Below are 41,541 nucleotides of genomic sequence, written 5' to 3'. Positions count from 1 at the left end.
GTTGCCCGCTCCGAACCGGGATCAACCCATCACCGCGCGCCGGCGGCGTCAATCATCCCGACCGCGCTATCCAGAGCATTCCGCGCAAGTCAAGCCCAGGCACCCGTGATCCTCTCGTGACGCTCACGGTCTTCAAGCTCCTGCCGATCCGCCGGGAGGAGCGGTTCCATTGCTGATACGTCCATTTTTGCCGCTTTCTTTGCCGTCGAAATATATAACAATATCAATAGCTATATAAATGTTTTAGCTGCTGGTTTTGCCGGTTTATTTGCCGCTTTGGCGGGTAAAAAATCAGCTTAGGGCTCTTGTGTTTTAGGGCCAATGGCCACGTCCATTGGACCTAGGAGGATTTTATGACCCTCGTCAGAACACCAGAGGCTTTGAAGGCTGCAAGGGCTGCGCTTAGACTAAGTGCAGACGCCTTGGCCAAAATCGTGCGGGTTGAAGATGGTCGCACCGTGCGCAGATGGGAAGCCGGCGAACGCGAAATCCCCGGGCCCGTCACCGTTATCCTGGAAACGGCCGTGGGTTATCTCGACAGCATCAAGCTGATTGATCGGCAGTTGGAAATGTTGCGCTCGGGAAAAAGGCGCAGCGGTCAAACAACGCCTGCCGGCAGAATTGACGAGACCGCCGCCGACATCGAACGTCTCACGGCAACCCGAAAGAGCCTCGAAGAGGCGCTGGAGATACTCACCCTGGGTGCCCGTCAACGACGGGTCGGATCGCGTGCATTGGTACAGCCTGCAACGAGCGACCCCGCTGTTCGACCCAGCACAGAAAGATGAGTGGTCGGTCCCCGGCGAGCTGAGTCCCGAAGCGGCGCTGGCCTATTTTACCAAGCACGAGGGCTTCGAGGAGGGGCTAGAAATCGCCGCCGCCGAGGGCCCTCTTACGGAGTTTGTTCTCGAAAAACGCGAAGTGCTGCGCCGCCAGGTCGGCGCATCGCAGCGCCTGAGTGCCGGCCGAGTGATCGAGACCTATGCCGTGCAGCGACTTCTCAAGCATCGCCCATGAAAGCCTGAGGGATGGCGAGTTTGGCCGCCGGCATTTGGGGTGCCGCTGCGACAAGGCCGGTCAGTCCGGCGCGGACCCGTCGTCCATCCGTAACCAGTTTTCTTCTTGAGCCTTGCGAGTCGCTTTCCCGTGCTTCCCGCTGTCTCCGAAAGCAAAAACGGTGGATTGCCGAGCAGCAGATGCGGGGAACTACCGCTTGCCGCTTGACCCCTAAAACCGGAATGTTCTAATTTTGTTCTCGTGAATCATAGAAAGCTGCTGCGTTCCTCCTGCGCCCGCCGAGGAGGCCGGCAGGCTTTCACTTGGTGATTGAGATTTCGGAATGACAGCATCTGCCCTCGCGCTTTTCGGCATCCGCCTGCCCGGAATCGAATTTCTCAACCAGGGGGTCGAAGCGGCCTATCGCAAGGAGCTCGCGCCCACGACCATCGCAGGCAAGATCACCCCTTGGCGCGATGAATCAGATCCTCAACGCGTTCACGCAAGTGCGAACCTCGTTTCAGTACGTCGTCAACGCGTGGAGCACGATCGTCGAACTGATCTCGATCTATCAGCGACTGCGGAGTTTTGAGGCAAAGCTCCACGGGGAGCCTCTACCGTCGATCGAGACCCAAAAGGAGCCAGCCTCTTGGTCCGCGCAGGTGACAGAAGTTGACCGAGCCGGGCATTCCACTGCGCGCCAAACGATGTTGCGCTTTCGCCATCGTCAATGTGATGTTATAACATTACATGTTATGGCAGGTCCTCACGCGGGCCGTCACTGGCGCAAGGACTCGCCCCATGCCTGAAACTACGACGCAGATTCCCGTCACGGTCCTCACCGGCTATCTCGGCTCGGGAAGACCACGCTTCTCAACCGCATTCTCACCGAGACCCACGGCAAGCGGTTTGCCGTGATCGTCAACGAATTCGGCGAGGTCGGTATCGACAACGATCTCATCGTCGATGCCGACGAGGAAATCTTCGAAATGAACAATGGGTGCATCTGCTGCACCGTTCGCGGCGATCTTATTCGTATCATCGCAGGGCTGATGCGGCGTAGCCGCGCGTTCGACGGCATCGTGGTGGAGACCACGGGGCTCGCAGATCCCGCGCGGTGGCACAAACATTCTTTGTCGACGATGAGGTCCGCCGCAAGACCAAGCTTGATGCCATCATCGCGGTCACCGACGCCAAACATCTTCTCGAACAGATCGATCGGGCCCCGGAAGCCCAAGAGCAACTCGCGTTTGCCGACGTCGTTCTCCTCAACAAGGTTGATCTCGTTAACGAGAGCGGCCTGGCCACGGTCGAACGCCGCATCCGCAAGATCAACCCCTACGCGACGATCCACCGAACAGAGCGTTGCAACCTCGAGCTCGCCAAGGTGCTGGGGCGAGACGCCTTCAATCTCAATCGTATCCTCGAAGTCGAGCCGGGATTCCTCTCCGAGGAGCATGCCCACGAGCACGACGACGAGATTGCCAGCCTGTCACTAGTCGCCGACGAGCCAATGGATCCCGCCAGGTTCGTCTCGTGGATTCAGGACACCACTCAGCGCTACGGCACGGACATCCTGCGCATGAAGGGCATTATCGCAATGGCTGATGATGACCGGCGGTTTGTCGTGCAGGGCGTCCACATGCTGATCGAGGGCGGCAGTCAGCGCGCATGGAAGAAGAACGAAGCGCCCCAAAGCCGGCTTGTCTTCATCGGCCGCGATCTACCAGTGGATATTCTGAGGCAAGGCTTTGCGGCCTGCCGCGCTTGACCAGGAACCGGGGCTTGGGTGGTCGCGAGAAGCTATGCGAGAAGGAACTGTAAACAAAGGGCTTATCGAGCTGCGAGCGCGGCGCGGCGTGCATTCAGAAACTACAGAGAAGGGATCGTGTTGAACTCTTTAATTCTTGCGAGCTTTCGATCGCTGTATCGCCGCTCGTGGCGTGCGTGGCCATACGCTTGTCATAGAGTGTTTGGCCCAAAGGTCCTCCCGCATGACGGATCAGAACGGCTGAATCTCCACGCTCTGGGACCAAACGTCGTCCGCCTTGTTCTCCCTCTCTTCAAGGCATCTGAGAGCCCGTTGGTATTCGAACTCGCACCACGCAAGCTCGAATGGCTCCATCAGTATCTCTATCCACGTCTCGGCAAAGGCCGCCATTCCGACGAAAAATAGAATTCGCGACCTCCTGACTGACTATCAGTTGACGACGCCGGCGAAGACGAATGAGATGTCGCTGTGGCCAGCCGCACATGCAGCTAAGAGGATCGTGATCAGCGACTCAATTGAACCTTGGTAAAATTGGGCACCTCAAGGGGGGCGCGTAACGATACGAAAGTTTATGGCGGGTGTTCACCTGGCTCGCACACTTCATCCAACGGCTACCCGAGCAGCAAAACAATCCGACGGCTTCGTACAGCTCGTTCACGATTCGCTAATCGCCTTCGCCTCCCATATTGAAATTGCGGCGACATACCCACTATCTTGAGGCCTCAAGACGAGGTCATTAGGGGCTGGGCCAGTATGTCAAGCGCAATGGCAGGGATTGCTTCAAGCTCCGCGGCGCCCTGCGCTATGGACGTTGAATGAGCACCAGAGCGGAAAATCGACGTTACTTTGTCGATCGTCGGCTCGGCATTGTCATGACAGGCCGTGCGGCAGTTGAATGATCCACCGTCTGATCCGTTTGATTTCTTATCTCAAGAGCCCAAGCCGTCGTTGTTCACAAACCATAGAACAAAGGCTGCAATGTCGGTGATGCTTCCCGACGATGATGGTTTATCAGGACGGGACCGGACAGATTTTGTCTGTGAATTGCAAGCGCGAACCCAGCTACGCAGTATCAGAGATGCTTATAAAAGAAGGTCGCCGAGCGATATGTTCCGTCAGGGGCGAGCACACACCCGTTATGATACCCACCCGCTGCCATCCCTCGCTGGCGTAAAGACGCTCGGCAGCAGAACCTGTGGTAGTGCTGAGCGTCAACAACGTCTTTCCCTCCTTTCGTGCTAACACGCAGACAGCCGAGATTAGCCGGTGCCCGATGCCGCGACGGCGTGCACTTCTTTCAACCAAGACTTTGACGACTCGAGCGCTATGCAATTGGTTCTCAGACGCGGCAGGTACCATCTGGGTTGCTGACCTGCGCTATCTTCCGCAGCTAGTAACACGCATCCATTGCAAATGACCGCGTCCGCGACGCTACACCAGTACACCAGCACACGTCGTCGAGTTAGCGGTGGCAGAAAGCTGACCGAGTCGCCTGGGCGACGCAGTCAACGAGGATGCCGGCGAGACGCTCCAAACGCTTATCCACTTCGTCGGCGCCGATGCGCCGTACCTGGATATCGTCCGTCATCTGATTTCGGACGGAGCGAGCCGATCGCCCCCGGCTAGGTCGGACGGAGGGTTGATTGCCAACGCCACGGAAATAGCGAGTCTCCATCAGAGCGACATGCTCTTGAATGCCATAAATGGTCACGTGCCGTGTCGCCCAACCCAACCGAATCCGTGCAAATGACTATGGAAGACAGCTCCGCCAAGGCTGCAATGCTCAGCTACCCGCTCGAAGCGCCTGGACCGGAAGGCGCGCTCCGCATCACGAGCCAAATTTAGCGCAGAGCTCCGCAGCACGAAACAAATTCAGCGCGGAGATGAGAGTCTTGTCGTGCGGGAACAGCCTCCGAGCGGACTTAACCCGCGCATCATGGTCCAGTCCAGATATCGTCTGGCCCTCTAAAAGAAGGGCCTCTGAGAATCTACGAAGAGCAGGGCGATACGGGTCAAGGGCGGCCTCGCTGCGCCGATTGGCACGCGTCATCATTTCAATGAAACTCTCGTCGTCCTCTGAGGGGCCCCTGGGCGGAATCGCACGGCGAGCGGCGGGCTCGCAGCAAACGCGAAGATTGCTCAACGGCGCCTTCATCCTTCGGCTATTGGAATTCGTTGAGGTGAGCGATAGGATTGCTGATTGCGCGGATCAAACGCTTGATGCCGCGAAAGCGGAGAACATGCCCGCGATCGGCGAAGTTCGGTGGTACTGCTTTAATGTGCCCCTTTTAATGATTCCGAGCCGCCGCATTATTCGTCGCGTCATCAATTCGGCGCCGGTTCTTCTTCAGACTAATGAGGTCAGGTACCGGTGCTGGCTGGGAGCGCCGTCGCCAAGGACGGCTCAAACGCCTGTTGCCTCGCCGACCCCTCTTGCTGCTCTTACGAGGTGGCATGCTGCACCTGCGACCAAACTGTTACATTGGATGGGTCACAATTGTGCGGGTCCACGTGGCCTCATGTCCAAGATCACCTGAGCAAACATCCTAGCAGAGCAAGCTTTCGAAAAGCTGACGAAGCGCAGCGTAGCTGCTCGCGCTCGGGCGGGGCGAAATTGGCTCTGATCTATTTCGTCATGCCTGCGTCATCGGCCTCCCTCGGGCCTGGTGTCGAGCCGAGCGCGCCGAAGTAACTTCGGATCGTCGACATTCTGAAGGTGAGCCGCGCGACGCCCTACCGGATGGTCAGCATCCGGCAGCATCTTCATCGTATCATCATTCTTGCGGTCTGCGGCGCTGGGCATTGTGTGAGCTATGTGCGCCAATGGGGACGGAGATTCGGCAAGGCGTTCTCCACTCTCGATCCGCCAGCGCGCTCGGATCGCGCTCACAGACGGGATTCAGATGAAGTCTCATCCCGGTCGCGGGGAGCGACATCGGCTACGACGTGAGCGGATCATGAAGCGGCATTGGCGCGCTGCCGAAGTATCCTGCGCGTGATCAAGTTCGACCCAGGCTATGCCAGTCGTGACCTGGCACAGCCGTTAACTCTGGCATCGCTTACAAGTTGAGAATTGCGGGTTTCCTGGATACGGCCGGCGAGCGAACAACACGCCGAAGTGGTTGGATGTAGTCAGCAGACGGCAACTGCACGCATCCAGTCAACCTGAACAATCGCTCGTCCCGTAACGACCAAACGAGACTGCAGGGCAGCATCGATCAGGGCTCGAGGCCGTGCTCCCGGAGAACCTTATGCATCAGCTCGCCTTTGATCTCGTGAGCGATTTCGCTGAGGATCTGGGCTCCGACCACCCGCTGGGCATCGACATCATCCGTCAGGCCATGCTCCGCAAGTCGCTCGTTCAAGCGCGCCGGAAACTCATCTTCGAGCGCATCGGCAATCCGGTCCCGCGCCGCGGCATGATCATCGGGGGCGATCCGCCTCACCGCCGCATCCCAGGGCCCCCAGCGCGTTGCGAGAAACTCCGCAAAACCCGTCGCTTCCTGTTGCCGCACCGACGTCTCAGCCCTGGCAACGTCGTCCGGCGTGACCTCAGCGAGATTCAAGAAGCGCATATCGGGGGCGATGTGGCGCAGTTCAAGCCGATCCCGTAGCTGGGTCTGATAGGCAAGATAGACCTCGATCTCGTCGATATTGGCCTGCGGGTCGGCACGACGCAGCGAGCTGACCGTCTCGCGTGCGATGTCGTCAAGCGCCTCCAAACGAAACATGACTCGGCCGTGTTGGAGCAGTTGGTCGAGCCGATTGTCAAAGAGCCCGTCCTTGACATCGGCGTTCAGGCGTGCGGTCTGCATGCCGTTCCAGGTCAAAGTGATGCGGTCCTCGCAGGATGCAGTCGCTCCATTGGCCAGCTCGAAATACTGCTTGCGCAGCTGCGGCCTCATCGCGGCTTGTAGCAGACTCTCGGCCACCTGGTCGCGGAACGCCTGATGACCATAGTTCACGGTGCCCGCGAGCCTTTCGAGAAAGAGTGCGAAGTCCTGCGCACCCGGCTCTTCGGCGAAGCCCTGCCACGTGTCCACTGCGCCGGGCTCGTCCGCGAGCCAATCCGCGACAACCTCGCGCAGCAGAGGCGGCTGATGTTCCACCGGTTGGAGCGGCATCGACAGCAAGACCTGCGGGCCGGCATAATCCGCGCCACGCGTGACTGACGCCAAATCGGCCAGCACCGGGGGCGGTATCGGATTAGACCGCAGGTCGATGCTGGACGCACTGCCGAGCTGCGTCAGCGCGGTCGCGGGCAGGCCGGTCAGCTGATTATTGCTGGCGCCGAGCATTTCAAGGCTGACCGGGAGCGTCTCGGGCAGATTGGTCAGCTGATTTTCGCTGACGTCCAGGTATCCAACTCTAGCCGGAATCTCGGGCAGGCTTGTCAGCTGGTTGTCGCTTGCGTCCAGGTAGCGCAGTCTGGCTGGAAGATCGGGCAGGCTCGTCAGCTGATTTTCGCTGACGTCCAGGCGGTGGAGCCTGGCTGGAAGGTCGGGCAGACTGGTCAGCTGGTTATTGCTGGCGGAGAACTCCTCGATCGTGGCGGGAAGGGCGGGCAGATCGGTCAGCTGGTTGCCATCGACCATCAAGCTGCGGAGCCTGGATGGCAGCTCTGCCGGCAGGCTGGTCAGCTCGTTGGCCATGAGGTGGAGGTTCCGCAGCCTGCTCGGAAGGGCGGGCAGGCTAGTCAGCCGGTTGTCAGAGGCGTAGAGGTCCCGGAGTCCGCCCGGAAGCTGGGCCGGCAGGCTGCTCAACTGGTTACCGATGACCATGACGGTCCGGAGCCTGGCCGGGAGTGAGGTTGGCAAGCTGGTCAGGGACAATGACGACAAATTCAGCTCGCCTCTGACATCACCCTCGTCCCGCCATGCCCTCGTCCGGTTGACCCCCTCTTGCCGATTCTCGTTTTCGCCCTGCCCCTCTTCCGCTGCCCAGCTCGCCAGGACGCGGTCCTGCGACGAGACGAGGTCGGCGGCGGCCGCTCCTGTGGCCCACCGAGTCAAGGCTGACGCCCACAGGGTCAGGCATGAGGGGGACTGCCCGGCGGCCCCAGACGTTGGCTCGGCGCTTTCGGATTCGGAAGCTATGCCTGCGCGAGGCTGGGCCCGTTCTGTATTCATTGAACTCCATGACATGTTTGGACTCAGCCGATTAGGCAGCTCTATCGGCTGGATCGAGCCGTTCGCATGCTAGCACGCTCAGCTGTCGATAAGCTGACGAGCGTCAGGTTATCCGCCATGAAGCTGTTGACAAGCCACTCTTCGTTCGCGCGGTGGGGATCCTGCGCTGTCGCGCAGCTGCGCAAATATTTCAATTCGAAAATTTGCAGCTTCGGACTCGAGAATGCTGCTCAGGCGGGAGCATAACTCCGTCCGACGAAATACTCAGAAGGCAGGTCATCTTCAAACCGTTTTGCTGGTTGGAAGCTGACTGCTCCTTTTGATGTCCGTCTATGACGCTTTCTGAGACGCTCTCTGTTCGACCACTTGCGAGCGAGTGGTCAGCCGCGTCGGCGTTGTCGGCCGTGTCCATCGCCTTACTCCTTGCTTGCGCGGTCTTCCATTCGGCCCGGAGTTGCTGTCCATATGCATTCACTATGCTTCCATCTGCGAACGGTATTTCCACTCGATCGTGGCACGGACTAGAACTGCTCAAACAGTTAATCTTGGGTTCCTGCGTGCTGGAAAGCGGAGCTTCACTCGTTCAGCAATAGAACATGGCTCCGAACGCAACCGGGTCTCTCCGGAGTCCACACAAGCCGACATGTCGGTTTTCTTTTCGTTCTTCCAGGACCCTCGGCATGTGAACCGAAGCTTCTATTCGCAACCGCTAACGCCGGATTGGAGGACCGAGGTAACTTCCCCGCCGCCGCCTGGATCCCGCGAGGACTTGGTCTCGGAGATCATCGGTCCGTACTATGCGCACTTGCCGACGTTTCTGAGCGCCAGCGCCGGAGCAGAGGCACTCGAAACGGCGATCGCCGCCGTATGGTCGCAACAATGGCCACGCTTGCGGATGGAGTTTTCGTTCCTAACCGCCCAGCTTGGAGTTCGTCCTCGGCGCAGTGCAAGGTACGACGTTCAAGTAGCGTTTCCTGAAACTGGTGAGGGGGGCGCTAGGCCCGAATGGGTCGACGCTGCTACCGACGACGCGAGTGCTGGCGAGGTTACTCCTCTTCGTCGATTCCTGTGGCGCTATGGGCGCGACATGAAGAATCCGCGGGATCGTTTTCAACTGCTCGTCGAGACCTTCCTAGTTTTGGGGAGGGGGCAGGCACTTCCAATGGCGGCTGCGGTCAAGGTCTTCGATGAAGTGCCCGAAGAGACCGATGGAGCGATATTGAAGAATGACATCTTAGGCTTCGACACGAACTCGCTGTCGATCTGTCCGCCGGTATCGTTCCTCGACATGCTTCGTCTGCTCGACATGAAGGGTTCGGATTCCGCAGTCGACGTCTCCGAAATCGAGCAGCGCTTCGGACGGCTTTCGGCCGCCGAAGTGGCGGAGGTCGTCAACTTCGCGGCGGCAAATGGCAATCGCCTCGATCGATTGCGCGATCCGATCGTCGGGTGGACCGTCGCTCCCGCCGACGGTGAGATCGTCAATTCTGTCGCCACGACTCCCTTTCGGATGAGAATACTCATCGCGCGTCCCGATCTAATAACCGCGCGCGCCGTTGCCGATCTTCCGGGGCCAGACCTCTCTCGCTTGTTCGCCGTCAGCCGAACCTCCGAAGCAATGGCGACGATTATCGACGTCGCCGTGCGCCGCGACCTCGGCGAGGGGGCCGTCGAGATCTTGAAGCGGGCACCGGAATTCGCCATACGATCCGTGATCGACGCTGTTCGCACCAGTCGTGGCGTCGACCAGCCGCCAATTCCCGGAACGCACTTTTGGATCTCGACCTGCTCCAACACGCGGCAGGCCTTGCCGACGTGCTGACGATCGCACGATTGATCAATCTCAAGCACAGCATCGTAACGCTTGGAAGATCATCGGAAAATTGGTCGACGCGATGGAATTCGCTGCAGCGGGACGTCCCGGAACAGGGTGTCCTCGACATCGAATCCGACCTCCTCGTTCACGCGCTCGAGGAGGCTAGTCAGGCGAGTTGGAATCTAATTGGGGCGATACTTCCCGAACTGCGCGCGACGATCAACGCCGGGCCGCTCGGCGGCAACGCGCGACAGACCCTCGACAGATCGCTGCCGAGCATCGGCTATGACAAGTGGGATCTCAATAGACGGATATTGCTCGCTCTCCACGCGCTTCAAAAGCGGACCATCGTCGACAGGCCGATGTTGTCGAGCGCCGGCCTAATCGATATCGAAGCAGATTTCGTCTTCACAGGACCGAGGGAAGAACCGAAGCGTCAAAAGCTTCTTCTGGTGGCTCGACTGACGGGAGCGGCGATTTGCCGGTGCGGTTCCGGCGCCTTGGGTACAGTTTAGTTCTAGGGACAGCCTCCGGATCGAACGCTGAAGTCTGTCGAACTCGCAAGTTTGGCGGTCCGCCTTCAGTCCTAGCCAGGCGTCCCCTTCCGCCGCTTGAGATATTCTCGCGCGGTGTCCTCCATCATTTTGTGGTGGCGGGCGCCTTGATGTCGGGGGTGATCTCGTTTTCCAGCTTCATGGCGGAGATCAGGTTTTCGCGCGATCTTGGGACGAAGTTGCTTCAGCGGAACCGGACCATGGGCGACGAGGGGGAATGATCGCGATCGGCGTGATCGCGATCCCCGCAGTGCGCCAACATGATTGGCAGGAATGATCAGCGTCGGCCGTGCCAGTGTCGGGATAGGGGGCGCTGGCCTGCTTTAACCCCTAGTGGCCTAATTTGAATTTTGGAGTGGCCTGTTTTGGTTTAAGCGAATGGAAAGCATGGCTTAGCTGACGTTCTCGGTAGGACTACCGAGCGGCGATCACGGCATGTTCTCACCATCTCCGGGCCTTATGCCGCTATAAAATTCAATATGCAGTTTGTGCCAGTTTCCGCCCGGGGTTCTCCGTGGGTGAACGGAGCTCCTATCTCAATTGGGCGCATGAGATTGACGGCTGCCGCGAGCTTTCCGCAAAATGGGGGTTCCGTCAGGGCAGTCGGGGATCGTCAATGAAGGACATGAAGGCGCACTTGGAGAAGCTTCGGGTTGAGGCTGAGGAGTGCGAACTAATCAGCAAGCTCGCGACCAACGCGACCAAGAAAGAGCTGTTCGCCAAACTGGCGACTCACCACCGCGCGCTGGCCGACGAGGTTGAACGGGCGATCAGCTCTAGTCCCATTGGCTAATGCGCTCCTAGGAACCTTGCATTTCCCTGACAATTAGACTCCCCGTTCCGGGCGGGGAACCGAACGAGGGAAAGGGAGCAATGGGTTCGAAACGTCGCCGTGTGAAGCAGACAAATTCACTTGAAGAAAGACTTTTAGAGCGCGCTCGACAGCTGCACCAACAGGCCGCAGCGCTCTCCCCAGGTATCGAGAAAGGAGCGCTGCTGAAGCTTGCCCGACAAGCTGAAGCTGGCGCGAGCATGACCGAATGGCTCCGCGCTCCCGAGGTCCTATCGTCGACCTAGAAGGGATTTCGAGTGAAGGGATTATTGATCGCCGCTGGCATTATTTTTGTTCTGTACGTCATCGACCAGCACTTCAATCACGGCCAATACACCGATGCCGTCCAGCGCATGGCGGCTCAGATGAGGCATTCCTTTGGATTGTAGGCCGCCTCAGTTGGCGGCCTCTTTGTTTGGTGGCACTGGACAGGGCGGCGGATTCCTGTGTCCAACTCCCAATCCATTGTTGGCGCAAATCGCTCTAATCCGTCGTTCATACGTAGCCAATCACCGTAGTTTCCCGGAATCCAACACTGTTGTTGAAAACTCTAATGTCCCCCTTGCCGGGGCTAGATTTCAGCACGGACCGATATTCAAACCGGCAAGGGGCCGCTCGCGTGAGGCGGCCCCTTTCGATTCCGGTGGCCTGTTTTGTTCCCGCGAGTGGCCTATTTCGGCCAGTACCGGATAGGGCATGCTGCCGGTGCTGCCGAGCAGCAGCATCAGCACGCCGATCGGGACACGAGGGCACCGCAGCGGGCGAGCGGGCCTCGTCGACATGTCGACGAAGCCCGCTATCACGGCTTCGGTTGACGCACGCAAGAAGACCATTGTCTGCCAGGTCGCCGTTGAGCTTCAGCCGACGGCATTCGCGTGAGGCGGCAGCGAACCAGTTGGTCCGGAGCGTTCGCCGATCATCGGTAGCAGCAGCACTGAGAAGACCGCTGTGATCATGATCAGCATCGTGCCGCCGAAGTAGAGCAGCACCGGCACTGGGTAATACCGATGGTGCATCACGGCCCTGGTTCCGTCTCCCGGCTTCCGGCTGCGGCTCATCGGACGGCGGGACTGCGGGCGGGCTCGACCATCCGCCTTAACAGTTTTCATTTGTTGCTGCTTTTAGGGTATTATATACCCCAATTTATGCACTGAAGTGATTTCGAATTGCATAATGCAGAATTTGGGGTACTGAATACCCCAAGGGGCACACCGAGATGATAGGGCAAAAAGGTAAAGTTGAGAGGTTCCTATCCTCGCACCCGGTCTTCACTCGGACCGAGTTCCGCGAAACCGTGTCTCCGGGCCAGCCGCTTTCGTCCTCGGACTCGCTGCTCAGATACCATGCCGCCTCTGGACGGATACGCCATGTCGCGCCGGGTGTGTACGCCTTCGTGCCGCCGCACCTTGACCCGGCGAACTTCCATCCCGACCGGATACTGGTCGCATCGCGCATACGCGCCGATGGCGTCGTCGCCTACCGCACCGCTCTCGAACTGCACGGACTCGCCTATTCGGAAACCTCTCAGACCCAACTCCTCAGCGGAGGTCGCCCGGGCGAGGTGAAGACGCTCGTCGGTCCCGTCCGGTTCGTCGCGCAACCCGCCTCGCTGCGCCGTCGCTCCGAGGAAATGTCCGGCACGGTCACGATGGACCGCCGTGGCCTCGACGTTCTCGCGACCGGCGTCGAGCGGACGCTCGTCGACTGCATCGAGCGACCGGACCTGACCGGTGGCGTCGAGGAACTCGCAAACGCGCTCCACAGCGTCAAAGCGTTCGACGTCGGCAAATTCGCTGAGTTCGCGCTCGGTCGCGACAACCAGACGCTCGTCGGCGTGTGCGGCGCCTGGCTCGAGAGCCGGAAAGACAATCTCTTCGTCGACAAGCAGGTACTAGGCGAACTGAAGCGCGCAGCCCCGCCGGTGCCGCGACCCGCTCTGGGAAGCGATGGCAAAGGCCAAGCGAAGGAAGGCTGGAACGTCGTCCTGCCTTCGGATTTCCTGAATCCGTCCTTTGAAGGGATGTCGCCGGAGATGATGCCATGATCTCGGTCGAACGCCTCGAAAAGATCGCGACCGACGTCAAATTCCAACCGGCCTCGGTCGAGCGCGTCATCCGGTTGATCGACGTGCTCGACCAGATCGCGAACGACCGCGAGCTAGGCAAGCTGCTCGCACTCAAGGGGGCACCGCGCTCAACCTGTTCTATCTCGCACTCGACCGGCTTTCCGTCGACATCGATCTGAACTACATCGGCGCCGCGGATAGGGAAGCCATGTTGCGGGATTCCAAGATCATCAACGCGCGACTTCCTGCGCTCCTGCAGAGCAAGGGGTACGAAATCGCCCGCGATCCTTCTGGCGAACACGCCGGCGGCAAGTGGCGCTTCAGGTACGTCTCGGCCTATCGGCGTCCAGGTACGCTGGAAGCGGACGTGAACTATCTCTTCCGGACACCGTTCTTTGGCTGGGAGAGGATGGAATCCGCGAAGCTCGGCGACTACTTCGCCAAGAACGTCGGCGTTGTCGATCTCCACGAAATCGCCGCCGGCAAGATCGTCGCCCTGGTGGCCCGGCGGGCATCGCGCGACCTGTACGACGCATGGAGGCTGCTGCAGAACGAAGAGAGTGAAGGTCGGAGCGCTTGCAATCGGCGCCGCCTCCAGGGATCTGGATTGGCGAACGGTGTCGCTGAAGGACTACAAATACGATCTCAACGACCTGAACAACAAGCTGCTGTCCGTGGTCAAGAACGGCATGTTCGACGCGGACGGCGGCCCGAAGAAATGGTGCGACCGGATCCTGGCGGAATGTCAGGAAAAACTGGCGTCGCTCTTCAAATATGATGACGGAGAGTTGGCGTTCCTCGACGCGCTTTACGACCGCGGAAGCATCGAAGTCGATACGCTTCCCACGGACGACGACGTGAAGAAGCGCATCGAAGCCTTTCCCGCACTGCGGTGGAAGTCGCAACATGTCGCCCAGCACCCGGGGCGGACGCCCAGGCGCGTCTAGACGCGAACGTCAACATAGCACAGTCTGCATCATGTGGTTGAGCACCGTCAACTCGGTCCCGAGGGCCCAGCTGCGTCGTCATTTCGAACCGAGTTTTCTCACATGCCCTCCAAGCCCATTCAACTGACCAACGACGCGTTCCTGATGTTGCGAAGGGCAATTTCAAACGTGGATGCAGGGATCGGTATTCAGTTGGGCGCGGCCGACATCGTGCCCGCCGCCGAACTGTCGAGGCGGAATACGCCGCCGCCCGCAACAAGGATGATCAGATCGAGCTTCGCGCGACGCCGGCCTCAGTCAAATACATGAAGATGATCGATGACCTGTTGGAAGTCGCGCGTTAGCACCGAGCTTTCTTGATTCTTGGATTATCATCAATCGGCCGACGGTTTGTTTGCCTATTCATCGTTGGTTGCTCGCCGGAGATCGGTTTATGAGCAGCTTCTTTCGGAAGCCCTTTTTGCTCTCGTTGCGCTTTCAATGCTCAATGCGTTATGAGGGAGTTTATGCCCGGCGCTGCAACCATGCACCGGCGTCAGAACATGGCCGAATTCATCTGACGAAACCCAGCGGGTATGCGATGCGATTTCAAGCGTCGGGCTCGATTCACCCGTTGAGCTATGGCGAGGGCATTGAGACGTTGCGCTGGGCGAACTCCCTGGGAACGCGGCCCCAGTCCACATGCTGCCCATGATATTCGTCAATATACGTGCGCCAGCGAGCCGCCTCTCGGAAGGGGAGGCCGTGCAGTCTTATGAAGGCGCCATGCATATTTGCTCTGACCGACTTGTCAGGCTCTGCGAAGAAACACCTCCTGCTCCAGGCCTGGCGGTCCAATGCTGGCTATGTAGTCCAATCCGCGGATGGTCAATGTTGTGTCCGGCCGAATTTCGTTCGGGAGCACACCATGCAGCCGCATTCCTTCCTTGAAGTCTTCGCTCGCCCACTGCTCACCATGCTCCCATCCTTGCGGAAGATACAACTCGAGTGCTGGCACCATAGGTTGCGATTGCACCGGCTGGAACGCCGCGTCGGCCGTTGAATTCTCAAGATCCCATGATGGCATCGAACTTGGCTGATTGACGCTGTCCGCCGGCGAATGGCCAGCGAACGCGAACATCTGCAGAAGCTCGGCAGTATCCAGGCTTTGGGTCGGCAGCCGCCCGGCTTGCTCGGCCTCGAGCCAAATGCTGTCGGGATCGACGTTCTGGTGCAGCGAGGGAACGGTCGCGCCGGGCTGATTGACGCTGTCCGTCGGCGAATGGCCGCCTGAAGCGATCATCTCCAGGAGCTTCGCCGTATCCAGACTCTCAGTGGGCAACAAGCCAGCCTGCTCCGCGCCCGACCAGATGTCCCCAGGATCGACAGCGTCCGACAGCCGGGGACCAACCGGATCCGGCTGAGTGACTTCGTCTTCTGGCGAATGGCCGGGAGAAGCGAGCATCCCCATAAGCTCTGCGGTATCGAGACTTTCGGTTGGCTGCTGATCAACCGGAGCCATATCGTCCTGACGCTCCGCCAAATTGTCGATCGTCTGCGAGAATGTCGGTTCGTCATCCAGGAGCCGCCGAAGCTCCTCCGGGCCGACACTTAAGATCGGCGAGCAGGCCAGAACATCATCTGCCAGCGCAGCTCCGTCCGCACCGGAAGTGCGCTCGGCATTGCGGTATTCACGGATCATGCCGAGCCCTCGGATGAGGCTCTTATTGCTGGGAAACAGCTTATTTGCAAGCTCGAGGAGTGCGATGTGGCCTAGCTGATCAATCTCGAGGCTGCGGGCGGCGATGGCCCCTGCAAACTTGAGGAGAATCTTGACGGAAGCTTCGACGGCTTTCCTGGGGCGTTTACTGACGGCAGCCGCGTCCTCGATGAGACTCTTGTCTTTCGCGGAGGGAGGATAATCGAGTGGGGTCCGCCTTTCCAGGATAGCTGGGTCACGATACTCGAGAAGCACCTCAAGCGCGGAGCTTATCTGCTTGTCGCCCTCGTGTGCTGCCTTGGCATGCGCAAGAAGCGCATGATGATCCAGCGCTGCAATTGTCAGTCCGCGGGCTTTTAGAGATTTCGCCAGCCTGTGAAAAGCCCTGTGATATGTCTCGATTCTGTTGGGTATCCACGTCCGACGCGCGGCAGCTGCCCGGACGGCGCTGTCGATCAGGCTTTCATCCTCTTCGGAGAGAAAGTCTTGCCGCACTTGATCAGGCTCACGATACTTTCGCAGCGCGCTCAATGCCGAAAGCAAATGCGCGGGCTCACCAAGAGACACTCTCGCGTGCGAGACCAAGGCTTCGTGATCGAGCCCGCCAATTGTCTTGCCCTGAGTGCCGAGATCATTTCCCAGGATACGAAGCGATCGGCCGTATTCGTAGATGGTACTTTTCTGCAGACCACCGCCGACAAAGCGGGTGAAGTTGTCGATGAGAGTACGGTCGGTCTCGGACAGGTGCGGATAGATATCCGCCGAAGGCACGGCGGCGTTGACGGGAGAAGGCTCTTTTACGGAGGGAACAACATAGCGCCGGCGCGGGCCGTCAGGTGCATTAGGATTGCGATACCTATGAAGCGCTGTTAACGCTGGACCCATTGCTTTGTCACGCGCCATGAACTTGGCAGCGCGCGCTACCAGAGCGTCGTGGTCCAGTGCAGCAATCGTTTCGCCACGAGACCTCAGATCTTTTTGCAGTTTGAAAAGTGCGTCAGTATATCCCCGCGCAGTGCGTTGGCTTAGATTCCGGCGCGTCCGCTCTGCCTGGACCGCGCACTCGATGACGCTTTGGATATTCGCAGGCGGCTCGGGAGGCGGGGTCTGGCGTACAGCCTCGGTCGCCTCGTGAGGCTCGCCGGCGTTTGCCAATTGCCGCTCGAAGGCCTCCTGCGACGCCTCGCCCGCCTCACGATGTTCCGCGGCGGCCCGTTGCACCTGCATCAAAGCTGCCGGACTGGATGGGAAAGGATTGTCCACGCTCACCTCACTCCGCGGATGGTGGCAGAACAGCTACGCCGGCAAGCTTGCGAGAAGCTGACGGAGCCTTTCGCCCGGCCACAAAAAGTGGCGTACCGATCCTTGTATTTGGTTTTCGTGGACGGGGTGCTGCAATCACCAGCGCTAGCACATTAGATCGCGCGATGTGCGGCCCGGGTGTCCTCAATTGCCGCGGAGGCAGCGGCGCATCGCATGCGCCGCGGATGGATTTTCGTCGACCGCAAGCGCCTGCTGAGAAACCCACTATCTGCTTTGCTGCACGCGAACCGTTGTAGAGTTATCGCAACTAAACTTAGGTTGGCATGGTAAAAGTGTCGTGGGAAGTTATCTTGCTCGAAGATCCGCAGAGCGACGACGCTTGAAACGATGAGCGCCTCAGTGAAGAAAAAGCGAAATCATGTGAGGCAAACAATATCGCTGCAGGACCGCCTGGCTGCGTTTGCAAGGGATCTTGTGGAAATGGCGGCGAGCATGCCAGAAGGCGCGGAGCGGGATAGTCTGCTGAGGCGAGCCCGCACCGCGGAAATTGCAGCTGACATTGGCGATTGGGTCCGGAGCCTCTCCTCCATCGAGGTCCTCGAGGGCCCCGTATCCAGCTCGGGCTCCTCTACGTTCAGGAGCAAGGTTTGCCGGGCTCTGATCCCTGAAGCCAACTTGACCACAGGGCAGGGTAAGAGTGAGCTGCCCGTATCCGAAGAGAATGAGGAGCCGCCCCATGGCGCTCCCCAGATTGCAGAGCCTGTTCTTCACGCGCATTTTCTGGTCGCGCTGGAGCTTCGGCTCATGGTTGGCCCACCGCTCGAGCTGAAGCCTGGCTCATGGCTGCTACGGGAGGTCTGTTCGCTAAAAGACGCAAACGTATCACGAGGAGGGCTGCGTGAACGGCTTTGCCGATGGACAAGCCGATCCAGATACCAATGGCACCGAGGCCAGTTTTCAAGCCGAGCACGTAGCTGACGGAAAGACCGATCAGCCAGTAAGCGATGCCTGCGAAAAACAGTGGCACGCGCGTGTCCCCTAAGCCGCGCAGGCCGCCAGCGGCAATGCTCTGAAGTGCATCAGTAATGAAGAAGCTCGCTCCGACGAGGATGAGAGCTGCAGTCAGCTTGATCGTGGCGTCCGCATTGCTGGCCGACTGGTCGACGAACAGCTCGGCGACTTCAAAGCGCGTGCCGACCACCGCAATCGTAGCGATCGCCGCGATCAGGACTCCAAGCAGCATGGCGGCAAAACCAGCCTGCCTGATACCTGATACATCGTTGCGGCCGAGTGCGTGTCCGATGCGCACGCTCACCGCCATTCCGATGCAAAACGGGATCATGAACAGGGCGGCTGCAACTTGGAATGCGATCTGATGGGCGGCAACCGCTGTAGTGCTGATCGCACCCATCAGGAGCGCCGTCGCAGAGAAAAGACCCGATTCCATGAAAATCGCGACCGAAATCGGCGTGCCGACCACGAGGAACTCCCGCATCAATGGCCAATCGAACCGCCAAAGATATCGGAGCACCTGGTAGTCGCGAAAAGGACGACAGCATGTAACGAACCAAATACCGGCCAGAAAAGTCCCACTGTTCACCAGGCTCGTCGCAAGGCCGGCTCCGAACAAGTCAAGCTGCGGCAGGCCGAATTTGCCGGTGATCAACAGATAGGCCAGCAGTGCGTTGGTCGGAATGGCCGCGAGCGTGATCCACAAGGCCGGCGCCGGGCGATCGACCGCTGCCATGAAACTGCGGATCGCCAAAAACCACAGCGCCGGCAAGATACCCCAGGTGAGCCCAAGCAGATATTGCTGAGCTAAGCGCGCGATAGCTGGTTCGTGGCCAAGCGCAAGCACGATTTGTTCGCCTCGCACCGGCAAAATCATGATCGGCGCCCATAGAACGAGTGCAATCCATAGCCCCATGCGCAGCGAGCTCCGTACTAGGGCTGGGTTTGCCGCGCCACGTGCTTGCGCCGCGAGCGGCCCTACTGCCGAGATCACGCCGGCTGCGAAGGTCAGGCCAACCGATAAGATCATACCGGCGAGCGCGGCAGCCGCGAGGGCCTCGGTGCCGATGTGGCCGATCCAGGCCAGATCCGTCGCCATCATCGCGATCTGTGCAAGCTGCGTGAGTGCGATCGGGGTCGCGAGTGTCGCTGTTGCGGCGAGTTCGCCACTGAGGTGGTGGCAAGCCCCCCATTTGGCCAATCGGTGAGGCCAGGATGATCGGTGCGTGGCGTCCCCAGTCTTTCTCATCGAATGCCGCCGCTCCGGATTGCGCGCTTCAGCCAATTGACCCGCTGATGCGAAATTCGCGCGATCACGGTCGCGTCATCGGCACTCTCATTGCTGATAGCATATTCTCAATCGATGACGCCCCGCTCAAAAATGGTGAGAGCGTTTGGCCGGCAAGGAGAGCAGTCGTTGTTATGAGCGTTGTGCTTGCGACGTCGACTGTCTCGCTTCAGACGCCGTTTGTCTCAACCGCAACGACAGAACGTTTGCAGCGAGTGAATGCCGCGAGAGGCGCATCATTCCCCAATAGAAAACTTTCAAGCGGATTTGGCATGTGGGTTGCTTGAAAGATGCGAGAAGATTATGCGGCCATGATGTTTCTCTCGCAACACATTCGGGTTTTCAGATGAAGCTCTCCGGATCGGTTAATGTCAGAAGTCTCCGCAGGTGCGCTCCACAGCGCGCGCTCCTGCATGGCGACATTTGTTACCTTCAGGTCGCGTTTCGAACGGTCACCATCCAATCCCTCCAATCCCTCCAATCCCTCCAATCCCTCCAATGAGCCCGAGCTCTTCTATCGGTCATCTCGGGCGAGCAGCCGTACACTTGAAGCTGAGCGACAACGACGCATCGGGGCTTGCGCTGGCAGATGATTGAGCTGATGCAGGATGATTGGGATCCTGAGCAATTATTCAGGCAACGGGACGAGCTCAGGGTCAAGTTGCTTCGTGCCCAATCGGTCATAGCCGAATGTAAGGCAGAATTGGCGGAGCTTGAGCGAAGGCTTGACTGTCTATCAGTGTCGGCGCCAACCGATGAACGCCAGCAGAAATCTGCGGCAGACACTGCGGCGCGTAAGGCGCGGCCGCGCAAATCTTAGAGCGTCAATGATCCTGTCGACCCGCTGGCTGCCACGTTCACGAATCAATCCTGGGACCGTTAAATGCAACGGACTTTCGTGAACCCGGAGGCTCAAAGCCTTCAATATCTATTGTGTTGCGAACCGACTGCCGAATGGATGTCAAGATGCGGCTCTTCTATCGGCTTCGTTTTTTGTTGTTCGCGGTGCTTTGGCCGGCGGACGCGCTTTTGATTGGTCACGCTGACAGAGGACGTATCGTCCGTGGTTCCGACGGGACACCATGTTTCCGGATAGGGCGCTCACGCGGAGGTGTTCAATCTCTTTGTTAGAGAGCTAAGCCAGAGTGCTTAATCGGCCGTGATCGCTCGCCAAGATCAAGGCAGGTCACGCCCCCGTGATCGGGGAAGCTGACCAGCCTCATTTGGCTCCGCCTGGATGTTGATGAGAGTTGCTTGACTATGTTCCTCAGGGGCCTCGAGCAGGGGCTGATAATGGCAATCACCTGAGCTCGCGGATGCTAAAAAGAGGGTTCGAGGAACGTCGAAAGCCATATGCGAACAGCGATTTCGTCAGCTTCTCGAAAGCTTGTACGAATACGAACTAACGTGGATAGGCTTCGAGGTGAGGTTTGTGCGTGGACTCGCATGATTTCGACGCGTTGACCCGATGCCGTCTGTACCGGATCAATTCGCAGTCCCGATCGATCCAGATGTCTTCAATTTCCCTTCCCTGCCGCGTTCTCCGGACGAACTTGGTCGACTGCTCGATGATGCGCCCGCAACCAGCAGAGCGGACCAGTTCACCGGCCGGTCGCCGAACCTTGTCGCCGGTTCCGACAGTATCGACTTCGAATACATGCCGTTCTCACCAGGCGAGCTCCGCGGGCTGCTGGATGATGACCCCGCGTCGATTGGTATAAATCGGTCAGTCGGCAATTTGCCGGTCCCGGCGGATCCAGATGGGTTCATATTCAACGAAGAGCAGATGCCACCAGGAGAGCTTCGGCGATTGCTTGACGATGAGCCGGCATCCCCAGCCATGCATCAACCGCCTCGCCGCTTGCCAAGCGACTATTAGACCAAACGAGGGATCGCCGCAGAGCCCTGAGTTTGCTCTGGCGGCCGATTTAATTTGCGGCGACCCACGGCACGTCTAGCCGTTATCGAGCGTATCACCTTGGCTTTCAGCCGGCTTTGATTCGATCGCCATGGCTCAACCGGATTGCTTTTCGCCCACAGTACTCCTGGAGCTTTAGATGAAGATGCATTTTGTAGCGCAGAGTATGTTCCCTGTCGGCACGTGATCAGCTCTCAGTTCATGACTGAAGACGTCGATGGCGGATTGCAGGCTGATTTTGTAAGTCTTCCTACCTAAGCCGCAGGTGTGACCCGCGCAAGCCTCTCTCAGCTATGAGCTGATCGGCGAAATCGCGTGCCCCCTTGCAGGGCCGTTCATCGCCCCTTGCAGCAATGCTGCTGCGAGCGCGTAAAACTCTATGCAGCCTCTGCGTCTTATAAATGTCATCTTGCGCGGCGAGTGAGGCGAGCCGCGGCGGATCGGTTCGCGTGCGCAAGACAGTTAGGCCGCATCGATCCACGCGGCAAAGAGACGAGGTCGATGACACAGCCTTTTCGAGCATGCAGTCTGTTATCCATCATTGCCTGCATCATTCTCTGCCCGGCCGCCAACGCGCAAGATCGTCGCATCGTTACCGAACCTATTGCACCACAGACGGTGTGCGACCGGCCCGTGCCGTCCGGCAAGCAAGATACGGTCACCTTGCAAGATGCCATCGACCAATGTCCGTCGGGGGCCGCCGTATATTTAGGGCGGGGCGAGTTCCGGTCGGGTCCGCTCGAAATGAAATCGGGCGTGACGTTATGGATCGGACGAGGCGCCAAGCTCATCGCCGTCCCCCAACCAGCCGCTTACGATAAGGGCCGCGGACAGTGTGGTCGCATCTCAGGCAAGGGCGATGGTTGCCGGCCGTTCATCAGCTTTTCCAAAACCCGTGGCGGCGGTATCTACGGGGACGGCATCATCGATGGTCAGGGCGGTGCAACCATGGTCGGGAGCGCCGAAACCTGGTGGCAACTGGCCCGCCGCGCCCAAGTCGAGGGCGGCAACCAAAACGCCCCGCGCTTGATCCAGATCGATCATGCGCAAGACATCACGTTCACGGGTGTCACCTTGCGCAATGCACCCAATTTTCATATCGCGATGAACCGGGTCGAAGGTGCCACTTTTTGGGGCCTCACGATCGATGCCCCAGCGGACGCCCGCAATACCGACGGTATCGACCCTGGCGCGAGCCAGGATGTGACCATAACCCGCAGCTTCATCCGAACGGGAGACGACAACGTCGCTATCAAGGCCGGCGATAATGGCTCAAGCAGCCATATCTCCATCATTGATAATTATTTCGGCTGGGGGCACGGCATGTCGATCGGCAGCGAGGTGAATTCCGGGGCCAGCGACATACTGGTGCGTAATCTGACGCTGGATGGAACGACGTCTGGTCTGCGCATCAAGAGCGATGTCAGTCGAGGTGGCCTGGTCGAGCGCGTGACTTATGAAAACGTGTGCCTGAGGGGCAACCGCTGGCCGCTGGCGTTCGATGCGAAATACGATCCGCGCGCGCAGGGCTCGAGGATTCCGGTCTATCGGCAGATTGTTCTGCGCCATGTGCGTGGCGACGATGGCGCACTGGTGATGCGCGGCGTAGACGAGCGGCATGTCCTTGACGTGAAACTCGAGGATGTCCGATTTGCCAGTTCCGCGATCTGGCAGCTCGAACATGCAAAGGTGACCGCCGATCACTCTGACGTGTCGCCGCCGCTGCCGGGGCAAGCTGCAGAGACGTTGTCGCGCGGATCGGACACTTGTTCTAGGGCATTCCGAGACGCTAACCGCTAACCGCTAGGCGCTGCGACTCCGGCGCCGGCAGGGGAGAGCCCGCATCGATAGGCTTGAACTGAGGAGATTGCGGAAGGTGAGCCTGATGGCCCGCGCCCGTTGCGCGATTGGTTTGCAAGGGCTGACATCGCGAGAGTTACGCACAGGTTCTGGTTCGGCGATGAAAGTATCGACCATCCGCGAGGCTATAGCGCGGCGGCGGGTTACATCGACTGCATCGGACGCGCCGCAAACGCCACCAAGGGGAAGATCAAATGCGAATGTTCGTGACGTCCGCCGCGCTTCTGGCTGGATGTTTCTGCATCCCGGCAGCATACGCCGAGACAATATCGGTGTCGCATGCCGCAAACGCGGACTATCGCTCCGTGCAGGAAGCCATCGACGCGTTGCCGGCGCAAGGCGGGGAAATTCGGATCGCGCCGGGGACCTATCGCGAGAAGGTCAAAACCTCCAAATCCGGTATTCATATCGTAGGGACTGGCAGCAAACCGGAGGATACGGTCATTGTGTATGGCGACGGCGCAATCAATGCGGGAGGAACCGCGCGTTCGGCTACACTGGATGCCGCTGGCGATGACGTCCGGATCGAAAATCTGACCATCCAGAACGACTACGCGCTCAATCCAACCAATCCCCTATCGCAAGGAGTTGCGCTGTCCGTTACGGGAGACAGGGACGTCATTACGCGCGTCCGCCTGCTCGGTGCCCAGGACACGCTGTTTGCCGGCAAGCGGCCGAACGGCCAAATGTCACGACAATACTTCTCGGAGTGCTACATCGAGGGGCATGTCGATTTCATATTCGGCAACGCCAAGGCCTACTTCCGGAACTGTGAGTTGCATGGCATCGCCAATCAGGCCGTCGTGTATACTGCCCAGAGCAAAGAGGCGCCGGAGGAGGACAGTGCTTACGTCTTCGATCATTGCAGGCTGACTGCCGAGCCCGCTGCGCGCTACGTTGCGCTTGGCCGGCCTTGGCGTCCGTATGCCACTGTGGTCTTCCTGTCGACGAAGATAGATGTACCCATCATCGCGGAAGGCTGGCGTGAATGGGATCCGGGCAAGACCGGCGCGTTGAGGACGAGCTATTATGCTGAATACAAATCCTCAGGAATCGGGGCCAATCCCTCTGGCCGCGAGCCTCACTCCCATCAACTGACGGATCGCGAAGCTGTGAGATGGTCATTGAAGGTGTTCTTCGGGGGTGCCACAGATTGGCTGCCGAGCGAGCCGTCGGAATGAAACAGGAGTCGAGCAACGCCGAAATCTGGATCGGCGCTCCGTCGTCTGGTTCTACGCTTGCCGCGCAAGGCTCTCGGCCGATGACCGACGCCATCAGGCAGGAATTAAGCCTCCTGCAGCCAAAGGCCGCTTCACAGCTTCAGGCCGTGGTCGTTGAGCACCTTGTCTCTCAGGGCGCCCTTGATCTCGCGGGCAATCTCCTTGCGAACCGCAGCACCCAACTCTAGCTTCGCGTCCTCGACAAGGTCAGATCCGACCCCGATCAAACCTTTGTCGGTGAGCTGTTGCTGCAGCCGGCTGGCGAACTCCGTCCCCATTGCAGCAATGAGCTCGTCGTGCGCCATGGCATGGTCTTTGGGTACGATGTGACGCACAACGTCGTCCCAAGGTTGCCAGTCCACCGCCAAATAGTCGGCGAATTCCGCCGCCTCCTTGTCCCGCACGGATGTCTCTGCGCTATCAACGTCAGCGTCGGTGACGCCGGAGACTTCAAAGAAGCGCATGTCCGGCGCGACGTGTTGCAATCCCAGCCGCTCGCGGAGTTTATTTTGATAAGCAAGAAAGACCTCAATGGCGTCGATGCCTTCGACGTTGTTGCCCGAGCTTAGCGAGCGAACCTTCTCGCGCGCAATCTTCTCCAGCGCGTCCAGGCGGAACATGACCCGCCCCAGATCGATGAGATCGGGAAGCCGGGCCTTGTTGTTATAGGCGCCGTTCTCGGCGTCTGCGATGAGGCGTGCGGTCTGCATGCCGCTCCAGGTCAAAGTTCTGCGATCCTCGCAGCTCTGGTTGGGGTGCCGTAGCGGGAGTGGTTGGAAAATGAAGGCGGCGTAATCTCCAGCTTGGATCAACAAGCGATGCCGGCGTTTCAGCGCCGGTGGAGATCACGCCATGACGAAGACTATCACGACGCCTTGCCTGCCGCAGTCCGAAATCGAGACGACAGAGCGGCTTTTCGACAACTGGTTCGATCCGATCGAAGCTGGCCTTCGCGAGCGAACCCGGGAATTCCTGCAAGCGATGTTCGAAGCTGAGCTCGACGAGGTGCTGGCGCGCTCGCGCTACGCCCGACGGGCGAGGCCGGCGAGTGGCGACTCGAAGGCCGGGCCCGCCACCACTGGTCACCGCCACGGGCATCGATCGCGCTCGCTGCTGGGCACGTTCGGGAACGTGGAGATCGCAGTGCCGCGCGCCCGCTTGAATACCTCCGACGGCAAGACCACCGAGTGGAAAAGCGACGCACTGCGAGCCTACCAGCGCCGCACGCTGGCCGCCGACGCGCTGATCGCCGGCTGCTACCTGGCAGGCACCAACACCCGCCGCGTGCGCCGCGCGCTAGGGTCCTTGTTCGGCGGCGCGGTCGGCAAGGACACGGTGAGCCGGGTGTGGCGCAAAGTGAAGAGCGATTGGGATGCGTGGAATGGCCGCTCGCTGGCCGAGGAGCCGATCGTGCGGCTGATCCTCGACGGCACCATTGTCCGTGTGCGGCTCGACCGCAAGGCCACATCGACCTCGCTGCTCGTTGTCATCGGCGTGCGTGCGGACGGCCAGAAGATCTTGCTGGCGGTCAAGGCCATGGGCAGCGAGAGCACCGAAGCCTGGCGGGCTGTGCTCGAGGATCTAATCCGGCGCGGCCTGCGACGGCCCCAGTTCCTCATCGTCGACGGCGCGCCCGGGCTCGATAGTGCGATCGCCGCCGTGTGGGACGGCGCGCCGGTGCAGCGCTGTACCGTGCACAAGCACAGGAACCTGCTTGCGCATGCCCCCGAGCGCCTGCACGAAGAGATCACCGCCGACTACAACGACATGATCTACGCGGGGACGCGCGAGGAGATCGAGGCGCGACGCAAGGCCTTCATCCGCAAATGGCGGCTCAAGCATCGTGCGGTGGCCGACAGCCTGCAGGAGGCCGGCGACCGGCTCTTCACCTTCACCCGACTTCCGCCGAGTCAGTGGAAGAGCGCGCGGACCACGAATGCCATCGAGCGCCTGCACGAGGAGTTCAAGCGACGGATCAAGACGCAGACCGTGTTGCCATCGGCGGACACCGCGGCAATGTTGTTCTGGGCGTTGCTCGCCTCCGGCCAGATCAACATGCGCAAAGTCGATGGCTGGAATACGTTCGCTACAAAGCCCATCGATCAGCCAATTGACCTCGCCGCATGATCAGATAGCTTCACCTTGCTGGAGATCACGCCGCGAATCCCAACCACATTCCGGGCGGCACCCTGGTTCCAGGGCCAGTTGGAAGTAGCGCGTGCACAATTGCGGGTTTATCGCCGCCCGCCGCAGATCATTGGCGACCGACTGGCGGAATTCGTCATTGTCAGAGTTGACGGATTCTCGCAGCTTGTCGAGGAAAAGCGCGTATTCCCGGGCGCCCGGCTCTTCTTCAAAAGTCTGCCAGGCCGCCAGCACCTCACTGTCGCCCTCCTTCGGATTGCCCCTGAGCCAGCCCGCGACTGTTTCAGTGAGAGCTTCGGCCTGCTCGTCGTCTGTTCCGGACAGTTCACTTACGTCCTCGCGCGAAAGCTGGACGGTCGGACCGCCGTAATCCTCAGCGCCCAAAATTGTATCTAAATTCGTCAGCATTTGCTCAGGAAGGGGATTTTCAACCAGAACTATACACGCCTGATGTCGACGGCGATGTTGGCTCTGTCAGTTTGCCAAGCGGCAACCTCGCCGCTCGTCGGTACATCAGGCCCGAGCCTGGCTCGGAAGGTTTCGAAGCGACAGTCTCTCAAGCGAGCGCGGGGTGAACCCGATCGAGTCAAGCGATCCATTCAACACGGAAGTTTGGATATAAGGGTACGCTGCTCTGCTAGATCAGCATCGGTGAGAAAATAATCCGGCAACATGCCTGCGGGTCAACAGCCCCGCAGAAGGGGGGCGTCGGCGACCGCGGCGCCGATCAGGAGGAAGGCTTTCTCCTCCAGGCCTTCCAGATCGCGGCCCTGTAACTTCCAACTAGCGGACCATTGACTCCCAATCAGCCGGCACAGGTAGTTCCAATCTTCCGGATTCGGAGATGGCATGTTCGATCGGTTTGTGGAGCGACGGGCGGAAGAAGCCCTTTCTGATACGCCGGTGGCACTGATTGTAGGCCCGCGCCGTGCCCGAAAGACCACGCTTGTTCGAAAAATGGGAGAAGCCGGGCGGACCTATATCACGCTCGACGATCAAACGATCCTCGAGGCCGCCCAGTCCGATCCGGCCGGCTTCATTCGCGGCCTTCGACCGGGCTATCATCGACGAAATCCAGCGCGCCCCTGACCTGCTGCTGGCCATCAAGAAGACGGTCGACGAGGACTATCGGCCGGGTCGCTTCCTGCTCACCGGCTCGGCGAATGTCCTGACTTTGCCGCGGGTTGCCGACAGCCTGGCCGGCCGGATGGAGACCATCCAGATGCTGCCGCTCGCAAGGGCTGAGGTCGAAGGCCGGACCCCGACTTTCTTGGAGCATCTCTTCGCAGGAAAGCTCCGGCAGCAGAACGGCGCTTGCCATAGTCAGAAGAAAACCAGCGTAGACACCAGCAGATTGAGGGCGTGCTCGGTGTGAAGCGTATGTGTGACGCTTGTCGGGTTGTGGATGTATGACAGCCCGGCGCTTGTATAGATGCCCGGGGCGAGATGGGCAGTATATGTGCCCGTGATCGCCAGGGTATCGCGATGCGCAAGCTGGCCTTTAGCCAGGGCAGCATCCACGGCGAATTTGCTCCAGGTCGTGTTGCTGGCGACAAGAGCAATCAGATCCTTGGGACGACTATCAAACGGCCCTTTCGTATAAAGACGAAGCTCGTAATACTGGCTGATCCTGTTGAGGTCAGGCGGAGCTGCCATGACAGAGAATCCGCCATAGAGTCCGCGAGACGGCGACCCAGTGGCATCAGTTTGCCAAAATTGCCGGTCCGCACCGATGTACTGGAAATTGTTGCCGCTCACTCGCTGTTGATCCGGGTCCGCCAAATTCTTGTAGCGGCTGGTATTGAAACCAGTGCCGGCCCGGAGCCATGTGTCGGGCGATCCAGGAGCGGCCTTGCTCCTGTAGCCGATTTCATCGATGAGAAGCGTGCTCGAATTGGCCGTGCTCCAGTTCAAGCCGGCGGGATTCTCCCTTATCTCGGCGTAGGGACCATCCGGACTGATTGAGCGCTGGAGTGAAATCTTGTTGTAGAAGCGATCGTCAAAATTGTACTTCAGGTTGACCGCCGGCGTGGGCGCAGCATTGGTGCTCACCCCTGCCTGGATCAAGGCGAACATGTTCGATCCGGTCATCCCTCCGAACAATGTGCCGGTAAACTCATTCTGGTTTCTCAGGTAACCAAGTTTGAGTTCGAGTTTCCTGTCGAGGAAAGTCTGGTAGTAGGCGAGCGTGTTGAGCCCCACTCTGTCAGGCCCCGGGCGATCCCACGTCCAGTATTGCTGCTCGGCTCCGACGACAATCTGGCCATCGGGAATGCCAAATCGGCTGAGATCGTAAGTGACGATCAAGAAGTTCGCCGAAGCGAAGGTCGGGTTCTGGCCCATGTAAAGCTGGTTTGCGGTTGAGCTTCTCGCCGCATTTGGCAGCTGATTATCTACAAACGTGTTGTGTGTCCAACCGAGATAGCTAATGCCGACATCTGCCAGCGCGGACCGAACGCCGCCTTTCTCCTGATCAATCGTATCTGCAGGGCCAGGTATGGCGAGCCACAACCCTTTTTCACGCAGATTGTCGTACCTGGCGAAGGGATCGATGGGCTTTTGCGTTCGCGTCTGAGCAAATCTATCAACGCTGCTGCGCTTTTCGCCAGACGTATCGGCACGTGCCGCATACCACGGGCGCCGAGGCCGGATTGCTCGACGCATCATCCCGGTCTGCAACTTTATCGCCGGACCGGAAGCTTGTCTGCTTTCGCTGGCTTGACCTACAGTGTCGTTTCCGGGATCGAGCTCGTGCCCGGTTTGTGCCCGCGCGGAGTTGCCGAACAGCCAAGCCGCCAGCGAAACTGCGATAGCCCGTCTACATCGTTTGCCGATTGGCCGAAACGTGAAAGCAGATGCCAAGGCGGCGGAAGATGTTCGAAGCGACGTCACCGCAAGAAACCAATCACGCATAGCGTACTTCAGGTCCGTGTCAGCCAGTCATGATTGGAAAGAACTGTCGCCTGATTGGGCGAGAGTGGCATCCCAACATTTTCGCTCCCGAGGAGGGAGCAGATGATCTGCTCTGCAATTCACTTGCGCATCAGGCCGGAGGGCCGAAAGAGAGCAGCGCGCGCTGGTGCGGCGAGAGGTTTATGACGAATGCCTTTACCCTCGCTCTCACTTTATGAACACAGCCTCCCTGCTCGCCGTGGGACAGAGTGGGCTGACGTTGGCGGGTACCTTGCTGGAAGACCCCTTTACTGACGAAGTGGCAGGCACCAGGAAGCAAGTCCCGTGGGGCACGAGCCACGGGTTTATGGAGTTTTGTGATTCCGTTGGGCCAGGCAATCGACTGGATCTGCGACCAGCCGCCTCTGGAATGTCTGCGCTCGTAGATCGCACGACGACGCCCATCCTGTTGGTCCCAGGTGAATGGACAAAACAGCCTTCGAGCGGCTTTGGTGGAGGCGGGCGAGCAGCTGGCTCCGTAAGAGCTGTTGGGACGGCCGAGTCTGTCTTGCATAGCGGGTCCTTCCCGTGCGCGGCTTTCGTTGGTCCCGCTTTGCATGCGCCCGTGATCTCAATCAACCTGCTGAGATTGGTAGTTGATCGTGCGCAATGGTTGCCCTCCCTATGAGGAATTGACGTTCAGCCGTCGCTTAAGCGGCGCGTCTTGAGTGAAGCGGCAGGTCCTTCAAGGCGCGCAGGAAGCAAAATGGGCAGGCGGCCGAGGAGGACCGCGAAAACATGACATTATCGGCAGTCGGAACCTTTGGAGCGCGCGAACACCGCAAGCGCTCGGATCGGCGAAGCAAACCGGTCGAAGGAAGAATGCTAGACGAGGAGCGATGGTGATGATTGACGATGCGGTCGCTTCGGATTTGCGACCGCTCTTGCGAGGGCCGTCACGACGTATTTTCTGTGTCTTGGTGCTTCTCCTTGTCCTCGTGGGCTCCAGTGCTGCTGGCGCCTGGCTTTGGGCTGACCTCTGGGAATTTGTCGGGACGCCGGAAACTCACCAAGTCGCTTCAATCATGAGGTCGTCACTGGATGACAGAGCTTCCCTATCCGAGATCAAGTGGGCACAGCTGAAGGCTAGCGATGAAATCGCAGAACTGAACCGCAGGATCGATGCCGCGCGGGAGGACCTCAAGGGGATCTTAGATCAGATCAGCATGCTGACTTCGCGGATCGAGGCGCTGCGGAATTCAATGCCTGTCGCTTCTACGCCCTCCGTTTCGGCCCCGCCGTCCGCCCAGGCTGCTTCGAGCCGGGCCAAGAAACGGCTCGGGCAGTCCACACCACAAGGACCTGTTTCCGTTGGAGGGGCGCCAGTGATCGCAGCACCAAAGGCAAGCGCGCCTTGACGTCGAAAGGCCGCGTTTCGTTCCGCGCCAGCTATAGCGCAGTCAATCGGACCGACTCGCCCGCTTTGATCAAGCCGAAATCAAGCCATGCGAGCACATAGGGGTTCTGAGCGCATTCGATCGGCCGCGTGGCAACGTAAATCTTCGATCATCCGCCCGTTGCTTGACGCAAAAATTCCGTATGTCGTCGGCAGTGACGTGCGGGCGGACGCGCTGCTTATGGCGAGAAGCGACTGGTCGAGATCGCGAGGGCGCTCGCCTTGCGTCCGAAGGTCCTGCTGCTCGACGAGGCTTCGCCCGCCACTGAGCTCCGACAAACTCGAGGAGATCTGCGCTAATGTTTTTTCGCGCATCTGGAAGGACGTCGCGCCGGGCAAACACTACACGGCGTCGAATCTACGGGAAGGGCAGCGAACTGGACGCGGCCGTTCAGTGCAAAGGCAAGCGCGATTGGCCACCAACCAACGGACCATTTCCGAATTGACGCGGAAAGTCGGGACGTCAATTTAATCCCCCCTTAGTACCCACCTTTGCAATCACGGCAGAGAATGCCGTCCATATAACGGATCACGTCAACGCCAATTCGCCAAGCATGCCGAACAAGGGCCCTTCCGTGTAACCGTCTTCGGATGGAAAGAGCTGGCCTTCCGTCTCAATGGCTACCCTGACCGCTCGACAAGCACTTCAACATTTATACGCTTCGTCAGATGAAGCGTAGTTGCCCGGCGAGATCGTTACGCAGGACCTCGCAGAGTTGCGTAGCACCAATCTTGTCAGCGCTTCCAGCCCAACGTAGGTCGCGACTAGTCAGTCCGATCCACTGGACAATCGGCTGACCGAGGTGCTCCTCCGAGCGCTCCTTCGCGATGCGCATATCCGTGGCCTGCTAATAGGGGGCGCGGTCGAGGTAAGCATCGAACGCGGCAGCAACAGCGCGAATGACAAAACGGTGCTCTGGTTTGACTCGGACGAAACCCTCTTCGATGTCCAGTATCCCGTCTTCGACAAGCATTTCCAGACGGTCAGCTGAATCGAGAAAGGGCATCGGCGCGAATCCGTGGGCGGCGCAGATTGCCGGCACGTCGGCCTGCAAGTCGCACATCAGCCGCTCGATGATTGCGGCCCGAAGGCGATCTTCGGCGGTGAGGCAGTGGCCCTTTGAGGTTGCCAGATGGCCAGCACTAATCCGTCGGGTATAGGAACTGGTTGCCGTCTCGTTCTGCACGTAACCATCGCGCAGACGGCCGATGGCTGACGGACCAAAGCCGATCACTGTGTTACACGTATCAGCCGAATAGCCCAGCGAGTTGCGGCGCAGCCGGCCGGTTTGCTGCGTGTGCGCGAGTTCGTCGTCCGGGAGAGCGAAATGGTCGAGCCCGATTTGGCGATATCCGGCGGAGACCAGCGTATCTGCCATGGCTGCAGCTTGCTCGGCGCGCGCAACATTGTCGGGCAACGCCGCCTCGTCGATCTGGCGCTGACGTTTCATGTAGGAGGGAACATGGGCATAGCCGAACACCGCAAGGCGGTCGGGCCGCATGGTCAAAGCCGTCTGCGCTGAGTTCACGCAGGATTGCACGGTCTGATGCGGCAATCCGAAGAGCAGGTCGAAATTGATACGGCTTATTCCATGCTGGCGAAGGCGTTCGACGACAGAAGCGACCTGCGCTTCGCTTTGGAGACGGTTGACCGCCCTTTGAACTACGGGATCGAAGCTTTGTACGCCGATGCTCGCGCGGCTGACGCCCGCTACTCCCAAGGTTTCCGCCATCTCGGCCGTGAACGCGCGGGGGTCGATCTCGACGGCGAGCGCGGTCGATTTGCTGAACGCGAAGCAGCGGCGCAAAAGCTCCATCAGAGCCAAGAAATCGGCCGGTGAGATGGTAGTCGGCGTGCCGCCGCCAAAATGCAGGTCGCTCACTGGAAGACCGTGAGGCGTTTGCTCTGTGACCAGACGAATTTCCTCACGTACCGTCAGCAGGTAATTGCGAATCGGCCGCTCGCTGTGAGTGAGGCTTGTTGGGAAGCCGCAATACCAGCAGATCGACCGGCAGAACGGAACGTGAAGGTAGAGCGATACGGATTCGTCTGGCGGCAGCCGCCGCAACCACGCCTCACAGGTCGTGGCGCCGACCGCAGCAGAGAAATCCGGTACCGTTGGGTAGATGGTGTACCAGGGCAGGCGAGCATCGCAATATTTGTTCAGGAGTGAGGTCTGCAACGCTTACCTTTCCGCGCTGATACGCTATCAGGCTGATGGATATCCTCTGCTCTGTCTTTGCGTTAAGTCAAAAAACACTGCCCTGATCCTGAAGCTCGAGACCCTTCTTCGATGTAGCTGCCAGGACAGCCTGCGAACTGGGAGCGGTGAGAAAGTCAGGCGCCAGCCATCATTTGCACCCGGTAAGAGAACAAATGGCTCACATGAGCTCGGCCGCCCGGGCTCGATCCGCCCAATCATTGTGCGCGGGAACAATCATTCATCGGAGCGCACATTGCGTCTGCATTCTCCAACGCAGGGGCTTTTGCGACAAAGACAGGATCCAAGGCGTCGCCGGCGGCGAACCAGTCGGCCTCAGCCTTTCAAGGTGTTTTCGGTGGAAAAGCTGATGTGGATGCCTCAGGCGTTCGATCGAGTCAGGAAATCACGCTAAATCCGATTGGTAGTCGGCGCCACACTGGGCCGGCAGCACAGGGCCAATCGGCCAGGAGGGCTCATGAACCTGAAAGCACCCGCGGCGGGCGCCGCGCATCAGCCTATTCTCCATTGCCCGAACTGCAATCATGAGATTCACCTCACCGAATCTCTTGCTGCTCCCCTGATCGAGGAAACTCGCCGACGTTTTCAGCGACAATTGGCGGACAAGGACGCCGAGGTCGCCCGCAAGGCCGAGGCCTTGCGCCATGAGCAGGAGCAACTGGCGAGACAACGCGAACAGATCGAGGATCAGGTGGCCGCGCGCCTGGCGGCCGAGCGCACCGTACTCGTCGCCATGGAAGCGAAGAAGGCTCGGCAGGCCGCGGCGGCCGAGCTGCTGGCAAAAGCTGCCGAAGTGGCCGAGCTTCGTCAAAGCCTGGAGGCCAACAATGCCAAACTTGCTGAGGCGCAGCAGGCGCAGGCCGAACTGATCCGCAGGCAACGTACCCTTGACGAAGAGAAACGTGAACTCGATCTGACCATCGAAAAGCGCGTGCAAGCCTCAATCGCGGATATCCGGGCCAAAGCCAGGCAGGAAGCGGACGAAGCCGCCCGCTTTCGAGTGCTCGAGAAGGATCAAACGATCGAATCCATGGCGCGGACGATCGAAGAGTTGAAGCGCAAGGCTGAGCAGGGCTCGCAGCAATCCCAGGGCGAAGTGCTTGAGCTCGAGCTCGAAGAGCTGCTTCGCAGCCGTTTTCCCACTGATACAATCGAGCCGATCGGCAAGGGAGAGCTGGGTGCGGACGTCGTCCAGCAGGTCAACGGTTCAATCGGTCATCCTGCGGGCCTCATCCTTTGGGAATCCAAGCGTACGAAGGCATGGAGCGACGGCTGGCTCGGGAAACTGCGCGACGACCAAAGGCGGTGTGGCGCAGATGTGGCCCTCATCGTTTCACAGGCGCTGCCGAAGCACGTCGAATTTTTCGATCTGATCGACGGAATATGGGTTGCTCATCCCCGCTGTGCTGTTGCGGTCGCGATCGCGCTCCGTCAGGGGCTGATTGATTTGAGCAGTTCGCGCCTGGTGCAGCAAGGCCAGCAAACCAAAATGGAGCAGGTGTACCGGTATCTGACCGGCACCAGGTTTCGCCAGCGGGTAGAAGCTGTCGTTGAAAAATTCAACGACATGCGAGAAGATCTCGACAAGGAGCGCAAGTTCATGGGCCGACAATGGGCCAAGCGCGAGACGCAGATCCTCTCTGTCATCGAATCTACCGTTGGCATGGTCGGTGACCTTCAGGCGATCGCCGGCAAGGCGATGCCGGAAATCCAGAGCCTCGATGCACCGCTGCTGGAATGCTCGGCCCAATCGGAGCGCAAAGCGTCATAATCAAAAGCGACGCGCAGTTGAGCCTCTTTCGGCTTCGATTTCATACACCCTGTGCGAACTGACAGGTTGGCATGCTACCGTTCGGCTCGCGCCTTGCACTTCCCCCTCGCGCAATAGCCCCTTTGCCGCAAGCTTGCACGTAATGGTGAGAAAGCGCCGGCGGGTCTCGGCGTTGATGTTGTTTTTCTTACGGTAGAAGGGCTCATCGAGGAGCGATAGTCGGCGCTTCTATTGAAGCTCCACAATCTGCACGCATTGTTGTCAGTCGCGCCTTTTCAAACCTGCGCAGACGGGATTTGAGCCCATTTGCATTCAGCGGCTTGGGCGATAAACGCTTCGGAAGCGATGTCGTGTTCCGATTTGCGTTCCGGGCTGCCTAGGTTGTGCAGGATAAAATGGTATAGGCGAACGAGGGTAGGGATAGTATTTAGCGTGGCGCCTCCGGATGCAACGAGCGGAATGCTCTTCAAGCTGGGATTGTCAGACAAGGAGTCTCGGTTGATGAAACGCAGGGTGCGAGATCGTACAACGTGACGCAACGTGAGTTTCAATAGCCATTGAACCGGCGTGAAAAACATTTTTGCATTCCTCGTCATAAGGATCGATCAGCCTCAATTCCGCCACGCCGCTTGTCTCATTGCGCCAAGCATCGTCACGGATGTACTGATGATGCTGGGGCTGCCCCGGCGCACTTCCAACCCCGGCAGGTGCGTCGGGGCGCTTTAATTCGGCCACGCCATTGTGAGCGCTGCGAGTTCAACAATTCCCAAACAGGCCGCAGGCTGTGCCGGAATCGCAACGCGCGGGTATTGTCAGCTTCTGCACTCCCTGGCATGTCCAAGTCAGACGATACGCGTCTGTTCTGCTTCAGAGGCTCGGATCGTTCGTTTTGGAATCTTTGCGACTGTTGTCATGAGCCTCGGTGGTGCTCGATGACCGCAACGACAGCTGCAGCAAAAGCAGATCCAACGGCATTTAGGTGCGAACCAACTGCACGCCGGCAATGAGCAGAACCGCCACGAGGATGAACCTAATAGCTGCCTGGCTCAGCCATTTCAGGCCGATAACCGTTCCTGCGACGGCTCCTCCCAGTGCAGCGATTGCGTAAATGGCCGAATCCGAACACGGAAGCTGGCCTGTGAAAAGAACTCCGACGAAGCCCACTGTGGAGTTCGCTAGGATGAACGGAGGCGACAGCAGGGTGACTTGCCTGGCTGACGTCCAGTTCAGTGTCATGAGCGCGGGCGCCAGGAATACTCCGCCGCCCACGCCGGTCAGACCAGAAACCAACCCGATGACCGCCCCAATGCTTACGCTTCCCCAGAGCGGAGTTTCGCAAGCGCGATGGGCAACGCTCCCGCGCCGAACAATCATCACAGCGCTCGCCAAAAGGAGGACAAGACCGGTCAACGTCCTGTAAACGTGCTCCCCGAGCACCAGCAAGCTGCCGGCAAGTGCTGCCGGCATTGATGACAATAGAAGCGGCCGGAGCGCTATCCAGTCGATGACTTTGTTGCGGTTTAAGAACCACGTGGAATAACTCGCGACAACAATGTTGAGGCCAAGCGCCGTCGGGCGCATCTCTGTAGAAGGCAAGCCGTAAAACGCCATGAGGGCTAGGAACGCGGTTCCACCCGCCTGACCAACCATTGCATAGAGCAGCGAGATAATCGCGAAGAACAGAGAAAGCATACTTCATCTACCCTGCGAAAAGTTCTTCGCCTGCCTTGCACCTAGCTCCATGGAGTTCGAATTTGTCTTTCCACGAGGGAAGAAGTCCAAGCGAGCGCTTAATCGGAGGCCGCGCGCCGCACCTGGCACCGGCTAAGGTTGCTAGACGATTGCCATTTGTGGGTCGGCTTCTTCAATTGCCAGCCTTGGTACTTGACCAGGATGTGAAAGTGGTACGCCAGCGCCTGGCTGTTTGAAAGGCGCTTTGGGGGGGGCGCCGCGCCGAGCGGCACTCTTTCCAGGCCGCGGGAGCGTTGCGCAAGTGGCGCTGTCGCGTTTCCTCCAGATGTCGCCATTGCTCCAAGCGCGCGTGCGCCGAACCGGGCTCTTGTCTTGAATTTCTTGTTTCGAGGATTGATTCGGAGCGGTCCCCAGTTGGTACAACACTTGCTGATCCGCTGCTAGGTCCTCTCCCTTATGGAGATGCGCATGCAAGGCGTCCTCTGCAGCCGGCAGGACTCGTTTCGGCGCGTATCTCCCGTTGCGCGCCTGGCGCGCGGATCATCTGTGCCTTCAATTCAGGTGCGCTGGACCTCTTCAACGCGCCTGATCAGGCGCCGGGCCGTTATATCACGCGGTCACCTGCTGATGCGGCTCTGCCGCGTTGCTCGCAGACCGCATCCCCGACGCCGTCGAAGGACGGAGGATGAGCGAAGAATCCGCGACAGCAATTCGCAGGATGGCGAAGAAAAAATGACCTTCCTGTCGGCAGGAAGCAGAAGGCCGAGGTCGGAACTGCGAAGATCGAGCCCGGCACCGCCAAGTTGGCCAACGTGCTCCATCTCGCTTGAATCGCGAAGGTCAACGTTCAGGGTATCATCGCGCTCAACCTTGAGGCAAAGCCAGGCGTCTTTCGGGCAGGACAGTCGCTCCGTACCATTTAATCTGAGTAGAGCCGATCTTGTCATTCATGGCTGCTTTGGCCGCACTATTAAGGCAGCATCGAGGGCACAGACCATCAGACGAACGACAATGCGGTGATCGCCTGCTCGGCCAGCGCGTCATCGGCGAGCAGGACCGATCGGGCGGAATTTGACGGCGATTCGGTTGTGGCGTGCCGTCGGGTGTCCGACGAGGATAGCAGCTGGATCCCGGCGTTTGACGGAACAACTATCGCGCCGCAGCTGGCGGAAGGTGAAAAATTCGGGAATGGCGTCTGACGCAGCGCGCGCTCCAGACTTCACGAAGAGCAAACCTGAGAGTTCAGCTCATGGAATGGAATTTGGCTCGGCCTGAAACAAATGCAATCGAACGCAGCGATGGCGAGCCGGATCGGCGTGCCGAAGCGCCCATCGTAGATCTTTTTAGCTTCACCGAGTGCGCAAACAAGACGCATTCGCTGAGAGCGTTGTTCGATCTTCTTGTAAACCGTGCCACCGAGGAAGGATTCAGTGAAGTTGCTTACGGAGCCCTCAACTTCGTCGAGCCGCTTCGGTTGGCTGAGTATCCACCGCCGACTGTCGCTGTGAATTGGCCGCCGGCCTGGTGCGATCGATACTTCAAACGCAAGTACCACACCATCGATCCGGTGGTCCGGCGGACGCCGATGCATTCGCGCCCGTTTCTGTGGGACCAACTCGCTGACCATTATCAGCTTCAACCGGACGAGAGACGCGTATTGGATGAGGCTAGGGAGGCCGGGCTGAAGCATGGCATGAGCGTGCCTCTATTTGGCCCGTTGGGCCAAGTATCTGTGGTGTCCTTTGCATCTCCGTCCGACGATGCTGATCCTCAGAATCGCATCGGTCATCTCAATGCCCTGGCTTCGCTATTTCACAGCGCCTATGGCGAGATTGCTCGACCCTCTAGTGGCGGCTGCGGGAAACAAATTGCATTGTCGCAACGGGAGATCAGTTGCATGCGGTGGGTGGCAGAGGGGAAATCGTCCTGGGAAATTGGGAAGATCCTAAAAATTAGCGAAAATACGGTCAATTTTCATATCAAGAATGCAATGCGAAAGCTGGGTGCGACCAGCCGGATCCAGGCGACCGCTATAGCCATTCGTCTCAATATTCTTTGAGATCCCATCCTCACTGCCAGTGAAGTGCGATTGACGCCAAGCCCTGGCAAGGCTCATGTCATTCGAACAGTGCTTCGTTGAGACAGGCGACGTGAAACTCACGTTGCGTGAGGTTCTGGAGTTCGACGACGCATGTCAAGCCGACTGGTTTGGTGCCCTCCGGTGTGCCTGCGGTCTGCTCTGCCAGCCAGTGATCTAAGCCTAGACGAGCTCGAGCCGGTTCCGCTGGCTGGTTGCGAGGCGGTAGGGCAGCATTTCGAGAAAGAACCCCGACCGTTAGTCGGGGCTCTCGATTTAACGCTTGCGCGCGTGGGGTTCGCTATTTTGCAAACGCTGGGCCGAACTTGTAGTTGAGCCGTGCCGTGACAAGATCGATGTCCTGGTGAACGCGATCGAAGCCGCCGGCCGTGGGGAAGCTTACGTTGCTGCCCTGCATGAACAAGTGATTATACTCGAGGCCAGCCGACCAGTTCGGGGTCAGGCTGACTTCGGCGCCAGCGCCGAGCGCGCCACCCCAGCGAACATCGCTATTCCTGCCAATTTCGGTGCCAGTGGCCACTGAGCTGACGTGATAGGTGTTGCTGGTCACCGCCGCACCGCCCTTGGCGTAAAGCAGCACGGCATTGAACGCGTAGCCGACGTGGCTCGTGAGCAATCCAAATGCATCTGTCTTGGTGCCAATGGTGTCCGCTGGGAAGGCACTGCTGACATTGGAGCCGCTGAAGTCGGCCCAGTTTCCCTGGCCTTCGATGCCGTACACCGTTTTGAAGATCTGCCAGCGATAGCCGATCTGGCCGCCGACGGCGCCGCCGGTGGAATTATGGCAGCCCTCGGAAGTAACGCCGTTGAAATCCCAGCAATTGTGACTCGATCCCCAGCCGCCATTGAGACCGATATAGTAGCCGCTCCAGTCGTTGATCGGGGCTACGACCGGAAATGGGGGGGCCTTGATGTTGACAGGCTGCCCGGCGAGGTCAGCGCCGAATGCGGGAGCTGCAGCACCGAGTGCGATGCTTGCGGTCAGAATCAGCAAATTCTTCATTCCAGTGTCATTCCTTTTGATGCCCCCCGGCGCCGTGCGTCTTAACAACATGATTGCGAATTGCTGTAACTGAGCCACAACATTCCTTCGAAAGAAATGAGTCGAAACGCACGGTGCGTCAGGTTGTGAAACGCCCTAACTTGCGACGCCTCGGCGAAAATGCAGCGACATTGATAGGGCGCCTCGTGGCGCCTTTACCTGAAGGCGATGCGATCGTGATGGCACTGTGCGACGCAATGCTGCGAGCGCATTTGCTGAAGCACCGCCACAGCCAGGTTCCTGGCGATACCTCCGGCTGCGCGTCGTTCAGCGGATTTCGTCATGAGCCGCACAGATGAAGGTGTCCTTATCGGGATGAGAGTTGAATATATCTTGAGTCAGGACTCGTGTGGCGACTTAAGATTGTGGTAACGTCGGAAATGATCCATCAGAAGCATTGATCGATCGAAATTCGGCCATCCTGAAGATCCGGAGCGGTATCTGGCGCGCTGTAACTGCTCTTGCCGCGACAGGAAAGCCAATCGAGCTGGTGCGCCGCCAAGATCATCTGCCGCAGAATGTTGGTCACCGCGCCAGATGAAGCCCGCATCGAAATTGACGAGACGCATGCCAAGCTGCCAGATACGGTGCGCATTGTGTCACGTCGGGACAGCGCGTGCTTGTCGCGCCTTCGTTGCCGGTGTGCTCCCGTTTCTGTCCTACTGGTGTGGAGACCACGAGAGCTGCACAAGCAGGGCTCCCTGACGCAGTCGTCGGTGTAGAAGATGAGCAGGGAAAACTCAGATCGACCACGACCTGCCCCTTCGGGAGTTGACGATACCGTCCCGTTCCTGCCGATAACAAGGGTACCGGCCAGCTGGAGGGACGAACCTCTACTGTTTGCTCGGCGACGCCAGCTCCGCTCGTAAATTGCGTATCGCTTCGTTTGCCAGATGCAGGGTATTCCGTTCGCCGGTCCTGATCGAACACTCCAGTAATGCTCGCAAGCGGCGGTGAAGGAACGTCTTGAGATGATGCGCCAGAACTGGGTCCTTCTCGACAAAGCGCCACGCTTTTTCAAATGCGATGCTTACGATAGCCTCTGGCGTTTGCACCTGGCCGGATATGACCTGATCCATCTCAAAACTCCTCGACTCTGGCACAAGGTAAAAGTTTCGTCCGAAGCGTGCCGACGAGCTGCGGCCTGTCTTGAGCGGCAAGAAGTCGGAGCCACAGCCAAAATGTGTGTCGATCCTACAGCGACCTTTATAGTGCCGTTTGTTGAAGTCCGGATGACCGAATGTCGAAGTGCCAGCGTAAGTCGGACGATTCTGAATTGGCCGAAGAGACCCTGCGTTGACATTTGCCTCTTTGCGCCGCGCATCTTGTTGCCCGCCGTTCGCCCTTCGCCTTTCGCCGGGCCCACACTCCCAAGAGTCAGTCGAACTACAGCCGTCTTACGGTGCAGGCCATTCGCTAGCTTCCAAACTGTCAAGGCTAAGAAGTGTTTTGGGTGATGTCGTATGCGCTCTTTATGTCGCGTCCAGCTGTGTGGCTCGTTCTCGACAATCCGTTCGCGTGCTTCCCGACATGCGTCAACAGCCTAGCCGCATCCGCGGGTTCCTGCGCACGCCACCACTTTTGCGATACGATTCGGCTCCGGATGGGGCGCACCAAAGAAACGGGACAAGCTATCGCGACAATTGCGTTGATCTGCCAGGAGCTCGTTCTGGCGACGAAATATCAGGTGGCCCGCAACTTTAGAACAATGCGGCCACGATCAGGGAGCTAGCCCGTCTTATTCATCAGCGGCTTGTTGAGAGGCTGGCGAGCGTGGCGTAAGCCGCTGAGGTGGCGTAGGATTCGGTTGCTGACACCCACCCTCCGCGCATCCGGGCCGCCACACTCGCCATG

27 protein-coding genes and 5 pseudogenes are annotated in these 41,541 nt (G+C 59.1%); 18 read left to right on the top strand and 14 right to left on the bottom strand.

All coding sequences use genetic code 11. The annotated features are described in order from the left end of the window. Nucleotides 1-407 precede the first annotated feature (407 nt). A complete protein-coding gene (locus AC066Y_RS38365; protein ID WP_478278389.1) occupies nucleotides 408-713 on the bottom strand; it encodes a hypothetical protein in 306 nt (101 codons plus the stop codon). On the opposite strand from AC066Y_RS38365, the gene AC066Y_RS38360 reads away from it, so the two are divergent. The 3 genes and pseudogenes from AC066Y_RS38360 to AC066Y_RS38350 all read left to right on the top strand — a co-directional run bounded on the left by AC066Y_RS38360 (nucleotide 703) and on the right by AC066Y_RS38350 (nucleotide 2,767). Next, nucleotides 703-1,017, top strand: a complete 315-nt coding sequence (locus tag AC066Y_RS38360; RefSeq protein ID WP_478278388.1) for a hypothetical protein — start codon at nucleotides 703-705, stop codon at nucleotides 1,015-1,017. The two genes, AC066Y_RS38365 and AC066Y_RS38360, sit on opposite strands and share 11 nt — an antisense overlap. A 337-nt stretch (nucleotides 1,018-1,354) precedes the next feature. Next, nucleotides 1,355-1,631 (top strand): annotated as a pseudogene (locus AC066Y_RS38355) (SbmA/BacA-like family transporter); the annotation flags it as partial. 166 nt (nucleotides 1,632-1,797) lie between these two features. Continuing rightward, nucleotides 1,798-2,767, top strand: a pseudogene (locus tag AC066Y_RS38350) (CobW family GTP-binding protein). A gap of 1,062 nt (nucleotides 2,768-3,829) precedes the next feature. Here AC066Y_RS38350 and AC066Y_RS38345 read toward each other — a convergent pair. Then, a complete protein-coding gene (locus AC066Y_RS38345; protein ID WP_478278387.1) occupies nucleotides 3,830-4,126 on the bottom strand; it encodes a GNAT family N-acetyltransferase in 297 nt (98 codons plus the stop codon). Between the two features lie 1,859 nt (nucleotides 4,127-5,985). Continuing rightward, nucleotides 5,986-7,419 (bottom strand): NEL-type E3 ubiquitin ligase domain-containing protein, encoded by a 1,434-nt coding sequence (locus AC066Y_RS38340; RefSeq protein ID WP_478278386.1) that lies wholly within the window; start codon nucleotides 7,417-7,419, stop codon nucleotides 5,986-5,988. A gap of 1,246 nt (nucleotides 7,420-8,665) precedes the next feature. Here AC066Y_RS38340 and AC066Y_RS38335 point away from each other — a divergent pair. From AC066Y_RS38335 to AC066Y_RS38320, 4 genes are all read left to right on the top strand, one after another. Continuing rightward, the gene (locus tag AC066Y_RS38335) at nucleotides 8,666-9,718 is read left to right on the top strand and encodes a hypothetical protein (RefSeq protein ID WP_478278385.1); all 1,053 of its coding nucleotides are present in this window, start codon (nucleotides 8,666-8,668) and stop codon (nucleotides 9,716-9,718) included. Beyond that, on the top strand, nucleotides 9,670-10,227 hold the full coding sequence (locus AC066Y_RS38330) for a hypothetical protein (RefSeq protein WP_478278384.1): 558 nt from the start codon (nucleotides 9,670-9,672) through the stop codon (nucleotides 10,225-10,227). Before AC066Y_RS38335 ends, AC066Y_RS38330 begins: the two co-directional genes overlap by 49 nt. Before the next feature lie 655 nt (nucleotides 10,228-10,882). Then, nucleotides 10,883-11,059, top strand: coding sequence for a hypothetical protein (locus AC066Y_RS38325; protein WP_478278383.1), 177 nt, complete (start codon nucleotides 10,883-10,885; stop codon nucleotides 11,057-11,059). Nucleotides 11,060-11,794: 735 nt separating this feature from the next. Further along, a complete protein-coding gene (locus AC066Y_RS38320; RefSeq protein WP_478278382.1) occupies nucleotides 11,795-11,977 on the top strand; it encodes a hypothetical protein in 183 nt (60 codons plus the stop codon). Here the strand turns inward: AC066Y_RS38320 and AC066Y_RS38315 are convergent. Continuing rightward, nucleotides 11,956-12,117, bottom strand: a complete 162-nt coding sequence (locus AC066Y_RS38315; protein WP_478278381.1) for a hypothetical protein — start codon at nucleotides 12,115-12,117, stop codon at nucleotides 11,956-11,958. The two genes, AC066Y_RS38320 and AC066Y_RS38315, sit on opposite strands and share 22 nt — an antisense overlap. A gap of 362 nt (nucleotides 12,118-12,479) precedes the next feature. Between AC066Y_RS38315 and AC066Y_RS38310 the strand changes: the two genes are divergently transcribed. From AC066Y_RS38310 to AC066Y_RS38295, 4 genes and pseudogenes are all read left to right on the top strand, one after another. Then, nucleotides 12,480-13,142: a type IV toxin-antitoxin system AbiEi family antitoxin domain-containing protein gene (locus AC066Y_RS38310; RefSeq protein WP_478278380.1), complete on the top strand. Its 663-nt coding sequence runs from the start codon at nucleotides 12,480-12,482 to the stop codon at nucleotides 13,140-13,142. Then, nucleotides 13,139-13,342, top strand: coding sequence for a hypothetical protein (locus tag AC066Y_RS38305; protein WP_244485088.1), 204 nt, complete (start codon nucleotides 13,139-13,141; stop codon nucleotides 13,340-13,342). The genes AC066Y_RS38310 and AC066Y_RS38305 overlap by 4 nt, the downstream gene beginning before the upstream one ends. Beyond that, a pseudogene (locus AC066Y_RS38300) lies at nucleotides 13,297-13,695 on the top strand (nucleotidyl transferase AbiEii/AbiGii toxin family protein); the annotation flags it as partial. The gene AC066Y_RS38305 and the pseudogene AC066Y_RS38300, both read left to right, overlap by 46 nt. A gap of 85 nt (nucleotides 13,696-13,780) precedes the next feature. Next, nucleotides 13,781-14,110, top strand: a complete 330-nt coding sequence (locus AC066Y_RS38295; RefSeq protein WP_478278379.1) for a hypothetical protein — start codon at nucleotides 13,781-13,783, stop codon at nucleotides 14,108-14,110. A 790-nt stretch (nucleotides 14,111-14,900) separates the two neighbouring features. On the opposite strand, the gene AC066Y_RS38290 is transcribed toward AC066Y_RS38295, so the two are convergent. Both AC066Y_RS38290 and AC066Y_RS38285 read right to left on the bottom strand, forming a co-directional pair. Continuing rightward, complete coding sequence (locus tag AC066Y_RS38290) at nucleotides 14,901-17,072, bottom strand: hypothetical protein (protein ID WP_478278378.1); 2,172 nt, start codon at nucleotides 17,070-17,072, stop codon at nucleotides 14,901-14,903. 802 nt (nucleotides 17,073-17,874) lie between these two features. After that, nucleotides 17,875-19,332, bottom strand: a complete 1,458-nt coding sequence (locus AC066Y_RS38285; protein ID WP_478278390.1) for an MATE family efflux transporter — start codon at nucleotides 19,330-19,332, stop codon at nucleotides 17,875-17,877. A 2,458-nt stretch (nucleotides 19,333-21,790) separates the two neighbouring features. Between AC066Y_RS38285 and AC066Y_RS38280 the strand changes: the two genes are divergently transcribed. Next, the gene (locus AC066Y_RS38280) at nucleotides 21,791-23,089 is read left to right on the top strand and encodes a glycoside hydrolase family 28 protein (RefSeq protein ID WP_478278377.1); all 1,299 of its coding nucleotides are present in this window, start codon (nucleotides 21,791-21,793) and stop codon (nucleotides 23,087-23,089) included. A 254-nt stretch (nucleotides 23,090-23,343) separates the two neighbouring features. Continuing rightward, nucleotides 23,344-24,330 carry a pectinesterase family protein gene (locus AC066Y_RS38275; protein ID WP_478278376.1) on the top strand — a complete coding sequence of 329 codons (987 nt, stop codon included), beginning with the start codon at nucleotides 23,344-23,346 and terminating at the stop codon, nucleotides 24,328-24,330. Between the two features lie 131 nt (nucleotides 24,331-24,461). Here AC066Y_RS38275 and AC066Y_RS38270 read toward each other — a convergent pair whose 3' ends face one another. Further along, on the bottom strand, nucleotides 24,462-25,181 hold the full coding sequence (locus AC066Y_RS38270) for an NEL-type E3 ubiquitin ligase domain-containing protein (RefSeq protein WP_478278375.1): 720 nt from the start codon (nucleotides 25,179-25,181) through the stop codon (nucleotides 24,462-24,464). Nucleotides 25,182-25,221: 40 nt separating this feature from the next. On the opposite strand from AC066Y_RS38270, the gene AC066Y_RS38265 reads away from it, so the two are divergent. After that, nucleotides 25,222-26,496, top strand: a complete 1,275-nt coding sequence (locus AC066Y_RS38265; RefSeq protein WP_478278374.1) for an IS256 family transposase — start codon at nucleotides 25,222-25,224, stop codon at nucleotides 26,494-26,496. Here the strand turns inward: AC066Y_RS38265 and AC066Y_RS38260 are convergent, their stop codons facing one another. Further along, on the bottom strand, nucleotides 26,497-26,922 hold the full coding sequence (locus AC066Y_RS38260) for an NEL-type E3 ubiquitin ligase domain-containing protein (protein ID WP_478278373.1): 426 nt from the start codon (nucleotides 26,920-26,922) through the stop codon (nucleotides 26,497-26,499). Nucleotides 26,923-27,363: 441 nt separating this feature from the next. Here AC066Y_RS38260 and AC066Y_RS38255 point away from each other — a divergent pair. Continuing rightward, nucleotides 27,364-27,829: pseudogene (locus tag AC066Y_RS38255) on the top strand (ATP-binding protein); the annotation flags it as partial. Between the two features lie 8 nt (nucleotides 27,830-27,837). On the opposite strand, the gene AC066Y_RS38250 reads toward AC066Y_RS38255, so the two are convergent. Then, the gene (locus tag AC066Y_RS38250) at nucleotides 27,838-29,427 is read right to left on the bottom strand and encodes a carbohydrate porin (protein ID WP_478278372.1); all 1,590 of its coding nucleotides are present in this window, start codon (nucleotides 29,425-29,427) and stop codon (nucleotides 27,838-27,840) included. Between the two features lie 1,612 nt (nucleotides 29,428-31,039). On the opposite strand from AC066Y_RS38250, the pseudogene AC066Y_RS38245 reads away from it, so the two are divergent. Then, nucleotides 31,040-31,144 (top strand): annotated as a pseudogene (locus AC066Y_RS38245) (ATP-binding cassette domain-containing protein); the annotation flags it as partial. 566 nt (nucleotides 31,145-31,710) lie between these two features. Here AC066Y_RS38245 and hemN read toward each other — a convergent pair. Next, the gene (gene hemN, locus AC066Y_RS38240; RefSeq protein ID WP_478278371.1) at nucleotides 31,711-33,045 is read right to left on the bottom strand and encodes an oxygen-independent coproporphyrinogen III oxidase; all 1,335 of its coding nucleotides are present in this window, start codon (nucleotides 33,043-33,045) and stop codon (nucleotides 31,711-31,713) included. A gap of 496 nt (nucleotides 33,046-33,541) precedes the next feature. Between hemN and AC066Y_RS38235 the strand changes: the two genes are divergently transcribed. Continuing rightward, nucleotides 33,542-34,855 (top strand): DUF2130 domain-containing protein, encoded by a 1,314-nt coding sequence (locus tag AC066Y_RS38235; protein ID WP_478278370.1) that lies wholly within the window; start codon nucleotides 33,542-33,544, stop codon nucleotides 34,853-34,855. A gap of 275 nt (nucleotides 34,856-35,130) precedes the next feature. On the opposite strand, the gene AC066Y_RS38230 is transcribed toward AC066Y_RS38235, so the two are convergent. Together AC066Y_RS38230 and AC066Y_RS38225 are read right to left on the bottom strand one after the other, a co-directional pair. After that, nucleotides 35,131-35,433: a hypothetical protein gene (locus AC066Y_RS38230; protein WP_478278369.1), complete on the bottom strand. Its 303-nt coding sequence runs from the start codon at nucleotides 35,431-35,433 to the stop codon at nucleotides 35,131-35,133. A 397-nt stretch (nucleotides 35,434-35,830) separates the two neighbouring features. Further along, nucleotides 35,831-36,547, bottom strand: coding sequence for a sulfite exporter TauE/SafE family protein (locus AC066Y_RS38225; protein ID WP_478278368.1), 717 nt, complete (start codon nucleotides 36,545-36,547; stop codon nucleotides 35,831-35,833). 1,249 nt (nucleotides 36,548-37,796) lie between these two features. Between AC066Y_RS38225 and AC066Y_RS38220 the strand changes: the two genes are divergently transcribed. Then, nucleotides 37,797-38,606, top strand: a complete 810-nt coding sequence (locus tag AC066Y_RS38220) for a helix-turn-helix transcriptional regulator (protein WP_478278367.1) — start codon at nucleotides 37,797-37,799, stop codon at nucleotides 38,604-38,606. A gap of 319 nt (nucleotides 38,607-38,925) precedes the next feature. Here AC066Y_RS38220 and AC066Y_RS38215 read toward each other — a convergent pair whose 3' ends face one another. After that, the gene (locus tag AC066Y_RS38215; protein WP_478278366.1) at nucleotides 38,926-39,648 is read right to left on the bottom strand and encodes an outer membrane protein; all 723 of its coding nucleotides are present in this window, start codon (nucleotides 39,646-39,648) and stop codon (nucleotides 38,926-38,928) included. Nucleotides 39,649-40,520: 872 nt separating this feature from the next. After that, nucleotides 40,521-40,766, bottom strand: a complete 246-nt coding sequence (locus AC066Y_RS38210) for a hypothetical protein (RefSeq protein ID WP_456724767.1) — start codon at nucleotides 40,764-40,766, stop codon at nucleotides 40,521-40,523. Nucleotides 40,767-41,541 lie beyond the last annotated feature (775 nt).

The sequence above is a fragment of the Bradyrhizobium sp. USDA3010 genome (assembly GCF_056429065.1).
This window is presented reverse-complemented; position numbering and strand designations above follow the sequence as displayed.

Bases quoted from the DNA above. Each gene is read 5' to 3' on its own strand.
- AC066Y_RS38345 (WP_478278387.1), bottom strand. From the start codon at position 4,126: ATGGTACCTGCCGCGTCTGAGAACCAATTGCATAGCGCTCGAGTCGTC.
- AC066Y_RS38340 (WP_478278386.1), bottom strand. From the start codon at position 7,419: ATGGCCAACGAGCTGACCAGCCTGCCGGCAGAGCTGCCATCCAGGCTC.
- AC066Y_RS38325 (WP_478278383.1), top strand. From the start codon at position 10,883: ATGAAGGACATGAAGGCGCACTTGGAGAAGCTTCGGGTTGAGGCTGAG.
- AC066Y_RS38320 (WP_478278382.1), top strand. From the start codon at position 11,795: ATGCTGCCGGTGCTGCCGAGCAGCAGCATCAGCACGCCGATCGGGACA.
- AC066Y_RS38305 (WP_244485088.1), top strand. From the start codon at position 13,139: ATGATCTCGGTCGAACGCCTCGAAAAGATCGCGACCGACGTCAAATTC.
- AC066Y_RS38285 (WP_478278390.1), bottom strand. From the start codon at position 19,332: ATGAGAAAGACTGGGGACGCCACGCACCGATCATCCTGGCCTCACCGA.
- AC066Y_RS38280 (WP_478278377.1), top strand. From the start codon at position 21,791: ATGACACAGCCTTTTCGAGCATGCAGTCTGTTATCCATCATTGCCTGC.
- AC066Y_RS38275 (WP_478278376.1), top strand. From the start codon at position 23,344: ATGCGAATGTTCGTGACGTCCGCCGCGCTTCTGGCTGGATGTTTCTGC.
- AC066Y_RS38265 (WP_478278374.1), top strand. From the start codon at position 25,222: ATGACGAAGACTATCACGACGCCTTGCCTGCCGCAGTCCGAAATCGAG.
- AC066Y_RS38260 (WP_478278373.1), bottom strand. From the start codon at position 26,922: ATGCTGACGAATTTAGATACAATTTTGGGCGCTGAGGATTACGGCGGT.
- AC066Y_RS38250 (WP_478278372.1), bottom strand. From the start codon at position 29,427: ATGCGTGATTGGTTTCTTGCGGTGACGTCGCTTCGAACATCTTCCGCC.
- AC066Y_RS38235 (WP_478278370.1), top strand. From the start codon at position 33,542: ATGAACCTGAAAGCACCCGCGGCGGGCGCCGCGCATCAGCCTATTCTC.
- AC066Y_RS38230 (WP_478278369.1), bottom strand. From the start codon at position 35,433: ATGTTTTTCACGCCGGTTCAATGGCTATTGAAACTCACGTTGCGTCAC.
- AC066Y_RS38225 (WP_478278368.1), bottom strand. From the start codon at position 36,547: ATGCTTTCTCTGTTCTTCGCGATTATCTCGCTGCTCTATGCAATGGTT.
- AC066Y_RS38220 (WP_478278367.1), top strand. From the start codon at position 37,797: ATGGAATGGAATTTGGCTCGGCCTGAAACAAATGCAATCGAACGCAGC.
- AC066Y_RS38215 (WP_478278366.1), bottom strand. From the start codon at position 39,648: ATGAAGAATTTGCTGATTCTGACCGCAAGCATCGCACTCGGTGCTGCA.
- AC066Y_RS38210 (WP_456724767.1), bottom strand. From the start codon at position 40,766: ATGGATCAGGTCATATCCGGCCAGGTGCAAACGCCAGAGGCTATCGTA.